The organism is Burkholderia sp. KJ006 (genome assembly GCF_000262695.1).
Taxonomy (GTDB): Bacteria; Pseudomonadota; Gammaproteobacteria; order Burkholderiales; family Burkholderiaceae; genus Burkholderia; species Burkholderia vietnamiensis.
The window spans coordinates 1,034,614-1,091,362 of record NC_017921.1 but is presented as its reverse complement, the minus strand read 5'-3'; the positions used below and the strand labels follow the sequence as shown (position 1 = coordinate 1,091,362).

At 69.3% G+C, this 56,749-nt stretch carries 51 protein-coding genes and 1 riboswitch (1 of these 52 cut by a window edge); of the genes, 16 read left to right on the top strand and 35 right to left on the bottom strand.

The window, feature by feature from the left end; all coding sequences use genetic code 11:
- Nucleotides 1-294: 294 nt before the first annotated feature.
- Nucleotides 295-1,005, top strand: a complete 711-nt coding sequence (locus MYA_RS18900; RefSeq protein WP_014724631.1) for a class I SAM-dependent methyltransferase — start codon at nucleotides 295-297, stop codon at nucleotides 1,003-1,005.
- Nucleotides 1,006-1,014: 9 nt separating this feature from the next.
- Here the strand turns inward: MYA_RS18900 and MYA_RS18895 are convergent, their stop codons facing one another.
- The gene (locus MYA_RS18895) at nucleotides 1,015-1,668 is read right to left on the bottom strand and encodes a DUF1345 domain-containing protein (protein WP_014724630.1); all 654 of its coding nucleotides are present in this window, start codon (nucleotides 1,666-1,668) and stop codon (nucleotides 1,015-1,017) included.
- A 136-nt stretch (nucleotides 1,669-1,804) separates the two neighbouring features.
- On the opposite strand from MYA_RS18895, the gene MYA_RS18890 reads away from it, so the two are divergent.
- Nucleotides 1,805-2,530, top strand: a complete 726-nt coding sequence (locus tag MYA_RS18890) for a metallophosphoesterase (protein WP_014724629.1) — start codon at nucleotides 1,805-1,807, stop codon at nucleotides 2,528-2,530.
- A gap of 34 nt (nucleotides 2,531-2,564) precedes the next feature.
- Here the strand turns inward: MYA_RS18890 and MYA_RS18885 are convergent, their stop codons facing one another.
- Complete coding sequence (locus MYA_RS18885) at nucleotides 2,565-3,260, bottom strand: RES family NAD+ phosphorylase (RefSeq protein WP_034194977.1); 696 nt, start codon at nucleotides 3,258-3,260, stop codon at nucleotides 2,565-2,567.
- A 2-nt stretch (nucleotides 3,261-3,262) separates the two neighbouring features.
- Nucleotides 3,263-3,691, bottom strand: a complete 429-nt coding sequence (locus tag MYA_RS18880; RefSeq protein ID WP_041494089.1) for an MbcA/ParS/Xre antitoxin family protein — start codon at nucleotides 3,689-3,691, stop codon at nucleotides 3,263-3,265.
- 237 nt (nucleotides 3,692-3,928) lie between these two features.
- Here MYA_RS18880 and MYA_RS18875 point away from each other — a divergent pair, with 237 nt between their 5' ends.
- Nucleotides 3,929-4,711 (top strand): ABC transporter substrate-binding protein, encoded by a 783-nt coding sequence (locus MYA_RS18875; RefSeq protein WP_014724627.1) that lies wholly within the window; start codon nucleotides 3,929-3,931, stop codon nucleotides 4,709-4,711.
- Between the two features lie 217 nt (nucleotides 4,712-4,928).
- Here the strand turns inward: MYA_RS18875 and MYA_RS18865 are convergent, their stop codons facing one another.
- The 3 genes from MYA_RS18865 to MYA_RS18855 form a co-directional block, all read right to left on the bottom strand.
- Nucleotides 4,929-5,177 carry a hypothetical protein gene (locus tag MYA_RS18865; RefSeq protein ID WP_014724625.1) on the bottom strand — a complete coding sequence of 83 codons (249 nt, stop codon included), beginning with the start codon at nucleotides 5,175-5,177 and terminating at the stop codon, nucleotides 4,929-4,931.
- Nucleotides 5,178-5,719: 542 nt separating this feature from the next.
- Nucleotides 5,720-7,186 carry a sigma-54 dependent transcriptional regulator gene (locus MYA_RS18860; protein WP_011881549.1) on the bottom strand — a complete coding sequence of 489 codons (1,467 nt, stop codon included), beginning with the start codon at nucleotides 7,184-7,186 and terminating at the stop codon, nucleotides 5,720-5,722.
- Nucleotides 7,187-7,652: 466 nt separating this feature from the next.
- Nucleotides 7,653-8,576, bottom strand: coding sequence for a metal-dependent hydrolase (locus MYA_RS18855; RefSeq protein ID WP_011881548.1), 924 nt, complete (start codon nucleotides 8,574-8,576; stop codon nucleotides 7,653-7,655).
- 561 nt (nucleotides 8,577-9,137) lie between these two features.
- On the opposite strand from MYA_RS18855, the gene MYA_RS18845 reads away from it, so the two are divergent.
- The 3 genes from MYA_RS18845 to MYA_RS18835 all read left to right on the top strand — a co-directional run bounded on the left by MYA_RS18845 (nucleotide 9,138) and on the right by MYA_RS18835 (nucleotide 12,117).
- Nucleotides 9,138-9,479: an FKBP-type peptidyl-prolyl cis-trans isomerase gene (locus MYA_RS18845; protein ID WP_011881547.1), complete on the top strand. Its 342-nt coding sequence runs from the start codon at nucleotides 9,138-9,140 to the stop codon at nucleotides 9,477-9,479.
- Between the two features lie 23 nt (nucleotides 9,480-9,502).
- Nucleotides 9,503-10,267 (top strand): AraC family transcriptional regulator, encoded by a 765-nt coding sequence (locus MYA_RS18840; RefSeq protein ID WP_014724621.1) that lies wholly within the window; start codon nucleotides 9,503-9,505, stop codon nucleotides 10,265-10,267.
- A 398-nt stretch (nucleotides 10,268-10,665) separates the two neighbouring features.
- The gene (locus tag MYA_RS18835; RefSeq protein WP_014724620.1) at nucleotides 10,666-12,117 is read left to right on the top strand and encodes an MFS transporter; all 1,452 of its coding nucleotides are present in this window, start codon (nucleotides 10,666-10,668) and stop codon (nucleotides 12,115-12,117) included.
- Between the two features lie 79 nt (nucleotides 12,118-12,196).
- Here MYA_RS18835 and MYA_RS18830 read toward each other — a convergent pair whose 3' ends face one another.
- A complete protein-coding gene (locus MYA_RS18830) occupies nucleotides 12,197-12,664 on the bottom strand; it encodes a winged helix-turn-helix transcriptional regulator (protein ID WP_011881544.1) in 468 nt (155 codons plus the stop codon).
- Between the two features lie 142 nt (nucleotides 12,665-12,806).
- Here MYA_RS18830 and MYA_RS18825 point away from each other — a divergent pair, with 142 nt between their 5' ends.
- On the top strand, nucleotides 12,807-14,033 hold the full coding sequence (locus MYA_RS18825) for an MFS transporter (protein WP_014724618.1): 1,227 nt from the start codon (nucleotides 12,807-12,809) through the stop codon (nucleotides 14,031-14,033).
- A gap of 137 nt (nucleotides 14,034-14,170) precedes the next feature.
- On the opposite strand, the gene MYA_RS18820 is transcribed toward MYA_RS18825, so the two are convergent.
- The 10 genes from MYA_RS18820 to MYA_RS18775 form a co-directional block, all read right to left on the bottom strand.
- Nucleotides 14,171-15,337, bottom strand: coding sequence for a glycosyltransferase family 4 protein (locus tag MYA_RS18820; RefSeq protein ID WP_011881542.1), 1,167 nt, complete (start codon nucleotides 15,335-15,337; stop codon nucleotides 14,171-14,173).
- Between the two features lie 99 nt (nucleotides 15,338-15,436).
- Entirely contained in the window at nucleotides 15,437-16,624 is a 1,188-nt protein-coding gene (locus MYA_RS18815) for a glycosyltransferase family 4 protein (protein ID WP_014724616.1), read from the bottom strand.
- The gene (locus tag MYA_RS18810; protein ID WP_011881540.1) at nucleotides 16,621-18,087 is read right to left on the bottom strand and encodes a glucose-6-phosphate isomerase; all 1,467 of its coding nucleotides are present in this window, start codon (nucleotides 18,085-18,087) and stop codon (nucleotides 16,621-16,623) included. Before MYA_RS18810 ends, MYA_RS18815 begins: the two co-directional genes overlap by 4 nt.
- 10 nt (nucleotides 18,088-18,097) lie before the next feature.
- The gene (locus MYA_RS18805) at nucleotides 18,098-19,234 is read right to left on the bottom strand and encodes a glycosyltransferase family 4 protein (RefSeq protein WP_011881539.1); all 1,137 of its coding nucleotides are present in this window, start codon (nucleotides 19,232-19,234) and stop codon (nucleotides 18,098-18,100) included.
- A 43-nt stretch (nucleotides 19,235-19,277) separates the two neighbouring features.
- On the bottom strand, nucleotides 19,278-20,237 hold the full coding sequence (locus MYA_RS18800; RefSeq protein WP_014724615.1) for a glycosyltransferase family 2 protein: 960 nt from the start codon (nucleotides 20,235-20,237) through the stop codon (nucleotides 19,278-19,280).
- 31 nt (nucleotides 20,238-20,268) lie between these two features.
- Entirely contained in the window at nucleotides 20,269-22,494 is a 2,226-nt protein-coding gene (locus MYA_RS18795) for a polysaccharide biosynthesis tyrosine autokinase (protein ID WP_011881537.1), read from the bottom strand.
- Between the two features lie 50 nt (nucleotides 22,495-22,544).
- The gene (locus MYA_RS18790; RefSeq protein WP_041494087.1) at nucleotides 22,545-23,723 is read right to left on the bottom strand and encodes a polysaccharide biosynthesis/export family protein; all 1,179 of its coding nucleotides are present in this window, start codon (nucleotides 23,721-23,723) and stop codon (nucleotides 22,545-22,547) included.
- Nucleotides 23,717-24,160 (bottom strand): low molecular weight protein-tyrosine-phosphatase, encoded by a 444-nt coding sequence (locus tag MYA_RS18785; protein ID WP_011881535.1) that lies wholly within the window; start codon nucleotides 24,158-24,160, stop codon nucleotides 23,717-23,719. Before MYA_RS18785 ends, MYA_RS18790 begins: the two co-directional genes overlap by 7 nt.
- 37 nt (nucleotides 24,161-24,197) lie before the next feature.
- A complete protein-coding gene (locus tag MYA_RS18780) occupies nucleotides 24,198-25,613 on the bottom strand; it encodes a UDP-glucose dehydrogenase family protein (protein WP_011881534.1) in 1,416 nt (471 codons plus the stop codon).
- Nucleotides 25,614-25,679: 66 nt separating this feature from the next.
- Nucleotides 25,680-27,053 carry an undecaprenyl-phosphate glucose phosphotransferase gene (locus MYA_RS18775; protein ID WP_014724613.1) on the bottom strand — a complete coding sequence of 458 codons (1,374 nt, stop codon included), beginning with the start codon at nucleotides 27,051-27,053 and terminating at the stop codon, nucleotides 25,680-25,682.
- Nucleotides 27,054-27,127: 74 nt separating this feature from the next.
- Between MYA_RS18775 and MYA_RS32205 the strand changes: the two genes are divergently transcribed.
- A complete protein-coding gene (locus MYA_RS32205; protein ID WP_162486632.1) occupies nucleotides 27,128-27,358 on the top strand; it encodes a hypothetical protein in 231 nt (76 codons plus the stop codon).
- Between the two features lie 122 nt (nucleotides 27,359-27,480).
- On the top strand, nucleotides 27,481-29,013 hold the full coding sequence (locus MYA_RS18770; protein WP_014724611.1) for a mannose-1-phosphate guanylyltransferase/mannose-6-phosphate isomerase: 1,533 nt from the start codon (nucleotides 27,481-27,483) through the stop codon (nucleotides 29,011-29,013).
- Between the two features lie 129 nt (nucleotides 29,014-29,142).
- Here the strand turns inward: MYA_RS18770 and MYA_RS18765 are convergent, their stop codons facing one another.
- The 5 genes from MYA_RS18765 to MYA_RS18745 all read right to left on the bottom strand — a co-directional run bounded on the left by MYA_RS18765 (nucleotide 29,143) and on the right by MYA_RS18745 (nucleotide 33,733).
- Nucleotides 29,143-30,096 carry a transposase gene (locus tag MYA_RS18765; protein ID WP_014724610.1) on the bottom strand — a complete coding sequence of 318 codons (954 nt, stop codon included), beginning with the start codon at nucleotides 30,094-30,096 and terminating at the stop codon, nucleotides 29,143-29,145.
- A 315-nt stretch (nucleotides 30,097-30,411) separates the two neighbouring features.
- Complete coding sequence (locus tag MYA_RS31320; RefSeq protein ID WP_146125844.1) at nucleotides 30,412-30,837, bottom strand: hypothetical protein; 426 nt, start codon at nucleotides 30,835-30,837, stop codon at nucleotides 30,412-30,414.
- A 438-nt stretch (nucleotides 30,838-31,275) separates the two neighbouring features.
- Nucleotides 31,276-32,544 carry an RNA polymerase sigma factor gene (locus MYA_RS18760; protein WP_011881528.1) on the bottom strand — a complete coding sequence of 423 codons (1,269 nt, stop codon included), beginning with the start codon at nucleotides 32,542-32,544 and terminating at the stop codon, nucleotides 31,276-31,278.
- A gap of 287 nt (nucleotides 32,545-32,831) precedes the next feature.
- Entirely contained in the window at nucleotides 32,832-33,254 is a 423-nt protein-coding gene (locus MYA_RS18750; RefSeq protein ID WP_011881527.1) for a YciI family protein, read from the bottom strand.
- A gap of 125 nt (nucleotides 33,255-33,379) precedes the next feature.
- Nucleotides 33,380-33,733 (bottom strand): YciI family protein, encoded by a 354-nt coding sequence (locus tag MYA_RS18745; protein ID WP_011881526.1) that lies wholly within the window; start codon nucleotides 33,731-33,733, stop codon nucleotides 33,380-33,382.
- A gap of 733 nt (nucleotides 33,734-34,466) precedes the next feature.
- Here MYA_RS18745 and MYA_RS18740 point away from each other — a divergent pair.
- From MYA_RS18740 to MYA_RS18730, 3 genes are all read left to right on the top strand, one after another.
- Complete coding sequence (locus MYA_RS18740) at nucleotides 34,467-34,853, top strand: DUF883 family protein (RefSeq protein WP_011881524.1); 387 nt, start codon at nucleotides 34,467-34,469, stop codon at nucleotides 34,851-34,853.
- A 52-nt stretch (nucleotides 34,854-34,905) separates the two neighbouring features.
- On the top strand, nucleotides 34,906-35,490 hold the full coding sequence (locus MYA_RS18735; protein WP_011881523.1) for a BPSL1445 family SYLF domain-containing lipoprotein: 585 nt from the start codon (nucleotides 34,906-34,908) through the stop codon (nucleotides 35,488-35,490).
- 229 nt (nucleotides 35,491-35,719) lie between these two features.
- Complete coding sequence (locus MYA_RS18730) at nucleotides 35,720-36,772, top strand: AI-2E family transporter (protein WP_011881522.1); 1,053 nt, start codon at nucleotides 35,720-35,722, stop codon at nucleotides 36,770-36,772.
- A 309-nt stretch (nucleotides 36,773-37,081) separates the two neighbouring features.
- Here the strand turns inward: MYA_RS18730 and MYA_RS18725 are convergent, their stop codons facing one another.
- From MYA_RS18725 to MYA_RS18705, 5 genes are all read right to left on the bottom strand, one after another.
- Nucleotides 37,082-38,098 carry an NADP-dependent oxidoreductase gene (locus tag MYA_RS18725; protein WP_014724605.1) on the bottom strand — a complete coding sequence of 339 codons (1,017 nt, stop codon included), beginning with the start codon at nucleotides 38,096-38,098 and terminating at the stop codon, nucleotides 37,082-37,084.
- A gap of 35 nt (nucleotides 38,099-38,133) precedes the next feature.
- The gene (locus MYA_RS18720; RefSeq protein ID WP_014724604.1) at nucleotides 38,134-38,922 is read right to left on the bottom strand and encodes an SDR family oxidoreductase; all 789 of its coding nucleotides are present in this window, start codon (nucleotides 38,920-38,922) and stop codon (nucleotides 38,134-38,136) included.
- Nucleotides 38,923-39,427: 505 nt separating this feature from the next.
- Nucleotides 39,428-40,015, bottom strand: a complete 588-nt coding sequence (locus MYA_RS18715; RefSeq protein WP_011881519.1) for a phosphatase PAP2 family protein — start codon at nucleotides 40,013-40,015, stop codon at nucleotides 39,428-39,430.
- A gap of 81 nt (nucleotides 40,016-40,096) precedes the next feature.
- A complete protein-coding gene (locus tag MYA_RS18710; RefSeq protein ID WP_014724602.1) occupies nucleotides 40,097-41,413 on the bottom strand; it encodes an Nramp family divalent metal transporter in 1,317 nt (438 codons plus the stop codon).
- Between the two features lie 54 nt (nucleotides 41,414-41,467).
- Entirely contained in the window at nucleotides 41,468-42,349 is an 882-nt protein-coding gene (locus MYA_RS18705) for a helix-turn-helix domain-containing protein (protein ID WP_224019868.1), read from the bottom strand.
- A gap of 436 nt (nucleotides 42,350-42,785) precedes the next feature.
- On the opposite strand from MYA_RS18705, the gene MYA_RS18700 reads away from it, so the two are divergent.
- Nucleotides 42,786-43,706, top strand: coding sequence for a LysR family transcriptional regulator (locus MYA_RS18700; RefSeq protein ID WP_014724599.1), 921 nt, complete (start codon nucleotides 42,786-42,788; stop codon nucleotides 43,704-43,706).
- Nucleotides 43,707-43,998: 292 nt separating this feature from the next.
- Nucleotides 43,999-44,400 (top strand): OsmC family protein, encoded by a 402-nt coding sequence (locus MYA_RS18695; RefSeq protein ID WP_014724598.1) that lies wholly within the window; start codon nucleotides 43,999-44,001, stop codon nucleotides 44,398-44,400.
- Nucleotides 44,401-44,575: 175 nt separating this feature from the next.
- Here the strand turns inward: MYA_RS18695 and MYA_RS18690 are convergent, their stop codons facing one another.
- Nucleotides 44,576-45,457, bottom strand: a complete 882-nt coding sequence (locus MYA_RS18690; protein ID WP_034194956.1) for a Dyp-type peroxidase — start codon at nucleotides 45,455-45,457, stop codon at nucleotides 44,576-44,578.
- A gap of 509 nt (nucleotides 45,458-45,966) precedes the next feature.
- Here MYA_RS18690 and MYA_RS18685 point away from each other — a divergent pair.
- A complete protein-coding gene (locus MYA_RS18685) occupies nucleotides 45,967-47,829 on the top strand; it encodes an ABC transporter ATP-binding protein (protein ID WP_014724597.1) in 1,863 nt (620 codons plus the stop codon).
- Nucleotides 47,830-47,967: 138 nt separating this feature from the next.
- Complete coding sequence (locus MYA_RS18680; RefSeq protein WP_011881512.1) at nucleotides 47,968-48,681, top strand: riboflavin synthase; 714 nt, start codon at nucleotides 47,968-47,970, stop codon at nucleotides 48,679-48,681.
- A gap of 81 nt (nucleotides 48,682-48,762) precedes the next feature.
- Here the strand turns inward: MYA_RS18680 and MYA_RS18675 are convergent, their stop codons facing one another.
- From MYA_RS18675 to MYA_RS18645, 7 genes are all read right to left on the bottom strand, one after another.
- The gene (locus tag MYA_RS18675) at nucleotides 48,763-50,004 is read right to left on the bottom strand and encodes a voltage-gated chloride channel family protein (protein WP_014724596.1); all 1,242 of its coding nucleotides are present in this window, start codon (nucleotides 50,002-50,004) and stop codon (nucleotides 48,763-48,765) included.
- An 80-nt stretch (nucleotides 50,005-50,084) separates the two neighbouring features.
- Nucleotides 50,085-50,190: riboswitch (Fluoride riboswitch) on the bottom strand.
- Between the two features lie 68 nt (nucleotides 50,191-50,258).
- Nucleotides 50,259-51,278, bottom strand: a complete 1,020-nt coding sequence (locus MYA_RS18670) for a chemotaxis response regulator protein-glutamate methylesterase (protein ID WP_014724595.1) — start codon at nucleotides 51,276-51,278, stop codon at nucleotides 50,259-50,261.
- Complete coding sequence (locus tag MYA_RS18665) at nucleotides 51,275-53,839, bottom strand: hybrid sensor histidine kinase/response regulator (RefSeq protein WP_014724594.1); 2,565 nt, start codon at nucleotides 53,837-53,839, stop codon at nucleotides 51,275-51,277. The genes MYA_RS18670 and MYA_RS18665 overlap by 4 nt, the downstream gene beginning before the upstream one ends.
- Nucleotides 53,836-54,540, bottom strand: coding sequence for a chemotaxis protein CheW (locus tag MYA_RS18660; protein WP_041494270.1), 705 nt, complete (start codon nucleotides 54,538-54,540; stop codon nucleotides 53,836-53,838). Before MYA_RS18660 ends, MYA_RS18665 begins: the two co-directional genes overlap by 4 nt.
- Nucleotides 54,541-54,585: 45 nt before the next feature.
- A complete protein-coding gene (locus MYA_RS18655) occupies nucleotides 54,586-56,103 on the bottom strand; it encodes a CheR family methyltransferase (protein ID WP_014724592.1) in 1,518 nt (505 codons plus the stop codon).
- Entirely contained in the window at nucleotides 56,100-56,612 is a 513-nt protein-coding gene (locus MYA_RS18650) for a chemotaxis protein CheW (protein ID WP_014724591.1), read from the bottom strand. The genes MYA_RS18655 and MYA_RS18650 overlap by 4 nt, the downstream gene beginning before the upstream one ends.
- Nucleotides 56,609-56,749 carry the final stretch of a methyl-accepting chemotaxis protein gene (locus MYA_RS18645; protein ID WP_041494085.1) on the bottom strand. 1,536 nt of this gene lie beyond the right edge of the window, so 141 of the gene's 1,677 nt are visible here — the last part of the coding sequence; its start codon lies off the right edge, out of view — the gene reads right to left on this strand; it ends in the stop codon at nucleotides 56,609-56,611. The genes MYA_RS18650 and MYA_RS18645 overlap by 4 nt, the downstream gene beginning before the upstream one ends.

Here is a 56,749-nt window from a genome sequence, read left to right as displayed (position 1 = left end):
TCCTCGTGCGGGCCGAGCAGCATGGCCGCATTCGACGCGGCGCATGGCGCCCGGCATGCGACGGCCAGGCAGGGGGGATGAAAAGTATGCGCCGTTTTGGCGACTGCGACGCAATCCGAACGATCCATTTTTAATACGAATCGACCCTGAGCGAACGCGGGGCGATCGGCCCCGATGGCGGGTAGTCTGCATACCGGAATGGCCGCTGGTCTTGTTGGGCCGCGGCCCGCCCGCTTACGCTCGGGCCAACGCGCGCGGGCAGGTCGTCCGCGCCACGAACCCGAGGAATCCGCGATGTCGCTCCCCGCCAGCGCCGCAAAATTCGATCCTGCCCGCGCGCACGAATACGCCGAACAGTCGCGCATCGCGCTCGCCGGTTACGACGCGTGCCACGAACTGTCCGCATGCATGCTCGCGGCGGCGATCGGCGCGGCCGATGCGCGGATCCTCGTCGCCGGAGCGGGCGGCACGGGCCGCGATATCTGCGTGACCGGTGCGCTCGAGCCGGGCTGGCAATTCACGGCCGTCGATCCGTCGGCGCCGATGCTCGCGCTCGCGCGCGCCGGCGTCGAGGCAGCCGGTTGCGGCGCGCGCACGCAGTTCGTCGAAGCCGGGGTCGACGCGCTGCCGGATGCTCCCGCGTTCGACGGCGCGACGCTGATCGGCGTCCTGCATCACGTCCCGGGCGACGCGGCGAAGGCCGCGCTGCTGGATGCGATCGCACGTCGCCTGAAGCCGGGCGCGCCGCTCGTCATCGCGGGCAACCATCGCCGTTACGCCGACCACCCTCGCCTGCTCGATGCCTGGCAGCAACGCTGGCGCATGGCCGGAGCGACACCCGACGCGGTGCGCGCGCAGCTCGCGAAGATCCTGCAAGGCGCGGACCCGCCGGCGTCCGAGGAAGCCGTGTTTGCGCTGCTGCACGACGCCGGGTTCGATGCGCCGCTGCGCTTCTTTTCGAGCCTGTTCTGGGGCGCGTGGATCGCGCTGCGGCGAGCCGCGTGAGCGCGCGCCTCAGCCCAACAACCCCGCCGCGACGTTGATCGACAGCCCGAGCACGGCCATGTTGAAGTAGAACGACAGGATCGACTGCGCGAGCGCCGAGCGGCGCGCGGCGCGGCTCGCGAGCGACACGTCGGCCGTCTGCGACGCGACCGCGAGGGTGAACGCGAAATAGAGGAAGTCCCAGTAGTCGGGCTCCGGATGGTCGTCGGGAAAGCGCAGCGCGCGGTCGGCGCACGGCGAGCCGTAATAGAGCCGCGCGTAATGCAGCGTGAAGATGGTCGGGATCAGGAACCATGCGCCGAACAGCGTCGCGCCGGTGATCGCGTAATGGCCGAGCCCGACGCGAAAGCCGACGCTCTTCGCGGTCGCAAGCTCGAACGCGATCGCGGCGATGCTCGCGACCGTCGCGATGCACACGACCGTCAGCACGGTCGTCGCATTCTCGTCCTCGCGGATCGCGATTTCGCGCACCTTGTGGTGGTGCGCCGTGATCATGCGCGCCCACATCAGCGCGAGATACAGCCACACCGCGCAGTCCCAGCCGATCAGCACGCGCGCGGCCGACCGCAGCGGAAACGGCAGCAATACGGCGCACAGCACGCCCGCGACGAAGGCGGCCACCATGCGCGGCCGGTTGCGTAATACCTGCGGATAAAGCGTCATCGTTGCATTCCGAAAGCGGATGGAAAGGGTTCGGCCGGCACGCGGCTGCCCGCTGCGCACGCGCCGGGGCGCACGGCGCCGATTATCGCCATTCCGGCACCAGGTTGCGATGGTCGCGAGCGCCTAAGATATCTGGATGACTTCCTCCCTGTGCCGCCATCCCGCCAATACGACGGGCCGCGACTTCGTCGTCGGCGATCTGCACGGCTGCGTGGACGTGCTGCGCGCGCTGCTGTACGACGTCGGCTTCGATGCGGCGCGCGACCGGCTGTTTTCGGTCGGCGATCTGGTCGACCGCGGCCCCGCGTCGGAAACCGCGCTCGAGCTGCTCGATCGTCCGTGGTGCCATGCGGTGCGCGGCAATCATGAGGAAGTGCTGAGCCTCGTCGCACGCGGCAAGCTGTCGGCCGACGCGTGGCGCGGCATCGGCGGCGACTGGGGCGCCGACCTGCCGCCGCAACTGCTGCAGGCGCATGCCGCGCGCGTCGACACGCTGCCGCTCGTGCGCGTGATCGGCGACGGTCCCGAGCGTTTCAACGTGCTGCACGCGGAATTCTTCGGCAGCGACGACGAACTCGACACGGGCAGCTACTCGCACGACGTGCGCGAGCGGCTGATCTGGGGGCGCGATCTGGTCCAGGGGCTCGCCGACCCGGCGTTGCAGGCCGGGCTGTCGCTGACCTGCACCGGCCACACGCCGGTGCGCGACCTGCAGCGCATCGGCGCGCAATGGTTCATCGACACGGGCGCGTTCGCGCCGTCCGGGCGGCTGACGATCGTCGAGCCGCACACCGGCCGGAGCTGGTCGCTCAGTCAGGCCGACGTACGCGCACGTCGCGCGGCCGATCTGCCGCTGCCGTGACGCCGCGGTTCCCGTGCGCACGCAGCGCGTTACGCTAACCGACCTGATTCAGTTCGAACACCGCATCGACCGCGCTGCCGTTCCAGTTGTATTCGAGGTACGCGGCGTGATGACAGTCGCGCAGCAGCGTCGTGCGCAACGCGGCGATACATTCGCCGTCCGGGTCGCGCACCGACGGATAGACGATGCCCGCGCCGCCCGCATTGCGCACGGCGCGGCCGAGCGCCTGCCCCGCGCTGTAGTCGAGCGGATCGAGCAGCTGCGGGTGGCGCTGCGGCCAGCTGCGCACGTCGACGACGTCGCCGTGCGCATACACCGTGTAGAGCCGCATCTGCTGGCGCATCGGCGGCTCCTTCGTCGCCGCGAGGAACAGCCCGCTGTGATAGCGCGTCTCCGCGATCGCCGTCGCGCGCGAACGGCCGCAGTAGAACACGCCGTAGGTGCCGTCCGAAAACCGGCTGCCCTGCGGGTTCAGATGCGTGAACGCGGCCATGATCGGCCCCCAGCCGGGGCCATAGCGGCGTTCGGCCGGCGGCACGAGCGCCAGCGTGCCGACTTCCTGACGTATCCGGTCGTTGGTCAGCGATTCGAGCGCATACAGCGCGTCGAAGTCGTCGGCCGATGCGACGCGGTCGAACAGGTTGATCGCGGGAAAGCGGGTGGGTATCACACGATAGGCAGGCGCCCAGTCGACGACGGTCGTCGGCCAGGGTTGCACGTCGATCGGCATCGTCACGCCCAGCCACCTCGCATCGCGTCGAGGTATTGGCGCACGGCGACCAGATCGCCCACGTTGCCGGCCAGCATCCGGTCGAGCGCGCGCTTGCCGCCGAACGGCGCCGCGTCGTTGGGCCGCTTGACCCACGCGTCGGCCGCGGCCGGCTGCGGCAGCAGAATCTGCAAGGCCTTGTAGATGCCGAGCAGCAGCGATAGGCGCTCGAGCGTGTCGCGCGGCAGGCGCGCCGAGCCGGGCGACGCCTTCCACTTGAAGAACGTCGAGCGGCCGGGCGACCCGAGCAGCACGAGTTGCTCGTCGATCGTCAGCTCCCAGTCGCGCGCGATGTTGAAGAACGCACGCAGGCCGGCCGCCGACATCTGCGCAACCGAGGCCTGCGGCAGGGCGAGATCCGGATTCTGTGGGTCGAAGGCGGGCTGTGACATGATCGTTAGTCTCAAAACGAATTTACTAACAAGATTAGTCCATTTTCGCATTTATGCAAGGGTCGTCCCCTTTGCGGCGGCCGCCTCTGCGCCGATCATTCCGATATTTTTTGTCCATTCTGGACTGAGATTTTATTTTCTGCGTTAATGGGTGGGCGGACAGTGCGGCGGCATGCGATGCGGCCATGCACCCACCGCGCCGCCGCGGAACCGGATCGACCACGCCAAGGAACCACCATGAAGAGACTGATTGCCGCCGTTTCGATCGCCCTGCTCGCGGTATCGGCCGGCCCCGCCGCCGCGAAGGACTGGACCACGCTGCGGTTCGGCACCGATGCCAGCTACGCGCCGTTCGAATCGAAGGCGCCCGACGGCAAGCTCGTCGGCTTCGACATCGACCTCGGCAACGAGATCTGCGCGCGGCTGAAGGCGAAGTGCGTGTGGCTCGAGAACGATTTCGACGGGATGATCCCCGCGCTGAAGGCGAAGAAGTTCGATGCGGTGCTGTCGTCGATGTCGATCACGCCGCAGCGCGCGGAACAGATCGGCTTCACGACGAAGATCTACAACCAGCCGACCCGTCTCGTCGTGAAGAAGGGCTCGCCGTTGCTGCCGACCGCCGAATCGCTGAAGGGCAAGTCGATCGGCGTCGAACAGGGCACCACGCAGGAGGCGTATGCGAAGGCGTACTGGGCGAAGCAGGGTGCGAACGTCGTGTCGTACCAGAACCAGGACGGCGTCTATGCGGACCTGACCGCCGGCCGCCTCGATGCCGCGCTGCAGGACGAGGTGCAGGCGGCGATCGGCTTCCTGAAGTCGCCGCGCGGCGCGGGTTATCAGTTCGTCGGGCCGGAGCTGGTCGACGAGAAGGTGCTCGGCATCGGCGCCGGCATCGGGCTGCGCAAGGAAGACACCGACCTGAAGGCGAAGATCGACCGCGCGATCCTCGACATGGTCAAGGACGGCACCTACAAGCGGCTGGCGTCGAAGTACTTCGACTTCGATATCTACGGCGGGTGATGGGGCTGATGCGGCGGCGCGCCGCATGCTGCCGCGTATCGCAGGCATCGCGGACAGTTCGTTCCCGCCAGCAAGCGCGGACGCTCGACGTCAAAACATGAAGGCAGCGCGCTGCTGCCGTCCACTGCCGCGCCGGTTTCGTCGCCCGTCTCGCGCGGCACGCTGCCGCGTATCGCCGGCATCGCGGACGATTCCCCCACGCCGCGAGCGCTCGACGTCAGAACGTGAAGATCGGGCGTCGCGGCACCCGCGCGCGCGCACACATGCCCATCCGGATCGGATTGGCGAGCGTGAAAGCACCGGCGCGACGCGGATGGCCGGGAATCAGCCGGATCCGCCTCGCGCCGAGCGCGCAAAGCTGGCCTGTCGATGCATGGCGGCCGGCCGCGCGCTGCGCGCTCGAGCGGCGATGCAACGCATCGCTGCGATCGCGGCCAGCCGGCAGCGGCGTGTGACGATGGTTCATTTTTGGTACCCCGTAGTCGCTGTGCTGCTTGTTTCGGCGTCCGGAAGACCCCGGCGCTCCGGCGACTCGACGACGGCCCTTGCCGCGCGGCGCGCGCCTGTCGCGCGCGCCGCCGCCCTCCCCGTGAGCTCGATTCCGGCCGTGTTCGTCCGTCGTGCTGCCGAACCGGCCGGATGCCCGTCGTCGACTTTCGCACCTCGACATTCGCAAGGAGCGCGCCAGGCGCGCGCAGGCCCGTCGCCACGGGGCTTTCGTCGGACGACTTGCGCCGCGAACCGGCGCCAGCAGGCCTGACGTTTCAAAACTGAAACACGCGATAGGGGAACGGCGACCGCACGGCGACGCGGAATACGCCGCAGGCCGATGCTCGGCGCGGGTGTGGAAAATTTGCCCGGCGCGTGCGGCGCGCCATGGCGGGCGATCGCCGCGCCGGTTCGCGCGCACGCCGGCACGAAACGTTTCACGGGCTTTACACAGAACCGCGAATCGCCCGCGCACGGGCGCACGGCCGGGACCCGCCGCAGCGCCGTTACGCGCCGCGTTCAGCCGACGCGCTGGTTGTCCGCGTCGCCGGCCGGCGAGCCGTCCTTGCCGTTTTCGCCGCCGTTGTCGTGATCGTTGAGCCCGTGCTCGATCATCATCCGGTACAGCGTCACGCGCGAAATGCCGAGTTCGGCGGCCGCCTTGTTGATCCGGTGATCGTTGCGCAGCAGCGCGTTCTCGATCGCCGTGCGCTCGGCGAGCGAGCGCGCCTGCTCGAGCGTCACGGGCTCCGTTTCGCCCGGCACGTCGAGCCCGAGATCGTGCGGCGTCAGCAGCCGGCTCTCGGCCATCACGATCGCGCGCCGCACGCGGTTGATCAGCTCGCGCACGTTGCCCGGCCACTCGTAGCGGCGCATCGCGTCGAGCGCCGCCGACGTGAAGCCGCTGATCTTGCGGCCGCTGTCGGCCTTGTATTTCTGCAGCACGTAATGCGCGAGGATGTCGATGTCCTTGCCGCGCGCGCGCAGCGGCGGCTCGTGGATGCGCAGCACGCAGAGCCGGTGATAGAGATCCGCGCGGAAGCGTCCGGCCTCGACCGCGCCGTCGAGATCGACGTGCGTCGCGGAGATGATCCGCACGTCGACCGGAATCGATTCCTGCCCGCCGAGACGCTCGATCTTCCCTTCCTGCAGGAACCGCAACAGGCTCGCCTGGCTCTCGACCGGCATGTCGCCGATTTCGTCGAGGAACAGCGTGCCGCCGTTCGCCGACTCGATCCGCCCGGCGCGCCGCTGGTTCGCGCCGGTGAACGCGCCGCGCTCGTAGCCGAACAGCTCGGATTGCAGCAGATGATGCGGAATCGCGCCGCAGTTGATCGCGACGAACGGCCCCTTGCCGCGCACCGAGCGCTCGTGGATCGCGAGCGCGGTCAGCTCCTTGCCGGTGCCCGACTCGCCGGAGATGAACACGCTCGCGTCCGTCTTCGCGACCTTGCGGATCGTGCTGAACAACTGCTGCATCGCCTCGCAGTTGCCGATCATCCCGTGCTCGCCGATCGACGCCGCATACGCGGCGCCGTCGACGCGATCGAGCGCGGCCATCCCGCGCGCATGGCCGAGCACGTGCGAAATCCATTCGTACGGCAACGGCAGCGTCACGTAGTCGAAGCAGTAGCTGCGAATCATCTCGCGCACCGCGGCGCTGATCGTGACGCCGCCCTGCGCGACGGAAATCCAGCCGATCGCGGGCTGGCTCAGACACGCCTTCAGCGCCGGATAGTCGCGCGACGTGAAGCCGGTGAAATCGATGAGCCCGGCCGCGACGTTGACGCCGGATGTCATGTTCTGCGCGGCGCCGGCCGTCTTCGCGACCGAGACTTCCCAGCCAAGGTCGCGTAGTTGCGCGAGCAACGGTTCGTCGGGCGAACGCATGATCACGAACAGCTTGCGTCCTGCCTCGGGTGCGGTAACGGACAAGAGCGGCGTTTCGGCCGCCGTCGGGTTTGCATCGGGTGATTTTGCAACCATCGTTGTTCCCCGCTTGGCGTTGGTATCGTGCGCCGGCTCGTCGCGGCGTGCGACGCAGCTGTTCGAACCCACATATTGGCCGCATTTCCGTCCGAATAGAATCCCCCAAGGCAATAATCGCGCGGCCTGCGAATCGGTCGATGAACGGTATATCGATACCGCCGAGGGGCGGCTGGATGGGGGTTATCCCGATTGGTGGGATTTTCCGGGGCGCGCGCGAGCGGTCCGGGAGTGCGCCGGTCGGGAGCGGGCCAGGCGCTGGACGGATGCGGGACGGGCGTGGGTCGGACCGACGCGGGCGCGGCGGCGCTCGCAGTGCGCAGCGCGGGCCGCGCATGCGTAACCGTTTTCCGATTGACCTCGGTCAATCGTCGGATGAAGGCGTCGATGATGCAGGAACGCAACACGCGCCGGTCAGGGCGCCGCAGCGCACCCGTTCGCGCCCCAAAGCGCCCCTCACCCCGCGTCAGCGCGTCGAAGCGATCGGCCCGAGCGCACCGGCGCGGCCGCGGCCGACCGACGGGAGGCTGGCCGCGCGCGATGCGGCGACGAGCCCATCCACCCGGGCGAGATGATGGCGGTTGTCGTGGTCCCACGGATGGAAGCCCGGCCGGAAATAGCTGAGCCATTCGCGCGCGATGCGCGGAAACAGCCCGCGGCGCGGCCCGTACAGGAACGCGATCATCCGCAGCATCCCGCGCAACCGGTGCCGGATCGCTCGATCGCGCGACAACAGCGTGACGTGCAGCAGGAACACGGTCGGCCAGAACGTCAGCGTCGTCAGTAGATAGGCGCCGATCCGGATCAGATAGCGACGCGGGCCGGGGCGGATCGCCGCGTTCCAGACGTCGAACGACACGGCCTTGTGCTCGGTTTCCTCGAGCGCGTGCCACAGCCACATCTGCCGATAGCCGTCGACCGAGCCGTCGAGGCGCGTCGGGTCGCTCAGCAGCCAGTCGGCGAGCATCGCCGTGTAGTGCTCGGCGGCCACCGTATGCGCGAGCTGCATCGAATGCGGCAGCTTGCGCTTCAGGTACCCGAGCACGGTCCAGATGCGCTTGTCGAGCTTGCGCGCCGGCAGCCGGTTCGCCTGCATCAGCTCGTTGTATTCGACGTGTTCGCGCGTGTGCATCGCCTCCTGGCCGATGAAGCCGAGCACCTGCTGCTTGAGCAGCGGATCGTCGATGCGGTCGCGGTAGTTGCGCACCGAGTCCATGAAAAAGCGTTCGCCGGCCGGAAACAGCAGCGACAGCGCGTTGAAGAAGTGGGTCACGTGCGGGCCCATTGCGTGCCAATCCTTTGCGCGCTCGACCGCCAGCTCGAAGCGCAGGTCGCGGCGCACCGGCATCACGTCGGCCGCGATGGCGGCGGCGGAAGCGGCTGACTTCATGTTGGTCGTTCTCCTTGCGGCGGGCAGCCTCGAAGGCCGTGCGGCGCGCACGCCGTCCCGCAACGTACTGATCTTGACATCGATAGATGTAAAGATAGGCGCCGTCCGGTGGCGCGGGCAAGCCGAACGGTAGACGCGCGCTTCCAAACGGCGCACCGGACGCGGCGTCGCAAAAACGGCGTTCGTGCAGCGTGTGGATGGACCGCGATTCGAACGCGCGAACCGTTGCGCGACCGGCACGCGCGGCACCCACGCGCGTGGCGGCATCGCCGCGAAAGCCCCGTGCGGCGGGCGTTCCAGGCGATCGCACGCGGCTTGCGACGCGCCGCGGTACGCGCGTGCCGCCACGATTCATACGCGAGCTGCGACCGCGCGGTGCAGCGCGATCGATCGGATCGCAGCCGAATTCAAACGCGCGTTCCATTCGGGTTTCGCGCGCGCCGACGTCAGCGGCCGCGCCGGGCGCGCGGCGCCCGCCCGGCCATGCGCGCGCCGCGTCCGGTGACGCGCGGCGGGCTCGCCTACAATAGCGGTCTTACTCAACCCCTCTCAGGAGAAGTCATGTCCGTCACCACGACCGCATCGGGCCTCAAAATCGAAGACCTGACCGAAGGCACCGGCGCGGAAGCCGCCGCGGGCCAGACCGTCAGCGTCCACTACACGGGCTGGCTGACCGACGGTCAGAAATTCGATTCGAGCAAGGACCGCAACGACCCGTTCGCGTTCGTGCTCGGCGGCGGCATGGTCATCAAGGGCTGGGACGAAGGCGTGCAGGGCATGAAGGTGGGCGGCGTGCGTCGCCTGACGATTCCGCCCCAACTCGGCTACGGCCCGCGCGGCGCAGGCGGCGTGATTCCGCCGAACGCGACGCTCGTGTTCGAAGTCGAGCTGCTCGCCGTCTGACGCCTGCTGCCGACGCCCTTCCGATGGAACGCGTGCCGTCTCCCGCCATCGCGCTGCGCCGTTACGACACGTGCGAGGCGTCGGACGTGCACGATTTCCATCAGGTCGTGCTGGGCGTCGACGGCGCGATGGTGATGGCGGTCGACGGCGTCGGCCGCCGCATCGACCGGCATGCGGCATGGCTGATCCCGGCGGGCGCGCGCCACGAGTACGCCGGGCTCGGCGAGAATCGCCAGCTCGTGCTCGACCTGCCCGTCGCGTCGCTGGCGCTGCCGCAGCGTCTGTTCGACCGCGCACGCGCGGTCTCGATCGATCCGGCGCTGACGTCGCTGGTCGCGCAGGTCGCGACGGCCGCCGCGCAGTTCGACGGACCGGCCGACGCCGCGCGTGCGCATCGTTTCCAGTGGCACGCTGCGGCGCGCCTGTGCGATGCGCTGCTCGACGACGCCAGCCTCGCCGCGCCCGCTGTGGGCCTCGATTTCGCGCGCATCGACCGCTGGCTGCGCGCGCGGCTCGCCGAGCCGCTGCGCATCGCGGATCTCGCCGCGCACTGCGGTTACGGGATGCGCCGCTTTCATCAACTGTTCGTCGACGCGTTCGGCGAAACGCCGCACCGCTACCTGCAGCGGCTACGGCTCGACGCGGCCGTCGTGCTGCTCGCCGACGGCCGTCATCCGCTCGTCGACATCGCCGGCATGGTCGGCTTCGCCGATCAGAGCACCTTCACGCACGCGTTCACGAAGCGCTTCCGCGTCGCGCCCGGGCGCTGGCGCAGCGAGCGGCACTGAAAGGTTTGGGGCGGCTCGGGCGCTGCTGCTGTCAAGCCGCCGCATCGCGCGACATCCGCATGGCGTTGCGTGCTTCACGTCCTGATCGGCGGTGGCATCGGGCACACGCGCTGCCGTCAAGCCGTCGCATCGCGCGGCCACCCGCATGGCGCTGCTTGCTTCACGTCCTCATCGGCGGTGGCGTCGGGCACACGCGCTGCCGTCAAGCCGTCGCATCGCGCGGCCACCCGCATGGCGTTGCTTGCTTCACGTCCTCATCGGCGGTGGCATCGGGCACACGCGCTGCCGTCAAGCCGTCGCATCGCGCGGCCACCCGCCTCGCATCCCCATCCTCAGCAACATCGATACTTCACCGCAGGCCGAAACATCCCGCACCCGGCGCGTCCTACGATACGCGCATGGACACGTCACGCTCCCCCGCCCTGCCGCCCGCGCTCGCACGCGTCGTGGCAACCGTCAGCGTCGGCTTCGTCGTCACGCAGCTCGACGTTACGATCGTCAACATCGCGCTCGCGCATCTCGCCGGCGATCTGCACCTACCGGTCGCCGCGCTGCAGTGGGTCGTCGATGCGTACACGCTCGCCTTCGCGGTGCTGATGCTGACGGGCGGCGCGCTCGGCGACCGCTTCGGCGCGCGCCGCCTGTACGTCGCAGGCCTCGTGCTGTTCTCGGTCGCGTCGCTCGCGTGCGGCGCTGCCGTCTCGCCCGCGATGCTGATCGCCGCCCGCGCGGCGCAGGGCATCGGCGCGGCGGCAATGCTGCCGAATTCGCTCGCCTTGCTCAACGACGCGTGCCGGCACGACCCGCGGCTACGCGCGCGCGCCGTCGGTGCATGGACGGCCGCGGGATCGATCTCGATCGCCGCCGGCCCGGTGGTGGGCGGGCTGCTGATCGCCGCCTGGGGCTGGCGGGGCATCTTCCTCGTGAATCTGCCGCTGTGCGCGGCGGGGCTCGCGGCCACGTTCGCGTGGGTGCCCGCGCGGCGCGCCGATGCGGCGCCGCCGCCGGCCGCCGCGCGCCCGCTCGACGTGCGCGGCCAACTGATCGCGATCGCGATGCTCACCGCGCTGACCGCCGCCGTGATCGAATGGCGGCCGCTCGGCTTCGTGCATCCGGTCGTCGCGGGCGGCTTCGCGGTGGCGGCACTCGCCGCGCTCGCGTTCGTCGCGGTCGAGGCGCGCAGCACGGCGCCGATGCTGCCGCTGTCGCTGTTCCGTCGCCGCACGTTCAGCGCGGCCGTGCTGTTCGGCGTCTGCGTGAACCTCACCTATTACGGCACCGTGTTCGTGCTCGCGCTGTATCTGCAGCGCGTGCGCGGCGAAACGGCGCTGCAGGCGGGCCTCGCGTTCCTGCCGCTGACGGGCGGCTTCCTGCTGTCGAATCTGGCGAGCGGCCGCGCGGTCGCGCATGACGGCCCGCGCATGCCGATGTTGGCCGGTGCGCTGGTCGCGGCCGTCGGCTACGGATCGCTGCATTTCGTCGACGCCCAGACGCCGCTGCCGCTGCTGCTCGTGCCGTTCCTGCTGATCCCGGCCGGCATGGGCTTCGCGGTGCCGGCGATGACGACGGCCGTGCTCGCGTCGGTCGAGCCCGCGCGCGCGGGCATCGCGTCGGCCGTGTTGAACACCGCGCGTCAGGCGGGCGGCGCGATGGGCGTCGCCGCCTTCGGCGCGCTCACCGGCGCGGGCGGCGCAGCGCAGACCGTCCACGGCCTGCGCGTCGAAACCGCCGTGTCGGTAGCGCTGCTGATCGCCGCCGCGTTGCTCGCGACGCTGGTGCGGCGCGACGCGCATCGCGACCCACATCGTGACGCGGCGGCCGCACGTCGGCCGGTGTCGGCCGCGGACTGATCGGCAGGTCCATCGTCGGCGCACGACGAGCCGGCCGATCGCAGACGCCAACCGCGATTGCGCGATGCGCAGCCGCGCGTCAGCGCGGCCCGTTCGAATCGTCGACGACCTTGCGCACGAACGTTTCCGCCGCCTTCACCGCGCGCCCGTCGTCGTGCCGCAACGCGATCTTGCGCAGCGCGCGGCCGGTGTTGCGATCGATCAGCACCGAACGCGGCTCGCCACGCTCGAACAGGTTCGCCTCGCCCCACTGCCGCAGCATCACGATGACGGGAAACAGCCCCTCGCCCTTCTTCGTCAACGCGTACTCCTGATATGCGCTGCCGTCCGATGCGGGCACGACTTCGAACACGCCGGCGTCCACCAGCATCCTGAGCCGGTCGGACAGGATGTTGCTCGCGACGCCGAGGCTCGCACGAAAATCGCCGAACCGCCGCACGCCGTCGAACGCGTCGCGCACGATCAGCAACGCCCAGCGATCGCCGACGATATCGGTCGCGCGCGCCACCGGGCACGGCGAATCCGCAAGACTTCTCTGTCTGGCCATATTGCTCTCCGCTTTCCTTTCAGCCGCGTGGGCCGCCCTCGATGCGCGGGCCCGTCGCCCGACGCTTTTCAGTTGCATTTTAAAACTTGTTTTTCTACACTCCAACAGGTTTCTATTTGCAACTATTTGAGTGAGAACGCCGATGGAATCGTCCTGCTGCTCCGACCTGGCCGCGTCGGCTGCGCCGCCGCGCGCCGCGAACCAGGCCCGCGTGCCGACCGCGACCGTCGCGTTGCTCGCGGTCTGCTGCGCGGCGAGCGTCGCGAACGTGTACTACGCGCAACCGCTGCTCGATTCGATCGCGCGCGAGTTCCGCGTCGCGCCGGCCGCGATCGGCGGCGTCATCACCGCGACGCAGCTCGGCTGCGCGCTCGCGCTGCTGTTCGTCGTGCCGCTCGGCGATCTGCTGAACCGCAAGCGCCTGATCGCCGTGCAACTCGTCCTGCTGGCGGCGGCATGCGCGTGCGTGGCCACGGCGTCGACACGCATCGCGTTGCTGGCCGGCATGGTCGCGCTCGGCCTGCTCGGCACCGCGACGACGCAAGGACTGATCGCATGCGCGGCCGCGCTCGCGGCGCCCGGCGAGCGCGGCCGCGTGGTCGGCGCGGCGCAGGGCGGCGTCGTGATCGGCCTGCTCGCCGCACGCTCGCTCGCGGGTGTGGTGACGGACCTCGCCGGCTGGCGCGCGGTGTATCTGGTGTCGGGCGCGGCCGCGCTCGCGATGCTCGCGGCGCTCGCCCGCCTGTTGCCGGCCATCGACGCGCCGCGCGAGCGGATCGGCTATGCGGCGCTGCTCGGCTCGATGGTCACGCTGCTGCGCACCGAGCGCGTGCTGCGCGTGCGCGGCGCGATCGCGCTGCTGATGTTCGCCGCGTTCAGCATCTTCTGGAGCGCGCTGGTGTTGCCGCTCAGCGCGGGACCGGAGCCGATGTCGCATACGCAGATCGGCGCCTTCGGGCTGGTGGGCGCGCTCGGCGCCGCTGCGGCCGCACGCGCGGGCCGGCTCGCCGATCGCGGGCGCGGCGAGGCGACGACGGGCGCCGCGCTGCTGCTGCTCGCGTGCGCGTGGCTGCCGCTCGCGTTCGCGGGCACGTCGATCGCGTGGCTGGTCGTCGGCATCTTGCTGCTCGACGTCGGCGGGCAGGCCGTCCACGTCGTGAACCAGAGCATGATCCTCGGCGCGCGGCCCGATGCGCACGCGCGCGTGGTCGGCTGCTACATGCTGTTCTATTCGGCGGGCAGCGGGCTCGGCGCGATCGCCTCGACAATCGCGTATGCGCACGCGGGCTGGCTCGGCGTCTGCGCGCTCGGCGCGGCGGTCAGCGTGGCCGCGTCGTGCGTATGGGCCGCGACGCTCCAGCGCCGATAGCACACGCCGAACACGTCGCGCCGCCCGCGCGGCGGCCATGCAACGAACGAAAAAAAACCGGCTCGCCGAAGTCGGGCGAGCCGGTCCGTGCCGCGGCGCGAGGTCGCGCTGCGCGCCGGTCGCGGTGCGTCGCGCGCTCAGCTGGCCGCGCGGATCGCCTCTTCATAGACGCCGGCGACGCGCCGCGCGATCACCGCATTGTCGAAGTGCTCGCGCGCATAGCGCTTGCATGCGACTTCGTCGGGCAGCGCGATCGCGCCCGACAGCGCGCCGCCGATCCCTTCCGCGATCGCGTCGGCGCCGGTCGACGGCAGCACGAGGTCGCTCGACAGCCCCGCGACGGCCTCCGGCAGCCCGCCCACCGGCGTCACCAGCACCGGCGTGCCGGACGCCAGCGATTCGACGGTGATCAGCCCGAAGCCTTCGAGCGCGACCGTCGGCACGACGCTGACCGTCGCCGCGCGGTACAGCGCCGCGAGATGGTTGTCCGGCACGAACCCGAGCAGTTTGACGTTGTCCTGAAGCCCCGCGGCGTCGATGCGCTGCTGCAGCTCCTCGCCGATCTTGCCCTTGCCGGCGATCAGCAGCAGCACGTCGGGATGACGACGCTTGACGATGCCGATCGCGTCGATCAGGTCTTCCAGCCCCATGCGCCGCACGAGCCGCCGCACCGCCAGCACGATCGGGCGGTCCTGCGGCAATTGCAGCTTGTGGCGCGCATCGGCCGGCGTGAGCGGCGTGTCGAACTGCGCGGTGTCGACGCAGCCGGGAATCACGCGCACGCGCGACGGATCGATGCCGTAGCGGTTCGTCAGGATCTGGCCGAACGCCTGCGACAGCACGATCAGGCGCGACGAGCGCACGTAGACGGCCTGTTCGAGATAGCGCTTCGCGCGCTGTCCCAGCGACGCGGCGCCCTCTACCTGACTTTCGTCGGCCCACGGCCCCTGGAAGTGCGACACCTGCGGAATCCCCCGCGTGACGTCGAGGCCCGGGAACGTATAGAGGGCGAAGTGCGACGAGATCACGTCGGGCCGCGCGCTGCGGATTTCGTCGCGCAACGCGCGGCGCGCGGCGAGCATGCGGCGCGCGAGCGGCTGCGATGCGGGCCCGAAGCCCTGGATCGCGCCGCCCGTGTCGTTGGCGACCTTCGGCGAGCCGGCCACCAGCCCGCGCACCTCGACGCCCGCACCGGGCAGCGCGCCGACGAGCGAGTAGTACATCCGGTCGAGGCCGCCCGCACGTTCGGGGAACCAGTGCATGCCGATCTGCAACGATTTGATCGGCCGGGAAGATTGATTCATCAGTTGCTCCGAGAAACTCGCCAGGTCCGCCGCACGCATGCGTGCGCCGGATCGCGCGATCAGCTGTGGGAATGCGCCGCGGTCAGGCGGCGGAACACGTCAACACGATTGCTCCTGCGTGAGCGCATCGTCGGCGCGCTCGAACGCGACCGGCTGCGACGGTTCGCCGATGCGCCGGTACAGCGCGACGTACTGCGCGCCCATGTGCGCCCAGCCGAAGCGCGTCATCAGTTCGCGCGCGGCTTCACCCATCGCGCGGCAGGTCTCGCGCGACGCGGCGAGCGAGCCGATCGCCTGCGCGAGCGCGGCCGGATCGTCCGGGTCCTCCAGCACGATCCCGCAGTCGCGCGTGATGATCTCCGCGCCGCCGGCGGTGCGCGCGGTGACGACCGGCAGCCCGGCCGCCATCGCCTCGAGCAGCGACAGGCTCATCGCTTCGTAGCGCGACGGGAACACGTACGCGTCGACCGAGCGCATCAGCGTCGGCATGTTCTTCACCAGCCCGAGGAAATGCACGCGCGCGTCGATGCCGAGCGCGCGCGCCTCGTCCGGATACGGGCTGCCCGGCAGATAGCCGGCCACCGCCAGATGCACGTTCGCCGGCAACTGCGTCAGCGCCTTCAGCACGGTGCCGAGGTTCTTGCGCGGCGTGCGCAGGTCGCCGACGAACAGCAGCAGGAACGCGTCGTCCGGCAGCTTGAAGGCCGCGCGGTCGGCCTGCGCGTGCGCGAACGCGCCGGCGTCGACGCCGTTGTAGATCACGCTGATCTTGCGGCTGTCGATGCCGAGCCCGGCGATCTCGTCGGCCACCTTCTGCGACACGGCCGTGATCGCGCGCGAGCGCCGGTATGCCCAGCGCTCGAGCGCCGTGTTCACGCGCGTATAGACGTACTGGTACGCGGACCACAGCCCCTTGGTCAGCCCGAACGGGTAGTACGGGCTCTTGAACCAGCCGCCGTGCACGAAGTGCGCGGTGTTCACGTCCGCGCGGACCCACGAGATGAAGCCGTTCACGTGCAGCACGTCGTACTCGGCGCGATGCGTGCGCAGCCACCACGCGCTCTTGAGCGCGAACACCTGCTGCTTGACGAGATTCGACGGCCACCAGCGCCCGGCCTTCACCGGCACCCAGCGCACGCGCGGTTCGGCCAGCAGCTCGGGCGCGACGTGCGACGCGACCAGCGTGACCTCGTAGCCCTCGGCCAGCGCGGCGCGCGCGATTTCGTAATTGACGCGGCCCTGCCCGTCGTTATGACGCACGACATGCGTGACGATCGCGATTCTCAATGGTCGCCTCCCCGTGAACGCGCGGCGGCCAGCAGGCGCTGCGCCTTCTGCCAGTGCGCCGCGGATAGTATGGAAAAAATGGCCGTGTACATCAGCAGCCCGCCCGTGCCGATCAGCGAGTTCGTGAAGACCAGCATCGCGAACGTCGACAGACACAGGCTCAGGCACGCGCCGACGAACTTGTCCTTGCGCAGCTTGAACGCGGCGCGCAACGTGCGGCCGAACAGCATCACCACGCCGGCGAGATACAGCAGCGTGCCGGGCCAGCCGAGCACGAACGGCACGTTCATCACGCCGCTGTCGAAGCTGCCGTACTTGCCGAGCTCGCCGCTGTCGCTCGACAGCTTCGTCGAGGCGCCGGTCGCGCCCATCCCTTCGCCGGCGACGTCGGTGAACGCGGTCTGCGCGAAGGTCGCGTAGAACTTGTTCCGGTCGTCGTAGCTGCGGTCGTCCTTCAGGTTCGTGATCGATTCCAGACGCTGACCCAGCCGGTCGGCCACCGGCCCGACGGTCAGCAGCGGCACGCACAGCCCGACCAGCACGACGCCGCTGATCAGGATGCGCATCCGCACGCGATTGCTCGACTGCACGAGCTGGATCGCGAGCGCGATCACCCAGCCGCCCCAGGTCGAGCGCACCAGGCACAGCGCGAACGACACGAAGCCGGCCGCGCCGGCGACCCAGCGAATCCGCTGCGGCGCGACCAGCACGAACACGAGCGCGCCCATCATCGCGAACGCGAACGGCCCCGACGAGTTCATCGTGCTGAACACCCGCACGCCGTACGGCACCGGCTCGCCCTGCGAGCCCATCTGCGAGCCGACCATCCACAGCACGTCCCACTGCGGCATCACGAAGTACTGCACGACGCCGTACACGCCCATCACGAGCATGCCCCACATGAAGGTGGCGAGCAGCACGTCGCGGTACTCGGGATAGTTGCGCGCGTTGACCATGATGTGAAAGCCGATCAGGATCGGGTACAGCCAGTTCGCGAGGTCGTAGGTCGCGGCCATCACGCCGCTCGACACGATGCCGACCAGATACGCGTACACGAGCCCGAACAGCATCAGCAGCACCGGAATCCCGCGCCGTTGCGCGAGCACGCGGTAATGCCGGATCAGGCCGAGGCCGGCGATCATCGTGACCGCGAGCGGCGCGACCTGGATCAGGCTCGTCGGCGTGAACGCGCCCTTCGACCAGTCGGCCAGCCGCCGCACTTCGGGGCTCAGGAACCACACCCACCACATGAAGCCGACGTAGCGCGCCGGGCTCTTGAAATACAGCCAGACGCCGACCGCGATGGCGAGCACCGGGAACGCGAGCGTCAGCACCTTGCCCTGGTGCACGGCGATCAGCGCGGCGGTAAACGACCACAGCGCGGCCTGCCCGGCCCAGTGCTTCGGCTCCGCGAACCAGCTGCGGCTGCGCGACGGCGCGCGTTCGGCGGCGATCGTACTCATCGATCCGCACTCATCGCGACGAAGGCTGCGAATCCGCGAGCGGCATCGCCAGCTCCGCCGCCGCGGGCGTGCGCCGCCCGCGCAGCAGGTCGCGGGTGATCCGCACGTGCTGCTCGGCGAACGCCTGCGTGGTCAGATTGCGCTCGCGCAGGCAGGCCGCCGCGGCGCGCGCGCAGGCGAGCGCGGCCGACGGATCGGCGACGAAGCGATCGGCGGCCTGGCGCATCGCCTGCGCGTCGAACGCCGGCACGTACGCGGCCGTGTCGTGCGGGAAGTAGTCGCTCAGCCCGCCCACGTCGGACACGATCATCGGCTTGCCGACCGCCGCCGCCTCGAGCATCACGGTGATGCCCGACGCATGGAAGTTCGGCCGCAGCGGCACGACGATCACGTCGGCCCACGCGTACAGCTCGTGCTGCTTCGCGAGCCCCGACGCGGAGCCGATCTGCACGTTCGGCGCATGCCATTCGCGCGGCACGCGCCGCCGCGTCGCGAGCCGCACGTCGTAGCGCGCGTCGCCGCCGAACGCGGCCAGGAAGGTGCGCCAGTCGCGATCGCGGTCGTTGCCGATCGCGGCGATCCGCAGCGGCCGGCCCGGCTGCCATTGCACCGGCTCGATCGGCGGAAAGTCCTGCGTGTTCAGGCCGTAATAGACGAACGTCGCGTCGCGCCCGAGATAGCGGCGGCACAGCTCGGCGTTGTCGCGCGCGAGCGTGGTCAGCACGTCGGCGCGCGCGACCAGCTTGCGGTACAGCCAGCGGCGCGGCGCACCGAAGCTGCTCCACTTGTCGAACAGCCACACGCTTTGCGCGAGCAGCAGCGGGCGCTTGCCCTGCGCGCCCGCGAGCTTGAGGATCAGCGCGGTCGCGAGGTGCTCCTGCTCGGTGTGCGTCCAGATCACGTCGGCGTTCAGCAACGCGCCGCGGTTGCGCCAGGCGTGCACGACGTCGAAGCCGAGCGCGGCCTTCAGCGCTCGCCGCGCGACGCCCGCGACGCGATTCTCGCGGCGGTCCTGCGAATAGCTCAGCCGGAATTCGTCGGACTCCGCGTGGTGATAGCCGTACAGGCAGCCGATGTTCTCGCCTTGGCGGTAGGTCCGCGGATCGGCGCCGTAGAACAGGTGCACGTGAACTTTCGTTGCGGTCATGAATGCCCTCCGGGGGTGGCCGTGCGCGCTGCGCGCGGCCGGTTCAAGACGTCACCGGCGGCATCGCCGCACGATGGGGGGCAAGGTTCGCGCGGCGCGCCTCGCGGGCGCCGCGGCGCACCGCGCGCCAGTGCTCGCGCACGCGCTCGCGCCGCGCCGTATGCAGCGACAGCAGCAGATGCGCGAGGCCCGGATAGACGCGCGTGCCGACCAGCGTCCACCACCACCACGCCAGCTCGCGGCGCAGCGGCGGCAGATGCTCGCGCAGGATCAGATGCAGGTTGTATGCGCCGTTGCTGATCGCATTCAGCGACGCCGCATCGCGCCGGTCGTCGTCGAAGCGTTCGGCCGGAAAGTGATCGACGGCGATCGCCGGGTCGTAGACGAGCTTCCAGCCTTCGCGCTGCACGCGCATGCTGAACGCCATGTCGTTGTGCACCTGTGCGCCGGCGCCGCGCAGGCGCGTGTCGAAGCGCAGGCGCTCGATCGCCGCGCGGCGATAGCTCATGTTGGCGCCCTTCAGCATGTCGACCTCGCGCGCGCCGCCGACCCCGAGATGGTGATTGCCGACGATCTTGCCGGACAGCGTGAGCTGGCCGACGCGCTCGCGCGATTCGTCGAGCACGCGGCCCTTCTCGTGCACCCAGTCGCGGCCGCCGACCGCGCCCACGCGCGGGTCGGCCGCGAACGCGGCTTCGATGCGCGCGAGCCAGTCGGCGCGCGGCGCGGCGTCGTCGTCGGTGATCGCGACGATGTCGCCGCTCGCCGAATCGAGGCCCTGGTTCAGCGCGGCGACCTGCCCCGGCACATCGACCGGCACGATGCGCAGCGGCAGCGTGCCCGCCACGGCCGGATCGGCGAGGCGCTCGTGGGTGGCGTCGTCCTCCGGGCGCGCGACGACGATCACCTCGTCGGGCAGCCGCTGCTGCCGCTGCAGCGCGAGCAGGCAGCGCGCGAGGTCGGCAGGTCGCCGGTAGGTCGGAACGAGCACGGAAATTTTCATCGGGAGTTCTCCAGTCGGCCGGGCCATGCGGTCATGCGCTCAGGTATTCGTGGACGGCCGCGTAGCCGCGGCCGTAGCCGCGCGCCTTCGGCGCCACGCCGTTGAAGATCCCGCCTTCCAGATCGACGCCCGCCGTGCGCAGCCGCTTGATCGCATCGGCGATCTCGCCTTCGGTGTGCATGCCGGAGCGCAGCACCAGGAAGGTCGCGCCCGCCATGCGGCCGATGATGGTCGCGTCGGTCACCGCGAGCACCGGCGGCGAGTCGATCAGCACGACGTCGTAGCGCTTGCCGAGCCCTTCGAGGTATTGCGGCAGCCGCGTCGACATGAGCAGCTCCGACGGGTTCGGCGGCCGCGTGCCGGCCGAAATGAACGACAGGCCCTGCACCGGCGTCTCGCGCACGGCGTCCTCGAGCGGCGACTGGTCGCTCAGCAGCTCGGACAGGCCCGGCTGCACGGTAAGGCCGAAGTAGCGGTCGAGCATCCCGCGGCGCATGTCCGCGTCGATCAGCAGCACGCGCTTGCCCGAATGCGCGAGCAGCACCGCGAGGTTGACGGTCAGGAAGCTCTTGCCGATGCCCGGCGTCGGGCCGGTCAGCACGATCACGCGGCTCTGCGCGTCGAGCATCGCGAACTGCATCGCGGTGCGCAGGCTGCGCATGCTTTCGACGCTCAGATCCTTCGGGCGCAGGCTCGCGAGGATCGGCCGCGCGCGCGCGCCGCTCTTCTCGGCCATCGCGTCGAGCTTCACCTGCTCGGCGCTTTGCGGCACCAGCCCGTAGAGCGGCAGGTTGAAGGTGCGCTCGACGCGGTCCGGATCCTCGATCCCCTGGAACAGGTTGCGGCGCAGGAACACGATGCCGGTGCCGAGGATCAGCCCGAGGAACACCGCGGCCGACAGGATCAGCACCTTCTTCGGCTTGACCGGATCGCCCGGGCGCAGCGCCGAATCGACCAGGTGGATGTTGCCGCCCGTGCCGGCCTTCTGCACCGACAGCTCCTGCACGCGGTTGAGCAGCAGCACGTAGATGTCTTCGGCGACCTTCGCGTCGCGCTGCAGCTGCACGGCCTTCACCTCGGTCGCGGGCAGGCTGCGGAAGCGGTTGCTGAACTTGTCCTTCTCGGCCTGCAGCTCGGCGAGCTGCTGCTTCGCCGCGATCACCATCGGATGCGAGTCGGTGAAGCGCTGCGCGAGCGAGGCGAGCTGCAGCCGCTGCGCGGCGATCTGCTGCTCGTACTGCACGCTGCCTTCGAGGTAGACCTTCGCCTCGTCGCTCGCGTTGATCGAGCCGGAGGTGCGCTGATACTCGGTGAGCGCGGCTTCCGCGCGCTCGAGATCGGCCTTCAGGCGCGGCTCCTCGCCCTTCAGGAAGTCGAGCATCTTGGTCGCTTCGGCCTGCTTCGCGATCACGTGCTGGTTCAGGTACGACTGCGCGAGCGCGTTCGCGATCGCGGCGGTCTGCTCGGGGTTCTTGCCTTCAAGCGAGATCTGCACGACGCCCGTCTGCTTGCCCTGCTCGGACACCTGGATGCCCGACTGGAAGCCGGTGATCGCGTCGAGATCGTTGTAGCGCACCACGGTGAACTGCGTGCCCGGACGCGCGATGAGCTTCTGCACCAGCAGCGTCACGCCGCCGCCCTGCTCCGTTTCGCCGACGCGGCCCGCGAGCAGCCGGCGGCCGTCCGGGTCGACCAGCGTGTAGGTGCCGTCGGGGCCGGCCGTCAGCGTCATCTTCTTGCCTTCGAGCGCCGGCACCACGTTCACGGTGTCGATGTCGGCGACCTCGCCGCCCCACGCGTACGAGCGCAGCCCGAACCACGCGCGCGACGGCTGGCCCGGCGTCGCGATGCGCGCGGCCAGGCTGCCGAGCAGCGGCAGCGTCTTCGGCACGACCGAGAAGTTCAGCTTGAACTGCTCGACCACCGGCGCGACCACGCCGCGGCTCTTGATGATCTCGATCTCGGCATCGGTCGGCGCCTGCTGCGGACCGCTGTTGATCATCGCACCCGTCTGCGTCTGCGTGAGCGCCTGCGTCGTGTTGTCGTTGCCCTCGACGCGCACGTGCACGTCGGCCTGATAGACCGGCTTCGCGACGTAGCAGTAGAGGCCGGCGAGCGCGACGACCGTCACGGCGATGCCGAGCAGCAGCCAGATGTCGTCCATGATGACCTGGAGCAACTGGCCGAGGACGACGTCCTCTTCGTCGGTTTTCGCGGTCAGGTCCGCGTGGGAGTGCTTCGCTTGCGTGTTCACCATTCGTTCCCGCTTCAGTGGTGCCGGGGGGCAGGCGCCGCCCCGGCGGGCTATCAGCGCGTGATTTGCCGCATGTAGAAGATCGTCTGGATCGTCGGCAGCACCTGCTGCAGCACACGGTTGAACTGCACCGAGCTGGCCGTGCTGACGTACACGACGTCGAGCGGCTGCAGCGGGAAGCGGCTCGACAGCATCAGCGCATCCGGCTGCGTCATGTCGAGACGGAACACTTCCGGCTTCGTCGGGTTGTCGCGCATGCCGCGCATCACGTAGATCTTGCGCGGGTTCGCGTCGGTGTCGAGGATGCCGCCGCCGGCCGTCAGCGCGTCGGCGATGGTCAGTCGGCCCTTGAGCATCGGCACCGTGACCGGCGTCTTCACCTCGCCCATGATGAACACGCGGCTGTCGCTGCGGTCCGGCACGTTGATGATGTCGCCCGGTTGCAGCATCACGTTCTGCTTCACTTCGCCGCGATCGAGCACGCCGTTCGCGTCGAGCGTGTAGAGCTTGCCGTCGCGCGTGAGGCGCACGCGCTGCAGGTCGGCCTCGGCGGTCGAGCCGCCCGAGCGCGAGATCGCGTCGACGAGCGTGAGCGGCACGTCGCTCACCGCGAGCGGCCCCGGCTGCTTCACCTCGCCGGTGACCTGCACCTTCTGGCTGCGGAACGACAGCACGCGCACGTCGAGCTGCGGATTCTTCACGTAGCGCGAGAGGCTCGACGCCATCTGCTCGCGGATCTGCGCGACCGTCTTGCCCGCCACGCGAATCCGGCCGACGAACGGGAAGAAGATCGTGCCGTCCGCGGCGACGGTCTGGCCGTACGGGTCGGCCTGGCCCGGCAGCGCCGACGTATACGGCTGCTGCAACGCCCCGGCCACCGACTGCGTGGTGTTGCCGCCGCTCGAGAACGACTGGCCCTGCGGCGTCGTCAGCTCCGGGTGATCCCACACCGTGACGCCGAGGATGTCCTGCGGGCCGACGCGATACACGTACTGCGACGGATCGGTGTAACGGCCCGGCGGCAGCGGATGCTCGACCTGCTGCTTCTGCAACTGATCCATCACCAGCTTGGCGTCGATGTAATGAACCGGATAGGTCTCGGGCTGGCCTTGCCGGCCGTCGTCCTTCAGGTTCGACGAGTCGAGATAGTTGCCGGGCGCGCTCGCGCAGGCCGACAGGAAGGTCGTCAGCGCGACGGCGAGCGCCAGCGGGCGCATGGGACGTTTCAGCATAGTTTTTGCAGCCATCCTTGAACCAGACGTTCGATCAATGAGTAGCTCTCGCGATAGTCGGCCTCGGGGCCGCCATGCGGATCGGCGATCTCGGCGTCCTCCCACTTGCCCAGCAGGTGGACCTTGCCGCGCGCGAACGGATCGACGGCCTCGACGGCCGCGATCTGCCCGCGCTCGCTGACGAGAATCAGGTCGGCGTCGCGCACGATCCGGCGCGACAGCCGGCGCGAACGATGCGTCGTGGCATCGACGCCGCGCTCGGCGAGCAGGCGCCGCATCACCGGATCGATGCCGTCGCCGTCGTTCGCACGCACGCCCGCGGAATGGAACGTCGGGCGCGGGCCGCCGCGCGACGCGGCATGCGACTTGAACAGCATCTCGGCCGCCGGGCTGCGGCAGACGTTCGCGTGACAGACGATCAGGATGTTCCGGAACATGGCGTGTCGCTTCGGGTGACGGGTAGCGGCGCGCGCGTTACGCGCTCGCGCGCGCGGCGGCCGGCGCACGCGCGGCCACGGCCTGACGCGAACCGGGGCGGCCGATCGGGTGGTATTCGATGCCCTGCTCGCTCATCGTCTCCGGCTCGTACAGGTTGCGGCCGTCGAAGATCACCGGCGACTTCCACAGCCGGCCGAGCGTGACGAAATCGGGGCTCTTGAACGCCTTCCATTCGGTGACGATCACGAGCGCATCGGCGTCGCGCGCGGCCTGCGCCTCGTCGTCGACGAACGTGAGGCGCTCGAGCCAGCTCGGGTGATCCGCGAGATCGAGCGCCAGCACGCGGCGCGCCTCCTGCTGCGCGACCGGGTCGTACGCCGCGATGCGCGCGCCGCGCGACAGCAGCTCGGCGATCAGCTCGCGGCTCGGCGCCTCGCGCATGTCGTCGGTGTTCGGCTTGAATGCGAGGCCCCAGAGCGCGAACGTGCGGCCGCTGAGATCCTCGCCGAAGCGCGCGACGATCTTCTCCGCGAGCACGCGCTTTTGCGTCGCGTTCACCGACGACACGGCCTTCAGGATCTGCAGCGACTGGCCGTGCTCGTCGGCCGTGCGGATCAGCGCCTCGACGTCCTTCGGGAAGCACGAGCCGCCGTAGCCGCAGCCCGCATACAGGAAGTGATAGCCGATGCGCGGATCGGAGCCGATCCCGCGGCGCACGGCTTCGATGTCGGCGCCGAAGCGGTCGGCCAGGTTGGCGAGCTCGTTCATGAACGAGATGCGCGTCGCGAGCATCGCGTTCGCCGCATATTTCGTGAACTCGGCCGAGCGCACGTCCATGTACAGCGTGCGTTCGTGATTGCGGTTGAACGGCGCGTAGAGCTTCTTCATCAGCTCGCGCGCGCGCTCGCCCGGCACGTCGTCGTCGCAGCCGATCACGATGCGGTCGGGTCGCGTGAAGTCGTCCACGGCCGCGCCTTCCTTCAGGAATTCCGGGTTCGACACGACCGAGAACATCTGGCCGTCCTCGCCGCGCTTCGCGAGCTCGTCGGCGACGGCCGCGCGCACGCGCTCGGCGGTGCCGACCGGCACCGTCGACTTGTCGACGATCACCTTGAAGCCCTTCATGTAGCGGCCGATGTTGCGCGCCGCCGCGAGCACGTATTGCAGGTCGGCCGAGCCGTCCTCGTCGGGCGGCGTGCCGACCGCGATGAACTGCACGTCGCCGTGCGCGACCGCGGCTTCGATGTCGGTCGAGAAGCGCAGGCGGCCGGCCGAGCGGTTGCGCGCGATCACTTCCTTGAGGCCCGGCTCGTGGATCGGCACGCCGCCGGCGTTCAGGATGTCGATCTTCGCCTGATCTACGTCGAGGCAGAACACGTCGTGCCCGATGTCGGCGAGACAGGCGCCGGTGACAAGACCTACGTAACCGCTGCCGATGATAGTCAGATTCATGATGTGTCGGACCTCTTGACCAATGATTCGAAATGCGTGGAACCGGGTGTTGCGCGGGACCCGGCGTCAGTAAGCGTTGCTGCCCGTGAAGCCTTTCCAGAGCGTCAGCACGACGATCTTGATGTCGAGCCAGAACGACCAGTTCTGCATGTAGTACAGATCGAGCTTCACCCGGCCCATCATCTTCTCGATCTGGTCGGTCTCGCCGCGATAGCCGTTGATCTGCGCCCAGCCGGTGATGCCCGGCTTGATCCGGTAGCGGAACATGTAGCCCTTCACCAGATCCTTGTAGATGTCGTCGTGCGCGAGCGCGTGCGGCCGCGGGCCGACGACCGACATCTCGCCCTTCAGCACGTTGATGAACTGCGGCAACTCGTCGAGGCTCGTGCGGCGCAGGAAGCGACCAACCGGCGTCACGCGCGAGTCGTTCCTGGTCGCCTGCGTGACCTGGCCCGCCGTCTCCTGATGCACCTTCATCGAGCGGAACTTGTAGATCTCGAACTCGTGCCCGTCGATGCCCTTGCGCTTCTGGCGGAAGAACACCGGCCCGCGCGACGTCAGCTTGATCAGGCAGGCGATCGCCAGCATCAGCGGCGCGAGCATCGTCAGCGCTGCCAGCGCGAACAGCCGGTCGAACACGAACTTCGGCAGGATCCGCACGTCGGTGATCGGCGACGCCGCGAGGTTGATCGCCGGCACGCCGAGCAGCTCGACCACTTCCTGGTTGAAGAACGACAGCGTGCGCACGTCCGGGATGAAGCGGATGTTCACGAAGTCGTGGCGAAACACGGTCACGATCTGATGAATCCGGCGCTCCTCGGTGATCGGCAGCGCGAGCCACAGCTCGCTGAGCGCGCGGCTGCGCACCAGCCACACGAGCGATTCGAACTGCCGCTCGATGCGCACGTCGTCGAGCGCGACTTCGCCGGGCGCACCGCTTTCGTCGTACACGCACACCGGGTTGAAGCCGGCTTCGGGACGCGCGCGCATCTGCGCGATCAGCCGCCGCGCGGCCGGCGTGCCGCCGACGATCGCGACCGCCTTCAGGTTGTAGCCGCCGCGCCGCAGCTGCCGCAGCACGACGTGCACGCAGGCCTTCGAGCCGGCGAGCAGCGCGGTCGTCACGAGCGCCCAGTAGCCGAGCCACAGTCGCGACAGCTCGCCCGACTGGTGAAAGCTGAAGCTCATCAGGATGCCCGCGAGCTCGACCACGAGCCACGCGAACGCGACGCGCACCATCAGCCCGACCAGACGCTTGCCGCGCCACGACTGATAAATGCCCGCGGCGGGAAAGAACACGACGACGAGCAGGCAGTCGAACAGGACCGTCGTGCGTTGCAGGTCGTTGAGCCAGATGCTGCCGCCGTGCAACGCGGCGGCGAGCAGCGCTCCTGCCACGACCATCGCGATATCGATGACTCTCGCCAGCACGCTCAACATGTCAGCTTCCTCTTTGAACAGGCGTTTGCCGAACCACTCCTCGTACGACCCGTGCCGCACTTTCGATTCAAACGTTGCATGACGCTATTGAAGCGGCAAGAAAATCCACTCTCAAGCGCACAAGTATTTCGAAAAATAATCGGAAATTCTTGCCGCGCAATTCGCGAATTAATTCGGCAGCTTTTCCCGAATCGGCGCTGCCGAGGGGAATTTCATGGAACTTTACGGATCGGCCCGGAGCTTTACGGGAAGCGGCTGCTGGCCGCATCGGCGAAATATTTTTTTATTTTTTTATTTACGTCTGACGAGTAGCTGTAAAAATTTCCCGGAAGCGTCGGCGCTGAATATTACAGAGTGCCGCCGGTTTTATTGTCGATTTACTTCATGCTACAAACGGGCACTGACTCTAATCGAGGAGAGTGTCATCATGAATGCTCCGGCCGTGGCAGCAGTGGCAGCCGATACGCCCCCCAGTTCCGCCGCAACCGACGCCGCACTGCGCTTCGCGGTGCAGCCGGTGATTCTCGCCGGCGGTTCCGGCACGCGCCTGTGGCCGATGTCGCGCGAGCACTATCCGAAGCAGCTGATCGGCCTGCTCGGCGATCATTCGCTGCTGCAATCCACCGCGCTGCGCCTCGACGGTCTGGCCGCGTCGCATCCGGTCAACGACGACGTGCTGATCGTGTGCGGCGAGGATCATCGCTTCACGACCGCCGAGCAGTTGCGCGTGACCGGCAAGCGCGCGTCGATCATGCTCGAGCCGCTCGGCCGCGATACCGCGCCGGCGCTGACGCTCGCCGCGCTGCGCATCGTCGCCGACGGCAGCGATGCGGTGATGACGGTGATGCCCGCCGACCACGCCGTCGCGGATCGCGCGCGCTTTCATGCGGCCGTCGCGGCCGGCGTGCATTGCGCGGCGCAAGGCAAGATCGCGACGATGGGGATCGTGCCGGCGCGCGCGGAGACAGGCTACGGCTACATCCGCGTCGGCGCGCCGCTCGGCGACGCGGCCACCGGCGGGCTGGACGTGCGCCGCCTCGACCGCTTCGTCGAGAAGCCGCATCTCGAACTCGCGCGGCAGTACGTCGAATCGGGCGAATACTGGTGGAACAGCGGGATCTTCATCGTGCGCGCGTCGGTGTGGCTCGACGCGATCCGCCGGCTCGAGCCCGAGATCCATGCGGCCTGCGAACAGGCGGTTGCGAACGGCAAGCAGGACGGCGACTTCTTCCGCGTCGATCGCGACGCGTTCGCCGCGTCGCCGTCGAACTCGATCGACTACGCGGTGATGGAGCCGCTCGCGAGCCAGCCGCAGCTGTGCGAGAGCGTGGTCGTGCCGCTCGACGCGGGCTGGTCGGACGTCGGCTCGTGGGACGCGATCTGGCAAATCCTGCCGAAGGACGACGCCGGCAACGTCGGCCGCGGCCACGTGCTGTTCGAGAACGCCGACTCGACGTTCGCGCATGCGGAGAGCCGCTTGGTCGCCTGTGTCGGCACGCAGAATCTGGTCGTCGTCGAGACGCCCGACGCGGTGCTCGTCGCGGACAAATCGCGCGTGCAGGACGTGAAGAAGATCGTCGGCCGCATCAAGGCCGAACGCGGCGCGGAAGCGACCGACCATCGCAAGGTTCATCGGCCGTGGGGCCACTACGACTCGGTCGACATGGGCGAGCGCTTTCAGGTCAAGCGCATCGTCGTGAAGCCGGGCGCGCGGCTGTCGCTGCAGATGCACCATCACCGCGCCGAGCACTGGATCGTCGTGCGCGGCACGGCGCGCATCACGCGCGGCGACGAAACCTTCCTGCTCTCCGAAAACGAATCGACCTACATTCCGCTCGGCGTGTCGCACCGGCTCGAGAACCCCGGCAAGATGCCGCTCGAACTGATCGAAGTCCAGTCGGGCGCGTATCTCGGCGAGGACGACATCGTCCGCTTCGACGATACCTACGGACGCCAATGACGCAACGCCTGCCGGGCGCGCGGCTTCGCTTCAATGGCGCGCCCGGCAGGCAACGTTGCGCTTTTGCGGACCACAAAAAATGCGGGCGCCGTGTGACACACGGCGCCCGCATTTTCGTCAGGACCGCGATCAACCCACGCGGTACGCGTACTCGCGGCGATCGGGCTGCACGGGATCGTTGCGGCCTTCGGCCAGCGCGGCGCCGCGACGCTCGGCGATGAAGCGCTTGATGTCCGACTCCGCCCGCGCGAGCGCGGACAGGCCGGCCAGCACTTCGCCTTGCGGTGCGTGCACGGGCTCGTCGCTCGCGCCGTGGCGATCGATCCACTGGCGCGCCCAGTCGAGCGCGTACTGCTCGGCTTCGTCCGCATCGGTGAAACGCGGACCGATCAGGCCCGAGCGCTCGACGCGACGGCCGTCCTGCGTGATCTCGGCCCACGCGCGATACATCAGGTTCTGCACCGGCTGCGCGCTGCCGTAGATCGTATAGCCGCGATACTCGTCGACTTGCGGCTCGGCCGACGCGAAGCTCGCGGCGGACGGCCGGCCCTGACGCAGCCCGGCCGGGCGTGCGCCCGGCACGGTGAACGGCGATGCGGACGCACGCGCCGATTCGACGGCGGCGTCGCTCGACATCGTGGCCAGCGCCATCGCACCTTCGCCATCCCAAACGTTTGCGCGCGCAACCGGTAGTTGCCACGATTCGGGGTTTTGCCAGAACACGCCGCGCAGGCGGTCGTTGTCCTGCACGGGCTCTGCGCGCGATGCCGGCGCGGCGGGCGCGGGCGGCGGCGGCACGTAGGCGAACGTGCGCCCGCTGAACTGCGTCAGCACGTCGATCATCTGAAGCAGCGTGCCGTTGGCGAGCCACTCCTCATAGCGGCGACGGCACGTCGGCCCGGACGGATAGCGCCCGGGAAGTTTGGACCATGCCTCGCCCGTCGTCAGGATCCACAGGACCGCGTTGGCAACGACGCGCGGTTCGGCACGCGGGCGGCCTCGGCGGTTCAGCCGGATCGGTTCATCGGCAATCAGCGTCGAAAGACGAAACCACTCTTCATCGGTAAGCTCATCGAAGAACATAGTAGATCTCTCCACGCAGCCAGGCCGGGGCTGCGATTGTCGCCGCCGCGTCACGCATCGCGTGACGCGGCGGCCCGGTTGCACATTATGTTTATCCGAATGTTGTGCATGCCGGCGCGGCACCGCCCTTCAACGGTGCCGCCATTCCCGGCAATGGCGCACAAATCACGGTCTCACTCCAATGTGGGAATTTTTGTGCACGAAGCATACCATCCTCAGGGTTTATCTCAATATGACAATGACTTAATGTTACGTACTGAAACAACCTGCCAAGGATGCGCAAACCATTTATGCTTGAATTTTTTTGATCGATCCTTATGCAGCGTGCTGGGAAGCCCCGTCCGGCGGGGCTGTGCGGGCGATACGGCAGGCCCGCCCGGTATGGCGCAGCGGGTGCTCCGACCCTGACGCGGTAACAAACTCGGCACGTGGCGGCCAAAATCGGTAATTCAGGGAGAAATTCGTAACAAGATATTCACGGATCGGTAAATCATTCAAATTGGCCGAAATGGAATTATCTTTGCGCACAATCTTTTTATTGTTTCTCTGCGAGTCGTGAAAAGCGGGGTTGACGCGCAATGCATGTTGTTTCCTGGTGTGCAAATTGAGCGGCCGGATTGCGGTGGCGGGCCGGCAACCGGGTGGGGCTTCATGCCGAATGGGACGGACGCGGAACACACGGCTCATGCGCGTATCGGGCATGAGTGACATGCGTGTCGGCAGCCAGATGGTTGAAGCCATGCGCGCGCCGATCGCACGGCAGCCGGCATCACTTCGCGCCGGGTCCACGCAATGCAGTCTTCGGCACAACGTCGCGATACCGCGAGAGCATAGGGTTCAGCGGCCGACACGATGCTGGTCCCGTCGCACGCATCGCGGCGTCGATCGGAACGTCACCGGCAGCTAATACATATACATATGCGTCATGCGTCGGCCTGCGCGCGGCACCATGCCGTTGCGCGCGCAAGCGCTTCGACAGCGCCATGCTTGCAGCCCGCTTCGCCGCGACGCCGACGGGATCGCACGGCGCGAGCGGCGGCATAGCGCAGTTGACGTTGCGTACGAATGCCCGGATGGAACGTCTGAATGTCGCGCGCCGCTTCGCCTGTCACGCGCTGTTGCTCGCGGGGCGCAGCGATGCGCGGTGGCGTCGCGTGCACGACATGGGGCAACCGCAAGTCATGCATCCGCCGCGCGTCCGAGCAGCAATTCCCTTTCACGCGCATTGCGCGTCAACTCAGCGGCGCGCCGGAATTCGACCTTCGCCTCGTCGGCGCGGCCGAGCTTCGCGAGCAGGTCGCCGCGTACGCTCGGCAGCCAGTGATAGCGTGCGAGCGCCGGGTCGTCGCGCAGCGCATCGACGAGTTCCAGTGCGGCGGCCGGTCCGAACGCCATCCCGACCGCTACCGCGCGATTGAGCGCGACGACCGGCGAAGGCGCGACTTCGGCGAGTGCGTCGTACAGCGCGACGATCTGCGCCCAGTCGGTGTCCGCTGCGGTGTGCGCACGCGCATGGCAGGCCGCCAACGCGGCCTGCAGCGCATACGGCCCGCGCACACCGCCGAGCTTCGTCGCCCGCTCGAGCGCCGCGAGGCCGCGGCGGATCAGCAGCGGATCCCAGCGGCTGCGGTCCTGATCGAGCAGCAGCACGGGCCGCCCGTCGGCATCGGTGCGCGCGTGCATGCGCGACGCCTGCAACTCCATCAGCGCGAGCAGCCCGAGCACCTCGCTTTCATCGGGCATCAGCCCGGCCAGCACGCGGCCGAGACGCAACGCCTCGTCGCACAGCGCGGGGCGCGTCCAGTCGTCGCCGGCGGTCGCCGCATGGCCTTCGTTGAAGATCAGATAGAGCACTTCGAGCACCGACGCGAGCCGCGCGGGCCGCGCCTCGGCGGCCGGCACCTCGAACGGCACGCGCGCCGCCGCGAGCGTGCGCTTCGCACGCACGATGCGCTGCGCGATCGTCGGCTCCGGCGACAGGAACGCGCGCGCGATCTCGCCGGTGGTCAGCCCGCCGAGCAGCCGCAAGGTCAGCGCGACGCGCGCATCGGCCGACAGCACCGGATGGCACGACGTGAAGATCAGTCGCAGCAGGTCGTCGCCAATGTCGTCCGCGCGCGCGTCGGCGAGCGCATCGGCGATGTCCGGCACGACGTGCGCTTCGAGCGCGTCCATTTCGTGACCGAGCTGATCGCGCTTGGCCGCGTGCAGCGACTCCTGGCGCACGCGGTCGAGCGCACGCCGCTTCACGGCGGTCATCAGCCACGCGGCCGGATTGTCGGGCACGCCGTCGACCGGCCAGTGCTCGAGCGCCGCGACGAGCGTGTCCTGGGCGAGTTCCTCGGCCACGCCGAGGTCGCGCACCACCCGCGCGGCGCGCGCGATGATCTTCGGCGCCTCGATTCGCCACACGGCCTCGATCGCACGATCGGTCGCCTCGCGGGTCACGCCGAGGGCCCCTGGGCGGGGGTGGGTGGCCGGGGCGCGATGGCCTCGATGGCCGCGGTGGTCGCCGTGGTCCTCACGGTCCATGCGGTCGGCACTGTCCTTACGGGCGGCGCTGTCCTCACGCTCCTCGCAGTCCTCATGGTCAGCACTGCCTTCGGAGCCGCCAAGCCCCCAGCGCCCGACACGCAACCGAACGCACCATCGAACGCCGCCGCGCCAGCGCCCCGCGCCGCCGCCGAAGCGATGAAGGTCATGTCGTCCATAGCGATCACCCCGATGACGTGGAATCAAACGCCGCGGCCGTGCCCGACGTTCAGCTCGCGGAACCGTTCGACCGCGTCGCTCGGCGTCAGGTCGTCGAGTTCGAACAGCGGACGCACCTCGATCTCGCAGTCCATTTCCGCACCGAACGGCGCCGGAAACCGCCGCGTCCACTCGAGCGCTTCGTCGCGCGAACGCACCTGGATCAGCGTGTAGCCGGCGATCAGTTCCTTCGTTTCCGCGAACGGGCCGTCGACCACCGTGCCCTTGCCGCCGCTGTACCGCACACGCCAGCCGCTCGCGCTCGGCCGCAGGCCGTTCGCATCGAGCAGCACGCCGGCCTTCGCCAGTTCCTCGTGATAGACCGTCATCGCCTCGACCAGCCGGTCGTCCGGCAACGCGTCGGACTCGCTCACGGCGGTCGCCCGGATCATGATCATGAATCGCATCGCTCGCTCCTTGTCATCGGTGGAAAAGGCAGCCGTTCATCGGCGCCTTGACCCTACGACGCGCCGCACGCGGACGGATCGACGTGTTGCACGCCGAATCAGGGTAAATACCGACGCGGCGCTCGTCACAGGAAGCACGGGCCTACCGCGCGTACCTCGACCGTGCACCATTGGGCGGCCGGGCACTGGCGCGCGATCTCGATCGCTTCGTCGCGCGTGTCGACGTCGACGAGGAAGAAGCCGCCGATCATTTCCTTCGCCTCGGCGAACGGGCCGTCGATCAGGCGCGTGTCGCCGTCGCGCACCTGCACACGCGTCGCGCGCTCGGAACGCTCGAGCGACTCGACGCCGCGCAACACGCCGCGCGCTTGCAGCGTGCCGGCGAACTCCACCATCCGCGCGTATAGCGCCTGCCCTTCCTCGAGCGTGCGTTCGGCACGCTGGTCGGTCGGTTCGACTATCAACAGCATGTAGGACATCGTGCTCTCCCGTGGCGGCCGTACGCAGTATTGAACGCGCGGGCCGGAATGACGCGGCGGATGCAAAGCGTAGCAGCCGCTGCCGCGCGCGGCGACCGGCGCGGCTCCAATGGCGATTTCTCACGCTGCAAGCGATTTTGCCTTCAACCGGCGTGGCTGGCGTCCGGATTTTGCTGCGGCAAACGGATCGACGTGATGCGCACTACTCGACACGCCGCCCGTGCGACGCCCCACCGGCCAGCCCGCTCTCCGCGCGCGCATTCTGCCGTTGCATCGCCGGCCTTGCCCGGATTACAAAACCGGCACGCAACGAGCGACGCGTTACGCACGCCTGCACAACGAACGGCAGCGCGCGACCACGCGTTACGCGCCACGGGCCGTGGCACAGCGGCCCCCCCCAACAGCAGGCACGCAACCTGCTGCACGCATCAGCGTCGATTAGTGCAATTGCATCAGCACCATGCGTGCAACGGCACTATTTACCGGGTCCATCGCGGCGGGCCATATTTACCGGACGATCGCTTCATCGCTGACGTCCGCTACGCCGCCGCGACCGATCGCGACATTTTTTAACCGCCGTCCCGCCCGCGTGGCGCAAGGCGCTCAGGGAAGCGCGCCGACGAATTGAAAATTTGTATCGAAACTCAGGCGGACGATATGAATCTCATTGGATGCTGGGTTTCGTCTTATCTTCAAAGTGGCGTGTAAATCAAATCGAAGGAGGATAAACACCATGGCGCTCACCGACTCGATCGAACACAAGCTCGACCGCGGGCTGTCCGAGCTCCGACGCACCGGCCGGCGCGTCGGACGCAGCACCCGTTCGGCTGCTCGCGACCTGCACGAGGACGTCACCGACGACCTGCGCAGCCTCGTCGACGAACTCGAAGATCTGCTGAAGAACGACGGCGACGGCGATATCGCTGCGCTGCGCAAGCGCGTCCAGGCGCGGCTCGACGAAGCGCGCAGCACGCTCGACTACGCGTCGGGCAACGCAGCCGTCCGGTTGCGCGAATCGGCCGAACGCATGGCGCAGGTCGTCCACGACAACCCGTGGCAGACGGCCGGCATCGTCGGCGGCCTCGCATTCGTCGTAGGCCTGCTCCTTGCCCGCCGCTGAACCGGGCCGCTCGTCCCGCTCGTCCTCAACCCGACAACGAAGGAGAATCGCCATGCAGAAGTCCCTCGCACTGAAAGCCGCCGCCGCCGTGATGCTCGGCAGCATCGCCCTTGCCGGTTGCACGACCACCCCCGACCGACCCGACAACGCCTCGGCCAGCGCGTCGAAACGCGAGTCGATCGACGCGAGCGTGAATGCGACGCTGTCGCGCCTCTATTCGACGGTGCCCGGCTCCCGCGATCTCGTGTCGAAGGCGCGCGGCGTGCTGGTGTTCCCGAACGTGCTGCAGGCCGGCTTCATCGTCGGCGGCCAGTCCGGCAACGGCGCGCTGCGCGTCGGCGGCAGCACCGTCGGCTACTACAACACGTCGTCGCTGTCGGTCGGGCTGCAGGCCGGCGCGCAGTCGAAGGCGATCGTGTTCCTGTTCATGACGCAGGATGCCCTCGACACGTTCCGCAAGTCGGAAGGCTGGTCGGCCGGCGCCGATGCGTCGGTTGCGGTCGTGAAGGTCGGTGCGAACGGCGCGGTCGACACCAATACGGCCACCGCCCCGGTCGAGGTGCTGGTACTGACGAACGCCGGCCTGATGGGCGACCTGTCGGTGAACGGCACCAAGATCACCAGGCTCCACATCTGACGCTCCGGCGCGGCGCCGCCGCGCCCGCTGCCCAGCAACGCCGCGGCCCGTGCCGCGGCGTTTTCGTGTGCGCGCCGCGCAGCGGCTATGACGCGGCCCCCTTTGCGGGCATACTGCGATCCGGGCCGCCGTGCGGTGCGCGTCGCCGTGAACCGTGACGTTCGCGAGCCGATCGCGCCCGAGGCAACGAGATTCAATCAAACCAGGCATCAATCTGCGCGAACCATCCATGGACAGCGGACACGATCACCAAAAATTCTTCTACTTCCTGCTGTTCGCGGTCACCGTCGGACTCTGCTGGATCCTCGCGCCGTTCTCCGGCGCGGTGTTCTGGGGCACCATTCTCGCGATCCTGTTCCAGCCGGTGCAGCGCTGGCTTGCCGCGCGCTTCGGCAAGCGGCGCAACCTCGCCGCGCTGCTCACGTTGTCGCTGATCATCCTGATCGTGATCCTGCCGCTCGTGTTCGTCGCGGGGACGCTCGTGCAGGAAATCGCGTACGTGTACCAGGAGCTGAAGGACGCGCCGCCGAACTATTCGAAGTACGTGCACGACATCATTCAGGCGCTGCCGACGTCGATCCAGCATCTGTTGCAGAAATACGGGCTCACCAACGTCCCCGGCATCCAGAAGAAGCTGACCGATGGCGCCGCGCAGATCAGCCAGTTCGCCGCCACGCAGGCGCTCAGCATCGGCCAGAACACGTTCCAGTTCGTCGTCAGCTTCGGCGTGATGCTGTACATGGTGTTCTTCCTGCTGCGCGACGGCGGTGAAATCGGCCGCCGCGTGCGGCGCGCGCTGCCGCTCGACGAGGAGCACAAGAACCTGCTGCTCGCGAAGTTCACCACGGTCGTGCGCGCGACCGTCAAGGGCAACATCGCGGTCGCGCTGGTGCAAGGCGCGCTCGGCGGGCTGATCTTCTGGATCCTCGGGATCGAGGGCGTCGTGCTGTGGGGAGCGCTGATGGCGTTCCTGTCGCTGCTGCCGGCGATCGGCGCGAGCCTCGTGTGGGTGCCGGCCGCGCTTTATTTCCTCGCGACCGGCGCGGTGTGGAAATGCGTGATCCTGGTCGGGTTCTGCGTCGGCGTGATCGGTCTCGTCGACAACCTGCTGCGCCCGATCCTCGTCGGCAAGGACACGAAGATGCCCGACTGGGTCGTGCTGATCTCGACGCTCGGCGGGATGGCGCTGTTCGGCATCAACGGCTTCGTGATCGGGCCGCTGGTCGCCGCGCTGTTCATGGCCAGCTGGGACATCTACGCACGCGCCGAACAGGGGGAATGACGCGGTGCGCGCCGGTCGTCGCGAGGTCGCGAGCCGGCAGCCGTCGTCGGCGCCGCTCGGCCATACGAGCCGATACGATGCGCCCGGCTGCGCCACCGGTCGACGCGCGCAGCGCTGACACAAGCGATAACGCCGGGCGTACGTGCGTGATCGTCCGGCTCCCCCGCTTTCCCGCTCGAAGTCGAAAAAAACGGCGTGACGCACACGTCACGCCGCCTGGTTCGCCAACACACCAACGTCGCCCACGGCAGCCGCAGCGAAGTTCCGCGCAATGGCTGACACGACGCCGTTACGCGCGCACGCTGCGCGTCACGCCTGCGGATCGACGCGCAGCACGAGCTTGCCGCGATGGTCGCCGTCGAACAGCCGGTTCAATACGTCGGGCGCGTTTTCGAGCCCGTCGGCGACGGTTTCCTCGGCCTTGAGCCGGCCGTCGCGCAGCCATCCGGCGAGCGTCTGCACCGCTTCGCGGCTCTTGCGGTAGTCGAGGATCAGGAAGCCGCGCATCGTCAGCCGCTTCGAGATCAGCACGCCGACGTCGTCGGCCGCGCGCCCGCTGTTGTAGGTCGAGATCACGCCGCACAGCGCGACGCGGCCGCCGATCACCATCCGCGACAACACCGCGCGCATCACGTCGCCGCCGACGTTCTCGAAGTTCACGTGCACGCCGTCCGGCGTGGCGGCCTTCAACTGCTCGCGGAAGTCGTCGGCCTTGTAGTCGACGGCAGCGTCGAACCCGAGCGTGTCGGTCAGGTAGCGACATTTGTCCGCGCCGCCCGCAATGCCGACGACGCGCGCGCCGTGGATCTTGCCGATCTGGCCGGCGATCGAGCCGACCGATCCGGCCGCCGCCGACACCACCAGCGTTTCGCCCGGCTGCACGGGCGCGATCTCGGTCAGCCCGTAGTACGCGGTCAGGCCGCTCATCCCGCACGCGCCGAGCAGCGTCGGCAACGGCAGGCCCGACTGCGCGGGCAGCTTGACGAGCTGCGCGGCCTGATCGGCCGGCACGCGCGCATAGTCCTGCCAGCCGACGAGCCCCTGCACCAGATCGCCTTCCGCGAAATCCGCATGGCGCGACGCGACCACGCGGCCGATGCCGAGCGCGCGCATCACCTCGCCGATCGCGACCGGCGGCAGGTATTGCGGCACGTCGCTCATCCACACGCGGTTGGTCGGGTCCATCGACAGATACAGCACGCGCACCAGCACTTCGCCGTCGGCGAGCGCGGCGACGGGTGTTTCGACCAGCGAAAAATGTTCGCGGCCGACGCGCGCTTCGGGGCGCGTCTTCAACAGCAGCTGACGGTTCACGAGTGTCGACACGAGGTTCTCCTCCGGTAATGGTTGGTCGGTGCGCGTCACACCGCGCACATGCCGCCGTCGAGCACGAGCTCGGCGGCCGTCATGAAGCGGCTCTCGTCGGACGCCAGATAGACGGCCGCATGCGCGACGTCGTCCGGCTCGCCGAGGCGGCGCAGCGGGATGCCGCGTGCGAGCTTGCGCGTCGCGTCGCGCTCGCCGAGCGACTGGAACAGCGGCTCGACGATGCCCGTGCGAATGAACGCCGGGTGAATCGAGTTGCAGCGCACGTCGAGTTCGCGGCGCGCGCAATCGATCGCGACCGACTTCGTCAGCGACGCGACCGCGGCCTTCGACGCGTTGTACGCGGTGAAGTCCGGCTCGACCTTGAACGCGGCCACCGACGAGATGTTGATGATCGACGCCGCGCCGCTCGCACCGAGGTACGGCAGCGCGTGCTTGCAGCCGAGCACGATGCTCTCGACGTTGATCGCCATCACGCGCCGCCACTCGTCGAGCGCGATCTGCGTCGGCGCGCCGATCGATCCGACGCCCGCGTTGTTGACCAGCACCGACAGGCCGCCCAGCGCCTCGTCGGCCTGCGCGAGCAGCGCCTGCCAGCGCGCCTCGTCGCGCACGTCCTGCGTCGCGGCGAACGCGACCGGCGCCGCGTGCGCGGCGTTCAGCTCGGCCGCGAACGCATCGAGCGCCGTGGCGTCGGCGATGTCGGTCAGGAATACGCGCGCGCCCTGCTCGACCATCCGGCGCGCGATCGCGCGGCCGAGCCCGCCCGCGGCGCCCGTGATGAAGGCACGCTTGCCGGCGAGGCGTGAAGAAACGACTGTCATGGAACCTGCTCCTATCGTGATGGGCCGCGACGGCGGCTGCCGCGCGCCTGTCGGCGCTCGCGCGGTGTGCGAGTATAGCGAGCCCGCGTGGCGGCGTCGGACGAACTGTCCGGCGCAACCGGCCGCGCCGGGGATGCCCGAATTTCACGCGCACGCGGCGCTCGGCGTGAAGCTGATGCCGCACGCGATCGCCTGCCGATACAGCTCATCGCCGCCCGCAGCGACGCGCCCGCCCGTCGCTGCCGGCACCGCTCGATCGAACGCCAGCGTACGCGATCGCCGCCGATCGATGAAATGAATATTCGTAATACCCGGTCATCGACGGGATTGATGAGCGCCGCGCCCCTGGCCGGCGCGCGCGACAGGTCGCCGCGCACGGCGCTGGCGCACGCACGCGGGCCGTCGACGACGAAATGGCAAGGCGAGGAGGAAGCAGGCGTTGCAGCGCGACCGCGCCACGCGCGCGGCGGCATCGGCGACCGACGCGCCGCGCCGGCCGCGCGCGTCAGGCGCCGTTGCCGGCGCCGCGCACGAAAGCGCAGAACTGCGGGGAATGGGTGTCGATCATCTGCTGGAACGGCGCGCGGTGCCCGTACGCGATGCTGGACACGAGCAGCAGGCTGACGGCCGCGATGCGCGGCGAGAACGCGCGCGGTTGCGCGTCGCCGTACGCGCGCAGAAAGGCCAGCGCGACTGCCGCGCCGAGCAGCCAGCCGGCGACGACTTCCGGAACGGTATGCGAATGATCGAGCACGCGCGCGATCGCCGTCACCGCGCCGACGGCCAGCCCGGCCGCGACGCCGGGCGCCTTGCCGGCGCGAAACCCTTGCCACAACGTCGCCAGCGCGACCGTCCACACCGACGTCGACAGCATCGTATGGCCGCTGATCACGCGGAAATCGAACTGCGGGATCTCGATGCCGCACCCCGCATAGAGGATCTTGGTCGCGCCGACCACGCTCATGCCGGCCGCGAGCAGCGCGACCCAGCGCACCGCGAGCCGCCAGTCGGACAGTGCGAGCCAGATAGCGCAGGTCAGCGCGACCGGCAGGGTCAGCGCGGCGTCGCCGATGTTGCTGATTTCACTCCACATGATGGACGTCGAACGGCTAGCGAAAGGCCGCAGTTTAACGCATGCACACAGCGCGGCCGTTTCAGCCTGTGACAGGCTGTATCAGCTTGCGACGCCGGTGATCAGCAGCAGATTCGTGCCGCCGATGACGGCGAACAGCGCCCACGCGAGCGCCTGCATCCCGCGGCCGATCGCATGCTCGCCCATCGTGCCGCGATCGCTGACCGAGCGGATCAGCGGCCACATCGCGAACGGCAACTGGAGGCTCAGCACGACCTGGCTCCATACGAGCAGCTGCCCGACCGACCCGTCGCCGAGCCACAGCACGCCGATCAACGCGGGCACCAGCGCGAGCCCGCGGGTGATCAGACGCCGCTGGTAGCACGGGATCTTCGTGTGCAGGAAGCCGTCCATGATGACCTGGCCGGCGATCGTGCCGGTGAGCGTCGAGCTTTGCCCGGACGCCAGCAGCGCGATGCCGAACAGCAGCGCGGCCGCACCGCCCGCGATCGGCGTGATCAGCCGGTAGGCCTGCTCGATGTCGGTCACGTTGTGCTGGCCGGTCGCATGGAACGCCGCGCCCGCGACGATCAGGATCGCCGCGTTGACGAGCATCGCGACGAACAGCGACACGCAGGTGTCGATGCGCACCAGCGCGAGCGTGTCGCGGATCAGCCCGCGCGCGCCGCCGACCACGTGGCGCGTCTGCACGACCGACGAATGCAGATAGAGGTTGTGCGGCATGATCGTCGCGCCGACGATGCCGAGCGCGAGCACGATCGCGTCCTTGCTGTCGTGGCCGGGGTTGCCCGGCACCAACCCCTTCGCGACCGCATGCCAGTCGGGCGGCGTGATCGCGACCTGCGCGACGAAGCAGAACGCCATCGTCGAGATCAACCCGAGCACGATCGCCTCGATCTGGCGCACGCCCTTGCCCTGCAGCCCGAGGACGATCATCGTGTCGAGCGCGGTCAGCACGATCCCCCACGCGAGCGGCACGCCGAGCAGCAGCTTGAACGCGAGCGCGCAGCCGAGCACTTCGGCGATGTCGCACGCGATGATCGACACCTCGGCGGTCACCCACTGCACGAGGCGGCCGACGCGGCCATAACGGTCGTAGCTCGCCTGCGCGAGATCCTTGCCGGCGACCAGACCGAGCCGCGCGGCCAGCATCTGCAGGAAGATCGCGGCGAGACTCGAGAACGCGACGACCCACAGCAGCGAATAGCCGAACTGCGAGCCGGCCTGGATGTCGGTGGCCCAGTTGCCGGGGTCCATGTAGCCGATCGCCACCAGCAGGCCCGGGCCGAAGAAGCGCTTGAACTTCATCCAGCGCGACGCGCGCGCGTCGATCGTGATGCTGCCCTTTACTTCCGACGGACAGAACGGGGCGGTGGCGGTGGTGGGAAGCAAGGGCATGGACACGGGCGATCGGATGGGCAATCCGGCCATTTTACGGTCACCCCCCGCTTTTTACCGCAGGTGTGCGCGCGCCGCCGGGCCGGCCCAGTCGCCGGCCGCCGGCGCGGGCCGGGATGCGGTGCGCGCCTCGGGCTGCTGCGCGCCGTCGATCAGCAGCCGCTCGCGCTCCGCGATGCGGAATTCGGTCGGCGACACCAGCAGCCGCTGACGAAACAGCTTCGCCAGACGCTCGCCGCTGCCGAACCCGGTGCGGCGCGCGACCTTGTCGGCGGGCAGCGTCGTATGGACCAGCATGTGGCACGCGCGCTCGAGCCGCACGTGCTGCACGAACTCGGTCGGCGTCACGCCGATTTCCCGCTTGAAGCGCCGCAGGAAGTTGCGTTCGCTCATCGCGGCCGTGCGGGCGACGTCGGCGATCGAGATGCGGTTCGCGCTGAGCGTGCGCAGCCGTTGCGCGGACATCCGGATCGACGGGCTCGCGCTCAGTTCGCGGTACGCCCACATCGACTGCGTATAGCGTTGCTCGACCGGACGCATGAAGTTGTCGGCGATCTGCTGCGCGGCGCCGTCGCCGAGATCGGCGCGGAACATGTCGAGCACGACCGCGAACACGTCGACGGCGCCGGCCGGCGGCTCGATCGTCGCGGCCGGCCGGCGCGTGCCGTCGGCCGCCTGCGCGCGCGCCGCGTGCATGAGCGGCGGCGCCGCGGCGAGGCCCGGCAGATCGACCGCGTCGGCGATCCAGCGCGCCTGGCGACGGACGTCGCCGAGGCGCTGCTGCAAGGCGGCGTCCCAGTTGATCGTCACGCGCTCGCCATGAAGATGCAGGAATGCATACGCGCTGCGGCCGTGCTCGTCGTCGAATGCGTCGGCGGCGATCCTCACGCCGGACGACGACTGCAGCAACCCGCCGCTTTCGGACACGTACTTCACCTCATAATCCGCGCCGAGCGGCTGCAGGCGATTCGCCAGATTGAAAGCCTCGCCGAGACGCGCGGCCTGCGCCAACGAAAACCCCGTACTCAAATAGACAACTACGCACCGCTGATCTGCTGCTTGCACTGGCAAGGCCCCCGGACTGTTTCGACTTCTGCCGATACCGTCGAACTGTCAGGCTTATATTTGGTGTGGATGCGTGCGACAGGACGGCTATCTCGAAATATGAAGCGACGGCATCGTAGCCGAACGATCCGATTCCCGCGCGCCGGTGGCCGACCGCGACATCATGATGGCGGATTGATACAGGCTGTGCCGCGTGACGGCGCGGCAAACGGCGCGCCGCCGGGCCGGCCGGCGCATGCGCGGGTGCGCTTGGGTTGCCGCCGCATCCTTTAGAATCGCTGCACCGCCCTCTTCGCCGAGCTCGTCCTTGCCCGCCGATCATCGTCTCGACCTGAACCTGTTCCGCGTGCTCGACGCCGTCTACGTGCATGGCGGGATTGGCGCGGCCGCGCGTGCGTTGCACCTGACGCAGCCGGCCGTCACGCACGCGCTGAACCGGTTGCGCGCGCATTTCGACGATCCGCTGTTCGTGCGGCAGGGCAACCGCGTCGTGCCGACCGAACGCACGCGCGCGGTCATCGCCGACGTGCAGTTGCACGTCGCGGGCCTGCAGCGCGCGGCCCGCGATCCGTCGGCGTTCGATCCGGCCACGCTCGAGCTGAGCATCGCGATCGGCATTCGCGACGTGCTCGAATCGATCGCGCTGCCGCAAATCGTCGCGGCATTCGCGAGCGACGCGCCGGGCCTGCGGTTCGTGAGCCGCCGCGTCGCGCTGTCGGAGATCGAACGCGAACTCGCGTCGGGCAATCTCGATCTGGTCGTCGATCGCCGCGTGCAGACCGGCCCGCGCATCGCGACCGAGCATCTGCTCGACGACTCGCTCGTCGTCGCGATGCGGCACGATCATCCGCTGATGCGCGGGCCGCTGCGGCGCAGCGACTATTTCGCGGCGCGGCACGTCGCGGTGTCCTCGCTCGGCGAGCCGCAATCGCTCGACGTGCTGCTCGGCAACGACGGGCGCTTCCGCCACATCCAGCTGATCTGCCAGCACTACTTCGCTGCGTGCCAGATCGCGGCGGCCGGCGACCTGCTGCTGACGCTGCCGCGCACGTATGCGCTGCGCATCGCGACCATGCTGCCGATCGCGGTGCAGCCCCTGCCGCTACGGCTCAAGCCGTTTCCGCTGCTCGCGTACTGGCACGAATCGCGCGAGACCGACCGGGCGCATCAGTGGGTGCGCGCGCGGGTCGCGGGGTTGGTGCGGGAAATTGCGGGGGGTGCTGTGTAGCGGTGCGTGGCGCTGCTTGGGCGGTTGACGCGGTCAGTGCTTTTGATGTGTCCGGTGTGCTCGATGCGGTTGATGTGCTTGATACGCTGATGCGGTCGATGTGCTCGACGCCTCCGACGCCTCCGATGTCTCCGATGTCCCGATACGCCCACAGCACTCGACGCCCCCGACGATCGCGACCCGCTCTCCCCGCAGCACGCTGCGCACGCGATGTCGGCTGAGACGGTATGCTGACGAGCCCTTTGCCGCGCCGCGTCGCGGCCGTTCCCATCCCGATCTTTGGAGACTCGCCATGTCGCTCATCCACGCTGCCGCCACGCTCGCCGCCGACGCCCCTGACTACGTCGTCCAGTTGCAAGCCGGCACGCATGCGCTGACCGGTGACGAGGCGCCGCGCGAAGGCGGCCAGGGCGTGGGGCCGGCGCCGTTCGAACTGGTGCTGGCCGGCCTCGCGCAATGCACGGCCGCGACGCTGCGCATGTACATGCAGCGCAAGACGTGGCCGGCCGCGCGCATCGACGTGCGCACCGAGCTGCATGCGGATCGCGAAGGACAGCAATACGTGCGCCGCGTCGTGACGCTCGACGGCCCGCTCGACGACGCGCAGCGCGCGCGCCTCGCCGAGATCTGCGAGAAGACGCCGGTCACGCAGTTCGTGAAACGCGGCACGCGCATCGAAACGACGCTGAACTGACGCGCGCCGGGCCGGGCCGAGCTGAACGGAGCCAACATGCCCTGCCACGCAGCGCACGGCCGCGCCCTGCCAAACCGCCTCCACGCCGCCCGCCACGCGAACGCGCACCATCAAAAAACGGGCGGCCCGCGCAAGATGCGCGGCCCGCCCGTTCACTCCGCTGCTACCGCGCCGCTTACAACCCGAGCGCCGACAGATCCAGCTTGCCGTCCTTCACCGGCGGACACCAGAAATACGCGCCCGTCAGCGGCTGCGTGAAGCGGAACAGGCCGTCGACGATGCCGTCGTCCGCGCCGCACATCCGGCGCATCTGCACGTCGAACGCGCGCAACGAACAGCCGAACGCGACGAAGTAGAGCCCGGCGCGCCGCGCATCCGCCCACGGCGACGAGCGGCGCAACATGAACGCTTCCGGTTCGAAGCTCTCCTGCGCGGTGCGCTTCACGTGCGCGAACGCGGGCGCGTCGTCGATCTCCTCGTTGTCCGAGCGGCGGCGGCCGACGATGTGATCCATGTCGCCCGACGCAATCCGCTCCATCCGGTCGAAGTCGTGCAGCCATTGCTGAACCGCGACGAAGCTCGAGCCGTCCAGGCCCGCGCCCTGCCCGGCCACGACGGCCGCGGCCAGCGCGTCGTCGCCGGTCGGATTCTCGGTGCCGTCCTCATATCCCGACAGGTCGCGATCGCCCGAATAGCGGAAGCCGTCGACCACGTCCTGCAGCGCGAAGGCCGGCGCGAGCGCACGCTCGATCGCGCGCGTGCGCAGCACCAGCTCGCCGCGATCGTCGCCGCGCAGCCACACCCACACGTCGGCGGGCGTGACGGGCAGCGTGCGGTCGTTCACCGCGAATGCCGGGTATTCGGTCAGGCCCGGCACCGGGCGCCCGAGATGCGCGGCCAGCGCATGACCGAAGCCGGCGACCGCGTCGCGCCCGTCGACGAGCTCGCGCAATGCCCGCAGCGCCGCCGCGACATTGACGTTGCTGGAAATCGTGAAAGTGAGGTATCGGGCCGCCGCATCGATCGGAGCCAGAATGCCTTGCTGAACGTCGCTCATCGTTTCCTCAGGAATGTATCGGGGTGAATCGGCCGGGCCGCAGCAGCCGGCGCAACCGCAAAGTTTAATCGATGCGGCCCCGCGCTCCGCGCCGCGCCGCGCACGAAACGGGGCCGATACATACCGAAACGTATCGAAGCCTCCGACGCGCCGCGTGCCGCGCGTATCGACGCCGCAACGCGCATTCGTCAGACATTGCGGCGAGCCGAACACTGCTGCTAGAATCGATCCACGCTTTTTCGGCGTCCTTTTTTCTTCATTTCAACCGTTCGCTACAGGGAGGTGCAGATGTCACGAATGCCAGCAGCCTTCCCGAACGTGGTCTCGCGACGCCGCTGATCCTGCGCGTCGCACGCGCCGGCTTCCGGGTCCGCTCACCCGCCGGTCCGCGCATTTTCCCGACAGCCCGTTGTTCGTTTCATCCGCGCCGTGCGCGCGGGTCGGCTGTCGCGTTTTCGACGTTCTCCGAACCGGAAAGTCCCGACGCGCGACGCGCCGGGCAACGATACATGACCAGAAAAACCACCCATTCGGGCGGCCACGCATTCCGGGCCGTCTTCGGCTTCACGTTCCGCTACTGGCGCCGGCAGCCCGTGCGCATCGCCGCGATCGCGGCGCTGGCGCTGCTCGGCGCACTCGCCGACGTCCTCACGCCGCTGTTCGCCGGCCGCCTCGTCGATGCACTGTCGAGCGGCCTGACCGAGCGCACCGCCGCATGGCGTTCGGCCATCACGGCGTTCGGCACGCTGGCCGGCCTTGGCATCGGCGCGACGCTGCTGCGCCAAGGCGTCTACCTGAACATCATCACGCTGACGCTGAAAATGATGAGCGAGATCGCCGCCGCGTCGTTCCATCGCGTGCAGCGCTTCTCCACCGACTGGCACGCGAACAGCTTCGCCGGCTCGACCGTGCGCAAGATCACGCGCGGGATCTGGGCGCTCGACCTGCTGAACGACACCGTGCTGATCGCGCTGCTGCCGTCGGTGATGATGCTGGCCGGCGCAACCGTGCTGCTCGGCACGCACTGGCCGGTGATGGGCTTCGTCGTCGGCGCGGGTTCGCTGCTGTATATCGCGGTGACCGTGGCCGTGTCGCTCGGGATCGTCGCGCCGGCCGCGCGGCTCGGCAACATGTGGGACACGCGCATGGGCGGCGCGCTCGCGGACGCGATCAGCTGCAACACCGTCGTCAAGGCGTTCGGCGCGGAAACGCGCGAGGAAGCACGCCTCGCGCGCGTGATCGGCAAGTGGCGGCAGCGCACGCGCCGCACGTGGGTGCGCGGCACGCTCAACGGCGGGCTGCAAGGCGCGATGCTGGTCGCGATGCAGGCGGCGATGATCGGCGTCGCGCTGCGGCTGTGGGCGAACGACGAGGCGAGCGTCGGCGACATCGCGTTCTCGCTGACGATGTTCTTCATGCTGCAGGGCTATCTGCGCGACGTCGGCATGCACATCCGCAACCTGCAGCGCTCGGTCAACGACATGGAAGAACTCGTCGCGCTCGAGCGCCAGCCGCTCGGCATCGAGGATCGCCCCGGCGCGCCCGCGATCCGCATCACGCGCGGCGAGATTCGCTTCGAGCACGTGACGTTCCGCTACGGCAACCATCCGGTGTCGCTCTACGACGACTTCTCGATGCGCATCGCGCCCGGCGAGCGCGTGGGGCTCGTCGGCCATTCGGGCTCGGGCAAGACGACGTTCATCAAGCTGATCCAGCGGCTCTACGACGTGTCGGGCGGGCGCATCACGATCGACGGGCAGGACATCGCGCAGGTGCAGCAGGAGTCGCTGCGCAGCCAGATCGCGATCGTCCAGCAGGAGCCGGTGCTGTTTCACCGCACGCTCGCGGAGAACATCGCGTATGCGCGTCCCGACGCGAGCCGCGCGGAGATCGAACGCGCCGCGCGGCTGGCCAGCGCGCACGATTTCATCGACGCGCTGCCGGACGGCTATGACACGCTCGTCGGCGAACGCGGGATCAAGCTGTCGGGCGGCGAACGGCAGCGCGTCGCGATCGCGCGGGCCTTCCTCGCCGATGCGCCGGTGCTGATCCTCGACGAAGCGACGTCGAGCCTCGACAGCGAAAGCGAAGTGCTGATCCAGCAGGCGATGGAGCGCTTGATGGTGGGGCGCACGACGCTCGTGGTCGCGCACCGGCTGTCGACGGTCCGCGCGCTCGACCGGCTGCTCGTGCTCGAGCGCGGCAAGGTGATCGAGGAAGGCGACCACGATACGCTGATCCGTATCCACGGCGGCGTCTATCGCCGGCTGTTCGAGCGGCAGGCGCTGGAGCTCGCGAAGGGCCTGATCGATGCGCCGCCGCGCACGCTCGACGACGGCGCCGAGTCGCCGGGACACCGGGCGGCCGTGTAACGCGGCCAAGGCCGGTCAGCGGCCCGACGGCGCGGCGGCGGTCCGCGCGCGCGGGCCGCGCGGCCGACCCTGCTCGCGATGCGGGTTCCCGCGATCACTTATCATACGGACCAGGCAATTCGCGACGAAAGGCAGATCATGTTTACAGGCATTGTTCAGGGTGTTGGCGTCATCAAGGCCATCGAGGACCACGGCGAGCTGAGGACGTTCAGCATCGAATTCCCGGAACGCTTCACTGCCGACATCGAGATCGGCGCCAGCGTGTCGGTCGACGGGGTGTGCCTGACGGTGACGACGATCCATTCGCCGACGCTGATCGACTTCGACGTGATGCTGCCGAGCCTGCGGATCACCACGCTGGCCGAGCTGGCGACCGGCGCGCGCGTGAACGTCGAGCGGGCCGCGAAGGACGGCGCGGAAATCGGCGGGCATCCGCTGTCCGGCCACGTCGACTTCACGGGCACGGTCCTGCACATCGCGGCGTCCGAACACAACCGGATGATCCGCATCGGCGTGCCGGCCGAGTTCAAGCGCTACGTGTTCGCGAAGGGCTATATCGCGATCAACGGCTGCAGCCTGACCGTGGCCGACGTCGACCGCGCCGCAGGCTGGTTCGAAGTGTGGCTGATTCCCGAAACGCGCCGCGCGACCACCTTCGATGCGAAGGGCGTCGGCGCCAAGGTCAACATCGAGATCGAGCGCAGCACCCAGGTCGTGGTGGACACGATCCGCGAATCGGTCCAGGAGACGCTCGGCGAGCTGACCGGCATCGTCACGACGCTGCTGGCCGACAAGGGCGTCGATATCGAGGAACTGCTCGCGCGCAACGTCGCGAAGCTGCCGAAGCCGTAACGCGCGCGGCCGCCCCGGCGAGCGCCGGCGGCGGCATCGCGTCGACACCTGACGGCCGGTCGGCCGCCCGCCGCGCCGACGTCAGTCGATCTCGACCTGCGCGCCCTTGCCCACCGCGATGCGCTGCGCGCGGTAAATGCCCGCGTGTCCCGAGAACAGATACGCGACCACGCACGCGACGATCGCATACACGCCGAGGTCCGCGCCGAACAGCTCGATCGCCATGATGGTCGACGCGATCGGCGTGTTGGCCGCCCCGGCGAACACCGCGACGAAGCCGAGCCCCGCGAGCACCGGCACCGGCAGCGCGAGCACCTGGCCGAGCGCGTTGCCGAGCGTCGCGCCGATGTAGAACAGCGGCGTCACTTCGCCGCCCTTGAACCCGGACGCGAGCGTCACCACGGTGAACGCGAACTTGCCCGCGAAATCGTACGCCGGCAGCGGCCCGTGGAACGCGGCCTCGATCGTCGGAATCCCGAGGCCCAGGTATTGCGGCACGTTCAGCACGGTGGCCGCGACGGCCACCATCGCGCCGCCGAGCACCGGCTGCAGCGGCGCGTAGCGCACCACGCGCCGGAACCAGGCGGTCAGCGCATGCGTCGCGAACGCGAACAGCCGGCCGACCACGCCGAACGCGACGCCGGCGACGACCGTCGCGGCCAGCCCGGTCGCCGACACCGCCGGCACCGACGCGATCGCATAGACGGTGTGATGCACGCCCCACGCGCGGCACACGACGTCGGCGACGATCGACGACGCGACGCAGGTCAGCAGCGCGTCGTAGCGCAGCCGGCCGATCGCCAGCACCTCGAGCCCGAACACCGCGCCGGCCAGCGGCGTGCCGAACACCGACGAGAAACCGGCCGCGATACCGCCCATCAGCAGCACGCGCCGATGCTCGCGGTCGAGCCGGAACAACTGCGTGACGCGGTCGGCGAGCGCGCCGCCCATCTGCACGGCCGTGCCCTCGCGGCCGGCCGAACCGCCGAACAGATGCGTGACGACGGTCGCGACCAGCACGAGCGGCCCCATCCGCTTCGGCACGAGCGCCTTCGGATCGTGGATTTCGTCGATCAGCAGGTTGTTGCCGCGCGCGACCGACTGGCCGAACCGGTGGTAGACCCAGCCGGTCGCGAAGCCGGCGGCCGGCAGCCCCCACAACAGCCACGGATGCGCGATGCGCGTGCCGGTCGCCCAGTCGAGCGCGATCAGGAAGAATGCGGAAGCCGTGCCGGCCAGGATGCCGAGCAGGGCCGACAGGGCGAGCCAGCGGCACACGTAGCGCACGGTCGCGAAGAAATCGGCAGAGGTCGAGAAAAACATGATTTCCAGATTCGACGGAACATCAAAACCTGGGCGGCAGAATGCCGCAATGGACGGCCTGCGACCTCCTGACGACCCAGGAACACGCAGGCATCATCAGCCGGGCTCACCGGCGGTTGAGGGCCGACTCGCGCGCGCAACGCGCCGTGATCGACCGCAGGGAGGCATGCCATCTCCGCAGCCGGCGATTGTACGCGATGCGCGACGCGGCCGCCAGCATGACGACCAGCGCGGCCGGCCGCGCCGGCAGGCGCTCAGTCGGGCGAGCGGCGCATCACGCGCGAGATGAGCCGCGGCGCGATGCGCTCGAGCGGCAGGATCGCAGCCGCCGCGCCGATCGCCGCGGCGGCCTTCGGCATCCCGTACACCGCACTGGTCGCCTCGTCCTGCGCGATCGTGTAGCAGCCCTTCGCGCGCATCGCCTTCAACCCCAGCGCGCCGTCGCGCCCCATGCCCGTCAGCAGCACGCCGAGCGCGTCGCCCCGCCAGCCGTCGGCGACGCTGGTGAAGAACACGTCGATCGACGGCCGGTACGGCGTGTCGACCGGGTGCCGCGTATAGCCGAGCACGCCGCGCGGCGACAGGCTCAGGTGATCGTTGGTGGCGGCCAGCAGCACCTCGCCCGCACGCGGCACGCCGCCCTGCCGCGCGATGCGCACGGGCAGCCGCGTGTGGCCGTCGAGCCACTCCGCCATGCCGACCGCGAACGCCTGATCGACGTGCTGCACGATCACCAACGCGGCCGGGAAATCGGCCGGCAACGCGCGCAGCAGCGCGGTGAGCGCGGTCGGCCCGCCGGCGGACGCGCCGATCGCGACGAGCGTCGGCTGGCCGCACGCCGGCATCCGCGCGCACGGCGCGAGCGGCGCCGCGCGGCTTTCGAGCAGGCGGCCGATCTGGTCGATCTTCGCGAGCAGCGGCTGCGGCGCGGCGTCCGACGGCAGGCCGAGCGCGAGCGTCGGCGTGTCGACCGCATCGAGCGCGCCCGCGCCCATCGCCTCGTAGACCGACGACGTGTTCGCGCTGACGTCCGCGGTCACGATCAGGATCGCGCACGGCGCACGCGCCATGATCTGCCGCGTCGCGGCGACGCCGTCGAGCTTCGGCATCACGAGATCCATCAGCACGAGATCGGGCGGCTGCGCGATGCAGAAGTCCACCGCTTCGTCGCCGTCAGTCGCGACCCACAGCACGCGATGTTCGGTGCGCGAGGCGATCACGCGGCGCAGCGCCTCGACGGCCAGCGGCAGATCGTTGACGATGCCGATGTTCATCCGCGCGCGTCTCCGATCAGGTCGTGCACCGCGTCGAGCAGCGCCTCGTCGTGGAAGCTGCTCTTGGCCAGGTAGTAGTCGGCGCCGGCGTCGAGCCCGCGCCGGCGATCCTCGTCGCGATCCTTGTACGAGACGATCATCACGGGCACGCGCTTGAGCGCCGGGTCGCCCTTGATCAGCATGACGAGCTCGATGCCGTCCATGCGCGGCATGTCAACGTCGGTGACGACGAGGTCGAACGCGTCGCTGCGCACCGCGTTCCAGCCGTCCATCCCGTCCACCGCGACGGTCACGTCGTAGCCGCGCTTCTCGAGCAGCTTGCGCTCGAGCTCGCGCACCGTCAGCGAATCGTCGACGACGAGCACGCGACGCCGCCGCTCGCCGAGCGCGCGCTGCGGATCGCGCGACAGCGTCGCGAGCTGGCCGCCGCGCACGAGCTTGTCGACCGAGCGGATCAGGTCCTCGACGTCGACGATCAGCACCGGGTCGCCGTTCTCGAGCAGCGCGCCGGCCGCGATGTTCTGGATCTTGTGCAGGCGGCTGTCGAGCGGCTGCACGACCAGCATCCGTTCGCCGAGGAAGCGGTCGACCGCGACGCCGTACAGCTCGGGCTCGCCGCCGACCACCACGACCGCCGTAGTCGCCCGCGCGGCGTCGGGCGCGCCCGCATCGAGCAGCTGATGCGCGGCGACGAGGCCCGCGCGCCGCCCGTCGAACGGAAAATGCGGCTGGCCCTCGAGCACGTCGATGTCGTCGTGCGCCAGTTCGAGCGTGCGGCGCACGTGCGCGAGCGGAAACGCATACGGCTCGCCGCCGACTTCGACGAGCAGGCTGCGGATCACCGACAGCGTGAGCGGCAGCTGCAGCACGAAGCGCATGCCGACGCCCGGTTCGTTGAAGATCCGCACGGCGCCGCGCACGCCGCGCACCATCTCCTGCACCGCGTCGAGGCCGACGCCGCGGCCGGACACGTCCGTCACCGCGTCGCGCATCGAGAAGCCGGGCAGCAGCAGGAATTCGAGCAACTCGGCGTCGGACAGCCGCGCGGCCGTCTCGTCGTCGGTGAGGCGCTGGCGCACGACGGCCGCGCGCAGCGCGTCGAGGTCGACGCCCGGCCCGTCGTCGATCACGCTGACGAGCAGCGAGCCGGCGCTGTGCCGCGCCTCGAGCGTCACGCGCGCGTCGGCCGGCTTGCCGCGCGCGCGGCGCACGTCGGGCGGCTCGACGCCGTGGTCGATCGCGTTGCGCAGCAGGTGGCCGAGCGGCGCGTCGAGCAGATCGAGGATGTCGCGGTCGACCTGCGTGCCCTCGCCGACGATCGAGAAGCGTACCTGCTTGCCGAGCGAGCGCGCGAGGTCGCGCACGATGCGCGGATACGCGCGCGTCGCATCGCCGAACGGCCGCATCCGGCATTGCAGCGCCTCGTCGTACAGTTGCTCGGCGATGTGCGTGCTGCGCCGCTCGAAGCGGTCGAATTCGTCCATGCGCTCGGCGAGCGCGCGCTGCAGATCGTTCAGCATGTGACGCACTTCGTTCATCGACGCGAGCGCGCCCGCGTCGAGATCGTCGGCGAAGCGTTCGTACAGCAGATCGAGCGAGCGGGCCGCGTCGCGCTGCGCGCGCTTCACGCGCAGCATCGATTCGGCGAACGGCTTGAGCCAGCGCGATTCGACGAGCGACTCGCCGGACAGGCTCAGCAGCCGGTTCAGCGTATCGGCGCGGACGCGGCGCATTGCGGCGGTGGCGGTGGCGGTGGCGGCCGCCTGGGCGGCGTGTGGGGGATCGGTCGCGGGCGGTGGCGTTGCGTGCGGCGGTGTCGCATGGGCCGATGTTGCGTTAGGCGGCGTTGCGTGCGGCTGCATTGCACGCGCCGGAGTTGCGTACGGCTGCGTTGCATGCGGCGCCGCTTCGTACGGTGGCGTTGCGTGCGGCTGCGTTGAGTGTGGCGCCGCTGCATACGGTGGCATTGCGTACGGCTGCTCGGCGTGCAGCGGCGTTGCACGCGCCGGAGTTGCGTACGGCTGCGCTACGTATGGCTGCGCTGCATGGGGCGGCGTCGCCGCGCCAGCGTCCACCGGTTCGTTCACCGCGCCGTCATACCCGCGCTGCGGCGCGGCTGACGTCGGCGCTGAGACCGGTGCCGAAGCCGGTGCCACCGGCACCGCCTGCGCGGCATCGGCACTCGTCAGCGCCAGCGCGAACGCGTCGATCTCGGCGGCCGACACGGGCGGCGCGTCCGGATCGGCGACGCGCAGCAGCAGGTCGACGCCGGCGAGCAGCACGTCGACGTGCGCCGCACTCAGCGCGATCGCGCCGGCCTGCGCGGCGACGAAGCATTCCTCCATCCGCCCGGCGATATCGACGCCAGGCGGCACGCCGACGATGCGCGCGGCGCCCTTCAGCGAATGCGCGGCGCGCATGCACGCGTCGAGCGCGGCGGCGTCGGGTTCGCGCGCTTCCAGCACGAGCAGACGCTCGGACAGCGCCTGCGTCTGCGTGCGCGTCTCCTCGCGATAGAGTTCGAGCAACGACAGATGGCTCAGATCGTCATCGCCGCTCATCGCATGCTCCGCGTGACCGCGTCGAACAGCCGGTCGTCGTCGAGCAGCCCCACCGACTTGCCGCGCCACGACAGCACGCCGCGCGACAGGCCGGCGCCCGCGCGGCCGACCGTCGCCGGCACGGGCACCCATTCGGATGCATCGAAGCGCAGCACGCCCTCGACTTCGTCCACCGGAAACACCACCGGCTCGCCGCGGTGCGCGGCCACCAGCAAGCGCGTGAAGCCGCCGTCGGCGCCGCGCGCGCGGGTCTTGCCGGCGTCCAGGCCGAGCAGCGCGCCGAGCGAGATCGCGATGCGCAGCGTACCGCGAATGTTCACCACGCCGCGCACCGCCGAATGGCGGCGATGCGGCAGCGAATGAATCGGGCGCGTCCCGACGATCTCGCGCAACGCGCCGATCGGCAGCGCCAGCCATTCGTCCGCGACGCGAAACGCCAGCGCCGCATGGCGCGTATCGTCGTCGCGATGCATGCGGGCTGCGTCGTGCGCGCCGAGCCGTCGCGCGCCGTCGGCCATCTCGGCCGCGTCGAGCGGACGCTCCAGCAAGCGCGCAGCATGGTGTGCGTAGACCGGGCAGTTCAGGCAGCGCAGGCACGCGGCGAGCCGCTCGCACGAGCGGTCGCCGCTCGTGCCGATCCGGTTCCAGCAATCGTCGACGTCGATCGGCGCCGCGCCGGCGGCGGCAGCTTCGCGGTTCAGGGTTTCGTCGATCATTCCGCTCTCGGGTCCCAGGTGTCGTTTTCGTTATCCGACCGCACGCCGCGCTCGCTCGAGCAGCCAGCGCGCGCCGGCGCCATCGCCGCCGACGTCGAGCAGCGTCGCGAGATGCGTGAGCGCTTCGTGGTGGGTCGGCCGCAGGTACAGCGCCTTGCGGTAGAAGTCTCCGGCTTCCTCGGCGCGCCCGCGCGCGTCGGCGATCAATCCGTTCAGATAGTAGGCGTCGGCGTGCGGGCCCGCGTGCGCCGAAAACCGTGCGAGCATGCGCTCGGCCTCGTCGAACGCGCCCGCGTTAGCAAGCGCCTGCGCCTGCTCGAGCGTCGGCGCGTCGACGGCGTTGGCAGGCGCGGGCGATGGGGATCGTGCGCGCGCGAGTGGATCGGCTGGTGGGGGCGCGACCGGTTCGAACGGGCTGGGGGCGCGTGGCTGGAATACTGTCGGCGGTGCCGCGCGTGCGGCATCCAGACCCGACGGCGGCGGCACGACGGCGTGCAGCGCACGCGTTGCGGACGTGGGTGATGACGATGGCAATCCTGATGCCGTCGCGGACACTGACGCACACGTCCACGCTGACGCTAACGGCATCGCTGACGCCGTCGCCGCCCCTGCAGTCGGCCCCGCCCCCAATGCCCCGCCCCGCGCCATACGCCCGTAAGAACCCTCCCCACCCACATGCCCAGCCACGCACTCATCCGCCGCCGCCCCGTCATCGGCGCGCTGAAACGCGAACGCCAGCGGCACCCGCGCCGAACGCATCCCGCAGCGCATCGCGACGCCCGTCTCGGCCGGCCCGACGAACAGCATCCCGTCGTCCGCGAGCCGGCTCGCGAGCTGACGGATCGCGCGATCCTGCGCGTCCCGATCGAAATAGATCAGCACGTTGCGGCAGAACACGAAGTCGTAGCGCACGCCCGTGTCGGCGCACGCCTCCATCAAATTGGCCTGACGAAACTGCACGCGCGATCGCACCTGCTCGTCGAGCAGCCAGCCGTCGGCCGTCGGCGTGAAGAAACGCGTGCGAAACGCCGTCTGCGTGCCGCGAAACGCGTTCCTTCCATAACAGCCGGCCCGCGCGTGCTCGATCGCTCGCGCGCTGAGGTCGAGCGCGTCGATCGCGAAGCTCGCCGGGTCGAGTCCCGCGTCCAGCAGCGCCATCGCCGCCGAATACGGCTCCTCGCCGGTCGAACATGGCGCGCTCAGCACGCGGATCACGCGCCCGGGCGCGCAGGCTACGCGCTCGGCCGCGCGCCGCGCGAGCGCCGCGAACGCCGCGCCATCGCGGAAGAACCACGTCTCGGGCACGACGAACAGCTCGATCAGCGCGCGCCGCTCGTCGGCGCATGCGTGCAGGCGCGCCCAGTACGCGCGCAGCGCCTCCGTCGTCACGGGCGCCCGCGCGGCCGACGGCAATCGTTCACCGTCACTCTTCAGCGCATGCACGCGCTCGGTCAGCGCACGGCTCAGGAAATCATGGCCGAGCGAATCGGGATCGATGCCGGTCTCGCGGCGCAGCCAGTCGCGAAACAGCACGGCGAACGCATTCATCCGGGCGCCCCTTCGTGGGCCGGCTGGCCATCGAACAGATACAGGTGCGCGACGTCGTCGACCAGGCCGGCAACCGACACCTGCTGCACGACGCCGTCACGCGTGTTCGCGACGCGCCCGAGCCAGCGCGTGCGCTCGCTCGACACGCCGCTGATGCGAAATGCCGCGCGGTCGATCCGCAGCGTCCGCGTCGCGCGCTCGACGATCAGCCCGATCACGCGCTCGCGTCCGCTCCGGCCGCCGCGATAGCGCACCATCACGAGCCGCGTCGAACGCAGCGCCTGCGCCGGGCGTCCGAGCGCGAGCATCGGCACGTCGATCACCGGCACCGGCTGGGCGCCGCGCATCAGCAAGCCGGCGATCCACGCGGGCGCGCCGGCCACGGCCGTGGTGGCGGCGAGCGGCAACACCTCGTCGACGTCCGCCGCGTCGAGCGCATAACGCGCGCCGTCGAGCTCGAACATCAGGAACAGCGCGTGCGCGGCGCCGTGCGGCTCGGCGCGCATCATGCGTCGACCTTGAAGCGCGACACGCTGGTGCGCAACTGGTTCGCGACGAGCGTCAGGTCGTCGATCGCCTGCGACGACTGGCGCAACGATTCGGCCGTCTGCTGCGCGGCTTCGGACAGCTGCGACAGCGCCTGCGT

Bases quoted from the DNA above. Each gene is read 5' to 3' on its own strand.
- MYA_RS18900 (WP_014724631.1), top strand. From the start codon at position 295: ATGTCGCTCCCCGCCAGCGCCGCAAAATTCGATCCTGCCCGCGCGCAC.
- MYA_RS18895 (WP_014724630.1), bottom strand. From the start codon at position 1,668: ATGACGCTTTATCCGCAGGTATTACGCAACCGGCCGCGCATGGTGGCC.
- MYA_RS18890 (WP_014724629.1), top strand. From the start codon at position 1,805: ATGACTTCCTCCCTGTGCCGCCATCCCGCCAATACGACGGGCCGCGAC.
- MYA_RS18885 (WP_034194977.1), bottom strand. From the start codon at position 3,260: ATGCCGATCGACGTGCAACCCTGGCCGACGACCGTCGTCGACTGGGCG.
- MYA_RS18880 (WP_041494089.1), bottom strand. From the start codon at position 3,691: ATGTCACAGCCCGCCTTCGACCCACAGAATCCGGATCTCGCCCTGCCG.
- MYA_RS18875 (WP_014724627.1), top strand. From the start codon at position 3,929: ATGAAGAGACTGATTGCCGCCGTTTCGATCGCCCTGCTCGCGGTATCG.
- MYA_RS18865 (WP_014724625.1), bottom strand. From the start codon at position 5,177: ATGAACCATCGTCACACGCCGCTGCCGGCTGGCCGCGATCGCAGCGAT.
- MYA_RS18860 (WP_011881549.1), bottom strand. From the start codon at position 7,186: ATGGTTGCAAAATCACCCGATGCAAACCCGACGGCGGCCGAAACGCCG.
- MYA_RS18855 (WP_011881548.1), bottom strand. From the start codon at position 8,576: ATGAAGTCAGCCGCTTCCGCCGCCGCCATCGCGGCCGACGTGATGCCG.
- MYA_RS18845 (WP_011881547.1), top strand. From the start codon at position 9,138: ATGTCCGTCACCACGACCGCATCGGGCCTCAAAATCGAAGACCTGACC.
- MYA_RS18840 (WP_014724621.1), top strand. From the start codon at position 9,503: ATGGAACGCGTGCCGTCTCCCGCCATCGCGCTGCGCCGTTACGACACG.
- MYA_RS18835 (WP_014724620.1), top strand. From the start codon at position 10,666: ATGGACACGTCACGCTCCCCCGCCCTGCCGCCCGCGCTCGCACGCGTC.
- MYA_RS18830 (WP_011881544.1), bottom strand. From the start codon at position 12,664: ATGGCCAGACAGAGAAGTCTTGCGGATTCGCCGTGCCCGGTGGCGCGC.
- MYA_RS18825 (WP_014724618.1), top strand. From the start codon at position 12,807: ATGGAATCGTCCTGCTGCTCCGACCTGGCCGCGTCGGCTGCGCCGCCG.
- MYA_RS18820 (WP_011881542.1), bottom strand. From the start codon at position 15,337: ATGAATCAATCTTCCCGGCCGATCAAATCGTTGCAGATCGGCATGCAC.
- MYA_RS18810 (WP_011881540.1), bottom strand. From the start codon at position 18,087: ATGAGTACGATCGCCGCCGAACGCGCGCCGTCGCGCAGCCGCAGCTGG.
- MYA_RS18805 (WP_011881539.1), bottom strand. From the start codon at position 19,234: ATGACCGCAACGAAAGTTCACGTGCACCTGTTCTACGGCGCCGATCCG.
- MYA_RS18800 (WP_014724615.1), bottom strand. From the start codon at position 20,237: ATGAAAATTTCCGTGCTCGTTCCGACCTACCGGCGACCTGCCGACCTC.
- MYA_RS18795 (WP_011881537.1), bottom strand. From the start codon at position 22,494: ATGGTGAACACGCAAGCGAAGCACTCCCACGCGGACCTGACCGCGAAA.
- MYA_RS18790 (WP_041494087.1), bottom strand. From the start codon at position 23,723: ATGCTGAAACGTCCCATGCGCCCGCTGGCGCTCGCCGTCGCGCTGACG.
- MYA_RS18785 (WP_011881535.1), bottom strand. From the start codon at position 24,160: ATGTTCCGGAACATCCTGATCGTCTGTCACGCGAACGTCTGCCGCAGC.
- MYA_RS18780 (WP_011881534.1), bottom strand. From the start codon at position 25,613: ATGAATCTGACTATCATCGGCAGCGGTTACGTAGGTCTTGTCACCGGC.
- MYA_RS18775 (WP_014724613.1), bottom strand. From the start codon at position 27,053: ATGTTGAGCGTGCTGGCGAGAGTCATCGATATCGCGATGGTCGTGGCA.
- MYA_RS18770 (WP_014724611.1), top strand. From the start codon at position 27,481: ATGAATGCTCCGGCCGTGGCAGCAGTGGCAGCCGATACGCCCCCCAGT.
- MYA_RS18765 (WP_014724610.1), bottom strand. From the start codon at position 30,096: ATGTTCTTCGATGAGCTTACCGATGAAGAGTGGTTTCGTCTTTCGACG.
- MYA_RS31320 (WP_146125844.1), bottom strand. From the start codon at position 30,837: ATGGCTTCAACCATCTGGCTGCCGACACGCATGTCACTCATGCCCGAT.
- MYA_RS18750 (WP_011881527.1), bottom strand. From the start codon at position 33,254: ATGCGATTCATGATCATGATCCGGGCGACCGCCGTGAGCGAGTCCGAC.
- MYA_RS18745 (WP_011881526.1), bottom strand. From the start codon at position 33,733: ATGTCCTACATGCTGTTGATAGTCGAACCGACCGACCAGCGTGCCGAA.
- MYA_RS18740 (WP_011881524.1), top strand. From the start codon at position 34,467: ATGGCGCTCACCGACTCGATCGAACACAAGCTCGACCGCGGGCTGTCC.
- MYA_RS18735 (WP_011881523.1), top strand. From the start codon at position 34,906: ATGCAGAAGTCCCTCGCACTGAAAGCCGCCGCCGCCGTGATGCTCGGC.
- MYA_RS18730 (WP_011881522.1), top strand. From the start codon at position 35,720: ATGGACAGCGGACACGATCACCAAAAATTCTTCTACTTCCTGCTGTTC.
- MYA_RS18720 (WP_014724604.1), bottom strand. From the start codon at position 38,922: ATGACAGTCGTTTCTTCACGCCTCGCCGGCAAGCGTGCCTTCATCACG.
- MYA_RS18715 (WP_011881519.1), bottom strand. From the start codon at position 40,015: ATGTGGAGTGAAATCAGCAACATCGGCGACGCCGCGCTGACCCTGCCG.
- MYA_RS18710 (WP_014724602.1), bottom strand. From the start codon at position 41,413: ATGCCCTTGCTTCCCACCACCGCCACCGCCCCGTTCTGTCCGTCGGAA.
- MYA_RS18695 (WP_014724598.1), top strand. From the start codon at position 43,999: ATGTCGCTCATCCACGCTGCCGCCACGCTCGCCGCCGACGCCCCTGAC.
- MYA_RS18690 (WP_034194956.1), bottom strand. From the start codon at position 45,457: ATGAGCGACGTTCAGCAAGGCATTCTGGCTCCGATCGATGCGGCGGCC.
- MYA_RS18685 (WP_014724597.1), top strand. From the start codon at position 45,967: ATGACCAGAAAAACCACCCATTCGGGCGGCCACGCATTCCGGGCCGTC.
- MYA_RS18680 (WP_011881512.1), top strand. From the start codon at position 47,968: ATGTTTACAGGCATTGTTCAGGGTGTTGGCGTCATCAAGGCCATCGAG.
- MYA_RS18675 (WP_014724596.1), bottom strand. From the start codon at position 50,004: ATGTTTTTCTCGACCTCTGCCGATTTCTTCGCGACCGTGCGCTACGTG.
- MYA_RS18670 (WP_014724595.1), bottom strand. From the start codon at position 51,278: ATGAACATCGGCATCGTCAACGATCTGCCGCTGGCCGTCGAGGCGCTG.
- MYA_RS18665 (WP_014724594.1), bottom strand. From the start codon at position 53,839: ATGAGCGGCGATGACGATCTGAGCCATCTGTCGTTGCTCGAACTCTAT.
- MYA_RS18655 (WP_014724592.1), bottom strand. From the start codon at position 56,103: ATGAATGCGTTCGCCGTGCTGTTTCGCGACTGGCTGCGCCGCGAGACC.
- MYA_RS18650 (WP_014724591.1), bottom strand. From the start codon at position 56,612: ATGATGCGCGCCGAGCCGCACGGCGCCGCGCACGCGCTGTTCCTGATG.